Raw genomic sequence first — 57,671 nt, 5'->3', positions numbered from 1 at the left:
TCCCGGACCTCCCGAGCCTCAACCGGCCGCAGCTGCGGTCAACTTGGCGATCCGGTCCGCGTCGCAGGTGCGCGGGCAGGTGGCGCAGGTGTCCTCGGGGCGCAGGGTGTAGAAGAGGCAGCAGCTCGCCCGGTCGCGGGTGGGGAGGGGCTCGCCGTCCGGTCCGATCAGTTCACGGAACGCCGCGGAACCCACGTACGGCTTCGTCGTGCCCGGCAGCAGCCGCTCCAGCTCGCGCATCGCCCGCTGCTCCTCGCCGAGCAGATGGGCGACGTACCAGAGTCCCTCGACGATCTCGTCGGTCGCCATGCCCCACAGTGCGCGGCCGCGCCGCCGCATGCGCGGCCCGAAGGCGCCGAGCACCGGTTCCAGGTGCTCCGCGACCGCCGCCCGCACCTCCGCCTCCAGTGCCGCCTCGTCCGGGACGACGCGGGCGCCGGGGAGCCCGGCCGCGGGGTCGTCCGGCAGGCAGGCGAAGTCTCCGACCCGCACGGCCATCCGCCCGAGGGAGCGCTGGTAGGTGACGTCTCCCACAGGAAGCCGCGGCACCCGGCGCAGCAGGAACCACGGCACCGTGATCAGCAGGCACGCCGGCCAGGCGTAGCGGTGCAGTCCGAAGCTGGCGACGACGTCCGGGCGCGCCCGCTGTCCGTAGTCCCGGAGCACCTGCTCCTCGTCCCAGGCGAGGAAGGCGTCGAGGTCGGCTCCGCCCTCGGCGAGCCGGGCGGCGTGCACCCAGCCGTCGCCCCGGGGCGCCGCTTCCGCGGGGCCGAGCTCCGTGACGGCGAGCCCCGGGAACACCTCGGTCAGGCGGGCGTACGCCTCCGCGACGGCCGAGGGGGCCGGGGGTGCGGCGGCGTCGGGCGCGACGTCCGCGGCCGGGGCGGAAAGAGACATGCGGGGACCACCGCTTCAGGGGCGATTGCAGGTAAGCCTTACCTTACCCATAGCCGTGCAGGTTTGAACTGGGGGCCCGTGCGCCTATGGTGCTTGACGGACAGGTGACAACCCGCCGCAATGACCCCCAAGTACGACCAAGCCCGCAGGAGGACCCGTGGAGCAGGCCGGCCCGCGCGACGCGCCCCGCCCCGCGGGCCCGCACGCCCCGGAGGCCCCCGGCGCCACCGTGCGCGTCCCCCCGCAGCCGGGGGCGGCCGACCGGGACCGGCGGAGCGGTGCGGCCCGTCCCCCCGCCCCGGCGGACGCGGCCCGCGGGGAGCACACGCACAGCGAGCCGCCCGTGCCGCGGCCCCGCACCGACGGGCGTCACCTGGTCCGGCGCTCCTCGGTGCGCGGACAGATCCTCGACGCGCTGCGCACGGCGCTGGTCTCGGGACAGCTCCGGCCGGGTGAGGTGTACTCGGCGCCCGCGCTGGGCGAGCGGTTCGGGGTCTCCGCGACGCCCGTCCGCGAGGCCATGCAGCAGCTCGCGATCGAGGGCGCCGTCGAGGTCGTCCCGAACCGCGGCTTCCGGGTCGTCGAGCGGTGCCCCCGCGAGCTGGCCGAGCTCGCGGAGGTCCGGGCCCTGATCGAGGTCCCGGTGATGCTGCGCCTCGCCCACACGGTGCCCGTCGCCCGCTGGACGGAACTGCGCCCCCTCGCCGAGGCGACGGCACGGGCCGCCGCCACCGGCGACCGCGCGAGCTACGCCGAGTGCGACCGGGCCTTCCACCGCGCCGTCCTCGCCCTCGCGGGCAACGAGCAGCTGGTGCGGATCGCCGACGACCTCCACCGCCGCGCCCAGTGGCCCCTCGTCGGCGGTCCCGTCTCCCGCGGCCGCGCCGACCTCGTGGCCGATGCCGCCGAGCACACGGCGCTCCTCGACGCCCTGACCGCGCGGGACCTGACCGTCGTCCAGGCCCTGGTGCGCGAGCACTTCACGGGCGCCTAGCGTTCGCGTCGGCCGGCCGCGGGCGCGGCCCGGCGGTCCTGTCGAGCGGTCAGGCCGTCGCCGCCGGCGGGGCCAACTGCTGGGCGAGCCAGGTGGGTACGCCGCCCAGGAGCCGGAACAGCCGGGTCGCCTCCGCCCGCAGCCGGGACGCCTCCGGCTCGGTCTCGGCGTCCGCGAGGGAGGCCAGGGCAGGCGCCGTACCGACGAGGTAGCCCAACTCCTCGCGGATCCGCAGGGATTCGGCGAAGCCGTGTCGGGCCTCCGCCAACTCACCCTCGCGCAGGGCGAGTCCGGCAAGGTGGCGCCAGGTGCAGGAGAGCAGCAGGGGATCGCCCTGGGCGGTGGCGCCCGCGTGCGCGCGCCGGTAGGCGGCGCGCGCCGACTGCGGGGAGTGGGCGAGGTTCTCGGCGAGCAGTCCGCGCCGGAAGTCCAGCAGCGCCCGCCCGGGGGCGCCCGGCGCGATCAGCGCGGCCGCCCGGCCGAGCGCGGCCCGCGCCTCGTCGGCCCGGTCGCGGACCCCGAGCAGGGTGGCCGCGTAGGCGAGATGGCCCCGTTCGCAGGCCGCCGCCCCCCGCTCGTCGTCGCTCTGCGCCTGCGCCTCGGCGGTGCGCAGCGCGTCCTCCGCCTCGGCCCAGCCGTGCTCGGTGTAGAGGCACCGCTCGACGAGGAGCGAGGCTCTCTGCAGGGACGCCGCCGCGGTGTGCGGGTCCACGAGTGCGGCCGCGTCGGCCCAGCAGGCGCGCGAGCGCAGCCGCCATACCGCGGTCTGGAGTGGATCGTCCCCTGCAGTCGTTCCGGAACCAGACATGGCGGGATGCGCCACGTTGCCCTCCCCGAGCACACCATTGAGCTGTTGAGTGGTGGCATCTCAGCACGGATTCCGTGGCCCGGCCAAGAGGGTGGGTGAAGGATTTCACAAAGTCGTGGGACGGCGTCGGCACTTGGTGCCGCCCGCCGCACGGGCCCGCGACCTCAACTCATGCGCAGCGCCAGGAAGAAATCGAGCTTGTCCTCCAGCCGCGACAGGTCCCGGCCCGTCAACTGCTCGATGCGGCCCACCCGGTAGCGCAGCGTGTTGACGTGCAGGTGCAGCCGGTTGGCACAGCGGGTCCAGGAGCCGTCGCAGTCGAGGAAGGCCTCCAGGGTGGGGATGAGCTCGGCGCGGTGCCGCCGGTCGTAGTCGCGCAGCGGGTCCAGGAGCCGGGCGGTGAAGGCGCGGCGGACGTCGTCGGGCACGAACGGCAGCAGCAGGACGTGCGACGCCAGCTCCTGGTGCCCGGCCGCGCAGACCCGTCCCGGGCGCGCCGCGGCCACCCGCCGGGCGTGCCGGGCCTCCTCCAGGGCACCTCGCAGCCCTTCCGCGGAGTGCACGGCGGCACTCACGCCGAGGGTGAGCCGCCCGTCGTCGCTCAGTCCGGCCGACAGCGGGCTGCGTACGGTCTCCAGGAGGGAGTCGGCGAGCAGGCCCGGCTCGGAGCCGTCGTGCTCCAGGGACACCGCGGGCAGCGGGACGAGGGCGATGGCCTCGTCACCCGTATGGGCCACGGCGATGCGATCGGAATGTTCGGGCCCCTTCGCGTGCGGGTCGACGAGGATCTCCTCCAGGAGCGACTGGGCGACCGGGCCGCCGTCGACGTCCCCGCCGTCCCACTCGACCCGGGCCACCACGACCTGCCAGTGCGGGGCCGCTCCGAGACCCGGCAGCAGCACCGGCGCGGCGACCCGCAGCCGGGCCGCGATCTCGGCGGGCGCAGCCCCCGTCTGCACCAGCTCCAGCACCTCCTGGGCGAGCCGCCGCCTCACGGTGCGTGCCGCGTCGCGCCGGTCCCGCTCGACGGCGATCAGCTGGGTGACGCCCTGCAGCAGATCGAGCCGCTCCTCGGGCCAGTCCCCGGCGTCCGCCTCCACGGCGAGCAGCCAGTCGGACAGCACCGTCTCGCGCACGTCCCGGGACGCCGACGCAGACCGGCCGGACGAGCGGATCGGGAAGAGCGAGTACGTCGACGGTCCGACCGCCACGCGGTGCGGGCCGCGCCGGCCGGTGCGGACCGCCGCCAGGTGCTCGGCGGCGAGCCGGGCGCACACGTCGGCGGGCAGCCCGGCGCCGGTGCGGTCGGCGCTCGCGACGGTCCGTCCGGCGGGGGAGAGCACCCAGGCCCGCAGGTCCAGGTCGGAGCCGAGCAGGTCCAGGACCACGTCGGGGCCGCCGCCCGCGGGGCCGGACGTCATCATCCGCCGGTGCCGGTCCACGACCGCGGCCAGGTCGCCGGCCCGCTCGCCCGAGACCTGCCGTACGACGTGCTCGGTGATGGTCGCGAAGGCCACGGACTCGTTGACGGCGAACAGCGGCAGACGGTGGCGGGCGCAGGCCAGGACCAGGTCGTCGGGGATGTCGCCCAGCTCCGCCTCGCCCGCGGCCAGCGCGGCGACACCGGCACCCGCGAGGATCCGCACGAAGGGCTCGGAGTCCCCGGCCTCGTGCCGCCAGGCGAGGCCCGTGAGGACCAGCTCACCGCCGGAGAGGTAGCGGCTGGGGTCCTTGAGGTCCGTGGTCATCACACCGCGCACGGTGCGGTCCAGCTCGTCCTCGCCGCCGAGCAGCCGCAGGCCCAGCGCGTCGGTGTCCAGCAGTGCGCGCAGCCGCATTCTCGTCGCCGCCGTTCTTTGTCTCGAAAACTACGATGGATCCGGTAAGGGTTCCGCGAGCGGGCCGCCGGCCGCGAGGGACGGCCCGCGGGGTCCCCGGGGACGGTCGCCCCGGGCACTCGCAAGGCCCTGTCCTGGGCTTTCGCGAGCCGAGCTCCCTGTTCCCCCGGGCTGTGCCGGATGTTTCCCGGGGAAAGCGAAGAGGTTACTGATGGCCTCCGTTCATACGAATCTACAAGATGTGCGCGCTGGCCAGCCAACTCCTTCATGGTTTCGGTGACTGACCCCGGTGGAGGACGGAGCTGTGTACTGACGTCGATCCGCGTAAACAGCAGATGAACGAGCCGGGCCCGCCGCACACGATCTGGCTTGATCAGAACGACCCACGATACGAATGAAGAGAGCCACTCATGGACTTCCTTCGCCCCGCCAGCTGGGAGGAGGCGCTCGCCGCCAAGGCCGAGCACCCCACGGCTGTGCCGATTGCGGGTGGCACCGATGTGATGGTCGAGATCAACTTCGACCACCGGCGGCCCGAGTACCTCCTTGACCTGAACCGCATCGGTGAGCTGAGCGAGTGGGAGGTCGGTGCGCAGAGCGTGCGCCTGGGCGCCTCCGTTCCGTACACCAAGATCATGGACAGCCTGCGCGGCGAGCTGCCCGGACTGGCCCTCGCCTCCCACACCGTGGCCTCCCCGCAGATCCGCAACCGCGGCGGCGTCGGCGGCAACCTCGGCACCGCCTCCCCGGCCGGCGACGCCCACCCCGCCCTCCTCGCGGCGGGCGCCGAGGTCGAGGTCGAGTCGGTCCGCGGCTCGCGCCTGATCCCGATCGACGAGTTCTACACCGGCGTGAAGCGCAACGCCCTCGCCGCAGACGAGCTCATCAGGGCCGTCCACGTCAAGAAGGCCGACGGCCCTCAGCAGTACTCCAAGGTCGGCACCCGCAACGCGATGGTCATCGCGGTATGCGCCTTCGGCCTCGCGCTGCACCCCGAGACCCGCACCGTCCGCACCGGCATCGGCTCCGCCGCGCCCACCCCGGTCCGCGCCAAGGCCGCCGAGGAGTTCCTGAACGCCGCGCTCGACGAGGGCGGCTTCTGGGACAACGGAAAGATCATCACCCCGTCGGTCGCCAAGCAGTTCGCGGACCTGTGCTCCGCCGCCTGCAACCCGATCGACGACGTCCGGGGCACGGCGAGCTACCGCCGCCACGCGGTGGGCATCATGGCCCGCCGCACTCTCACCTGGACCTGGGAGTCCTACCGCGGCACCGCCGCTCGTACGGAGGGAGTCGCGTAATGCGCGTCAATTTCACGGTCAACGGCCGTCCGCAGGAAGCCGACGACGTCTGGGAGGGCGAGAGCCTGCTGTACGTCCTGCGCGAGCGCCTCGGGCTGCCCGGTTCCAAGAACGCCTGCGAGCAGGGCGAGTGCGGCTCCTGCACGGTCCGCCTCGACGGCGTGCCGGTGTGTTCGTGTCTGGTCGCGGCCGGCCAGGTGGAGGGCCGCGAGGTCGTCACGGTCGAGGGCCTCGCCGACTTCGCCAAGCAGCGCGCGGAGCACGGCGGTTGCGCGAGCGGCGCCTGCGGAACCGCGGAGCGGACGGGCACCTCGCTCGACGCCGCAAAGGGCTGGGCCGCCAAGGGCCAGGACTCGCAGACCGGCGAGGGCACCGAACTCTCCCCGATCCAGCAGGCGTTCATCGACGCCGGCGCCGTGCAGTGCGGCTTCTGCACCCCGGGTCTGCTGGTCGCCGCCGACGAGATGCTGGAGCACAACCCGACGCCGACCGACGCGGACATCCGGGAGGCGCTCTCGGGCAACCTGTGCCGCTGCACCGGCTACGAGAAGATCATGGACGCGGTCCGTCTGGCGGCCGCCCGGCAGTCTGAGGCGGTCTGACCATGGGAACCACAGGTACGCCCACCAAGATCACCCAGGGCACCAAGGGCAAGGGCGGCATCGGCGAGTCCACGCTGCGCCCGGACGGCACCCTCAAGGTCACCGGCGAGTTCGCCTACTCGTCCGACATGTGGCACGAGGACATGCTCTGGGGCCAGATCCTGCGCTCCACGGTCGCCCACGCCGAGATCGTCTCCATCGACACCGGCGAGGCCCTCGCCACGCCCGGCGTCTACGCCGTCATGACGTACGACGACCTGCCGACCGAGGTGAAGAACTACGGCCTGGAGATCCAGGACACCCCGGTCCTCGCCCACGGCAAGGTCCGCCACCACGGCGAGCCCGTCGCGATCGTCGCCGCCGACCACCCGGAGACCGCGCGCCGCGCCGCCGCCAAGATCAAGGTGGAGTACAAGGAGCTGCCGGTCATCACGGACGAGGCGTCCGCGACCGCGCCCGACGCGATCCTCGTCCACGAGGGCCGCGACGACCACCACATCGGCCACGTCCCGCACCCCAACATCGTGCACCGGCAGCCGATCGTCCGCGGCGACGTCGAGGAGGCCGCCAAGAGGGCCGACTTCGTCGTCAGGGGCGAGTACACCTTCGGCATGCAGGACCAGGCCTTCCTCGGCCCCGAGTCCGGACTCGCCGTGCCCTCCGAGGACGGCGGTGTCGACCTCTACATCGCCACCCAGTGGCTGCACTCGGACCTCAAGCAGATCGCGCCCGTCCTCGGCCTGCCCGAGGACAAGGTCCGCATGACGCTCTCCGGCGTCGGCGGCGCCTTCGGCGGCCGCGAGGACCTGTCGATGCAGATCCACGCCTGCCTCCTCGCGCTGCGCACCGGCAAGCCCGTCAAGATCGTCTACAACCGCTTCGAGTCCTTCTTCGGGCACGTCCACCGCCACCCGGCCAAGCTCTACTACGAGCACGGGGCCACCAAGGACGGCAAGCTCACCCACATGCGGGCCCGGATCGTGCTGGACGGCGGCGCCTACGCGTCGGCCTCCCCGGCCGTCGTCGGCAACGCGTCCTCGCTGAGCGTCGGGCCGTACGTCGTCGAGGACGTCGACATCGAGGCCATCGCCCTCTACACCAACAACCCGCCCTGCGGCGCCATGCGCGGCTTCGGCGCGGTCCAGGCGTGCTTCGCCTACGAGGCCCAGATGGACAAGCTCGCCGACAAGGTGGGCATGGACCGGGTCGCCTTCCGCCAGCTCAACGCGATGGAACAGGGAACGCTCCTGCCGACCGGCCAGAGCGTCGACTCGCCCGCCCCGGTCGCCGAACTCCTGCGCCGCGTCAAGGCGATGCCGCTGCCGCCGGAGCGCCAGTGGGAGAGCTCCGAGGGCGCCGACGTGCGCCAGCTGCCCGGCGGTCTGTCCAACACCACGCACGGCGAAGGCGTCGTCCGCGGTGTCGGCTACGCGGTCGGCATCAAGAACGTCGGCTTCTCCGAGGGCTTCGACGACTACTCCACCGCCAAGGTGCGCATGGAGGTGGTCGGCGGTGAGCCCGTCGCCACCGTGCACACCGCGATGGCCGAGGTCGGCCAGGGCGGCGTCACCGTCCACGCGCAGATCGCCCGCACCGAACTCGGCGTCACCCAGGTGACGATCGCCCCGGCCGACACGCAGGTCGGCAGCGCCGGCTCGACGTCCGCGTCGCGTCAGACGTACGTCACCGGCGGCGCAGTCAAGAACTCGTGCGAGCTGGTCCGCGAGAAGGTCCTGGAAATCGGCCGCCGCCGGTTCGGCTCCTACCACCCGGCCTGGGCGACGGCCGAACTCCTTCTGGAGGGCGGCAAGGTCGTCACCGACGGCGGCGAGGTCCTCGCCGACCTGGCGGACGTCCTCGAAGGCGAGTTCGTCGAGGTGGAGGCCGAGTGGCGGCACCGTCCGACCGAGGCCTTCGACCTGCGCACCGGCCAGGGCAACGGCCACGTCCAGTACTCGTTCGCCGCGCACCGCGCCGTGGTCGAGGTGGACACCGAGCTCGGTCTCGTCAAGGTCATCGAGCTGGCCTGCGCCCAGGACGTGGGCAAGGCGCTCAACCCGCTGTCCGTCATCGGCCAGATCCAGGGTGGCACCACCCAGGGCCTGGGCGTGGCGGTCATGGAGGAGATCATCGTCGACCCCAAGACCGCGAAGGTGCGCAACCCGTCCTTCACGGACTACCTGATCCCCACCATCCTCGACACGCCGACCATCCCCGTCGACGTGCTCGAACTCGCCGACGACCACGCCCCGTACGGGCTCCGTGGCATCGGCGAGGCACCCACCCTGTCGTCCACCCCGGCCGTCCTCGCGGCAATCCGGAACGCGACGGGTCTGGAACTGAACCGGACGCCGGTACGTCCCGAGCACCTCACCGGCACCGCGTAGAACCCTCCGGGCGGCGCACGGAACGTCACAACTCCGCGCCGCCCGGAGCACTCGGGCACCGCACCGCTCGCGGAACCCGGAGAAGCACCCCAGCAGGTCCCGCAGTTGCAGTCCCTCAGTTCGTCTCGGGCCGTCCCCCGGGTCGTGCAGCCGAAGCACCTTCCCAAATCCCGCAGCCAGTCAGGGCTTTCGCGGGTGCCCCTGTGAACCTTGGGAGTCAGGCATCATGACCCAGCAGTCACTGGAGCCGAAGACCGTGGCGGAGGACGCGGGCACGGGTACCCGTGTCCCGGCCGGCCGGTCTTGGCTCGATCGCTACTTTCACATAACCCAGCGGGGATCGTCCGTCGCACGTGAAGTGCGCGGCGGTGTCACCACCTTCATGGCGATGGCGTACATCCTGCTGCTCAACCCGCTCATCCTGTCCGGCAAGGACGTCGCGGGGGACACCCTCGGCCAGCAGCCGCTGATCACCGCGACGGCGTTCGCGGCGGCCTTCACCACCCTGCTCATGGGCTTCTTCGGCAAGGTGCCGCTGGCGCTCGCCGCCGGACTGTCGGTCTCCGGAGTGCTCTCCTCGCAGGTCGCCCCGCAGATGACCTGGCCGCAGGCCATGGGCATGTGCGTGATGTACGGCGTGGTCATCATGCTCCTGGTCGTCACCGGGCTGCGCGAGATGATCATGAACGCCATCCCGCTGGCGCTCAAGCACGCGATCACCATGGGCATCGGCCTGTTCGTCGCGCTGATCGGCTTCTACAAGGCCGGTTTCGTGCAGCAGGGCAAGGCGACACCGGTCAGCCTGGGAGCGACCGGTGAACTCGCCGGCTGGCCGGTGCTGCTCTTCGCGGCCACCCTGCTGCTGATCTTCATGCTGCAGGCCAGAGGCGTACCCGGCGCGATCCTGATCGGCATCGTCAGCGGCACCGTGCTCGCCGTCATCCTCAACGCCTTCGGCGTCATCGACCCGAAGCAGTGGGCGAGCGGGGCCCCCGAGCTGCACGGCAGCGCGGTCTCGATGCCGGACTTCTCGCTCTTCGGGGACGTCGAGTTCGGCGGCTGGGGCGGGGTCGGCGCGATGACGGTCGGCATGATCGTCTTCACTCTCGTGCTGGCCGGGTTCTTCGACGCGATGGCCACCATCATCGGCGTCGGCACCGAGGCCAAGCTGGCCGACGCGCAGGGCCGGATGCCCGGCCTGTCCAAGGCGCTGTTCATCGACGGCGCGGGCGGTGCGGTCGGCGGTGTCGCCGGCGCCTCCGGGCAGACGGTGTTCGTGGAGTCCGCGACCGGAGTCGGCGAGGGGGCCCGTACCGGCCTGTCCTCCGTCGTCACCGGACTGTTCTTCGCGGCCTGCCTCTTCTTCACCCCGCTCACTGCGATCGTCCCCGGTGAGGTCGCCGCCGCCGCGCTCGTCGTCATCGGCGCCATGATGATGATGAACGCCCGGCACGTCGACTGGTCCGACCGCGCCACGGCCATCCCGGTCTTCCTGACCGTCGTGATCATGCCGTTCACGTACTCCATCACCGCGGGCGTCGCGGCCGGGGTCATCAGCTACACCGCCATCAAGATCGCCCAGGGCAAGGCCCGGGAGATCGGGGCGTTCATGTGGGGGCTGACGGTGATCTTCCTCGTCTTCTTCGCCCTCAACCCGATCGAGAGCTGGATGGGCGTCCACTGACGTCCTCCCCGTTACCGCTGAGGAGACCGAGACATGCTGGACATCGCCGAAGAGCTGCACCGGTGGGTCGAGCAGGGACGCGACTTCGCCGTGGCCACCGTGGTGGCCGTCGGCGGCAGCGCACCCCGCCGGCCCGGCGCCGCACTCGCCGTGGACGCCGACGGCACGGCGATCGGCTCGGTCTCCGGCGGCTGCGTGGAGGGCGCGGTCTACGAACTGTGCCAACAGGCCCTCCGGGACGGCGAAACCGTTCTGGAGCGCTTCGGATACAGCGACGAGGACGCCTTCGCCGTCGGACTGACCTGCGGCGGCGTCATCGACATCCTCGTGACACCGGTCCGGGCGGCGGACCCCGCCCGGCCGGTCCTCGCCACCGCGCTGGGCGCCGCCGCGCGCGGGGAGGCGGCAGCCGTCGCCCGGGTGGCCGCCGGCCCCGCCGAGCTGCTGGGCCGCGCGCTCGTGGTGCGCCCCGACGGCTCGTACGAGGGCGGCTTCGGCGCCCACCCCGGGCTGGACCGCACCGTGGCCGGCGAGGCGGGCGCCCTGCTCGACGCGGGCCGGACCGGCACCGTCGAGATCGGTGAGCAGGGCTCCCGTTGCGGAGCACCGCTCACGGTGCTCGTGGAGTCCTCGGTCCCGCCGCCCCGGATGATCGTCTTCGGCGCGATCGACTTCGCCTCGGCGCTGGTCCGGATCGGCGCCTTCCTCAACTACCGCGTGACGGTGGTCGACGCGCGCCCGGTGTTCGCGACCCGCGCCCGCTTCCCGGAGGCCGACGAGGTCGTCGTCGAGTGGCCCCACCAATACCTGGAGCGCACCCAGGTCGATTCCCGCACGGTCCTGTGCGTGCTCACCCACGACGCCAAGTTCGACGTACCGCTGCTCCAGCTCGCCCTGCGGCTCCCGGTGGCGTACGTCGGCGCCATGGGCTCCCGCCGCACCCACCTGGACCGCAACCGGCGGCTGCGCGAAGTCGGCGTCACCGACATGGAGTTGGCCCGGCTGCGTTCCCCCATCGGCCTCGACCTGGGAGCGAGGACGCCCGAGGAGACGGCGCTGTCGATCGCCTCGGAGATCGTCGCGAACCGGCGGGGCGGCAGCGGAACCCCGCTGACCGGCGCGCACACCCCGATCCATCACGACGGGACGCGGTTCGCCGCGGAAGGCATCACGAGCGTCGCATAGCGGAGGGTCAGATCCCCTTGCGCGGACGGATGGAGGCGCCGTGCCTGCCGAGCACCGGAGTGAGCGCGGGTGCGGCACCCGACCGGAGCTCGTTCACCGCCGACTGCACGGCGCTCCAGGCCTCCTCGCCCTTGAGCGGCGTACTGCCGCAGGCCTTCACATAGCGGTCGTGGCGCCCCAGATGCGTGCTCTCGCGCTTGGTGCGGCGGCGGTCCGACACGAGCCCCACGACGCCTCGCAGCGCGTCGAGACAGACGGAATCCGCCGTCTGCTGGTGCAGCGTCGTGAGCGCCACTCCCATGTTCAGAAGGGCGTTGACGACCGAGCTCTCCCGGGTGGCCAGCCTCAGGGCCACACTGTCGAGGAGCACGTTCGCGGCGTGGTCGCCGGCCAGCCCGGCCGCCGTGCCCCACTCCTTCATCAACGTGGCGTCCACCGCGGGTTGGGTCGGGTCCGCCCAGGCCTGCTGGGCGGCGCGCAACGCCTCGTCCAGACGTCCGGCCCGGCGCAGGGCCGCCATGTGACTGGTCCGGTAGCTGAGCCGCGTGGGTGCGGCGGCGACGGCCGCCTCACCCGCTGCCACGGACTCCTCAGGAACCTTGAGCCGGGAGGACAGGTAGGCCACCGAGTACAGGTCGTCGTCCAGCGGGCCCGTCACACTGGACAGCGAGACCGCCGCGCGCACCAACGTGGCCACGAGGGCGGGGAGTTGCTCCGGATCGCGCTCCCGGGTGATGTCGAGCGCCGCCTCGGCGATGGAGAGATGGCGTACCCAGACGTCGCTGCCCTCGCCCGACACGGCCGCCTCCAGGCCGAGCGGCTGCTCCACGGCCCAGCGGTAGTCGCCGGGCTGCAGACCGGCCGCCCGGGTCAGGACCCGTACCGACAGCGGCCTGGCCCCTGCGGTCCTCGGTTTGAAGGCTGCGTGCAGCACCGCGATCATCAGGAAGGTCTCGCGCAGGGAGCTGTTCCCGAAGCGGGGGTATGCGTCGCTGTCCAGCTGTTCCAGCAGGTCCTTGACGTGGTCGCGCAGCAGCGGCCCGTACCGCGCCTGCAGCATCGCGCCGATGAGCGCCCCGTCCTCGTTCCGGCCAGTGGACGCGGCCGCCAGGGCGACCAGCCTGCCCGCCCGCTCGGCCTCGGGTGTTCTGGCCAGCTCACGCAGGGCGTTCATCGCCGCCCAGGCGGTCACCAGGGCGTGTCCGTCCTCGGGCGTCAGGCCGACGGTGGGCAGGATGTCGGTGTACGCGCCCAGCAGGTGCTGCGCGCCGCGGTAGCCCCACTCCCGTTCCTGGGCCGCCAGCAGGACCCGGATGTCGTCCCGGCCCTCCGAGCGGCAGCGCGCCATGAGCTGCCGCAGGTCGTCGATGACCAGAGCCCCCTCGTCGGTCGCCAGCACGATGTGATGGCCGTCCCGCGGCGGCAGGGCCAGGACGGCGTCGGGATCGAGGGCGGTCCCGGGCTCCTTCCAGTGCACGGACACGTCGGAGCGCGAGCGGGCGAGGTCGGCGGTGGCCTGCCGGAGCGCCATGGACTTCCCGTCGCCCATCGGGCCGACCGCCGCCACGATCCGCTTGCCCCCGGCGCCCGTGCCGCCGTTCAGGCACGCGTCCATCGCCTCGGTGAGCCGGGTGGCCAGCGACAGCCGGGGGATCCGGGGGTCGAGCGCGGTCGGCCAGAGCGGCTGGGCGCCGTCGAAGAAGGCCAGCACGTCGCTCTCCGGGACGGTCCGGCTCGTTGCCTCCGCCAGGAAGGAGGCGTCCAGGCCGACCCACCCGTCCAGTGCCGGCAGGGGAGCCGCGGCCAGGTAGCCGTCGCACAGCCGGGGCAGGACGTCGTTGGCGTCGATGCCGTGGTAGAAGGCGATCCGGGGCGCCGAGCGCAGCTCGTCGAAGAGGCCGTCCGCGAAGTCCGCCTCGCGCAAGGGAGCGTACGAGCACCAGATCAGGTCGATCCCGCTCATCTCCTTCTGGCGGGCCCGCGTGCGCAGCGACTTCGAGAACGCGTCCGCCCAGCCGCTGTAGCCGATGACGACCACGGTGTGGTCGCGGAGCGACTCCATCAGGCTGCCGTCCAGCTCGGGCCGTTCCTCCGTCAGCCTGCCGATGGTGTGCAGCGTGTCCCCGAGACGCCAGTAGCCGTGCACGTGGGTGATGTCGACGGAGTCCTCGTACTCGCCCCGGTGCAGGACGCCGTCACGGTCGAGGTACTGGGGGTTGGGGCGGGCGCCCGCCCGGCGCACGGCGACTTCGAGCAGCGGGTCGAAGTTGGTGGTGATCACCGGACCCCGGCGCTCGCGCGGCAGGAAGCGCAGCAGGGTGCCCAGCGCGGCGACGGCGGGCGTCAGGGTCCACTGGCCGGCATCGAACTCGAGTTCGCGCAGGGCGCTTTGGTCCCGCCGCTCCACGAGGGCCTTCCTGGCCGCGATGTCCATGGAGGAGCAGGCACGCATCACGGCCAGCCTGATGACCTTGTTGAGGTGGTCCTGGTCGCGGTTGCGCAGCAGGAAGCCGGCGGCCTGCTGGTACTTCTCGCTGTCGGTGGGTGCGACGACCTCCTGGTCGAAGCGGCGGATGGCCTCCTCGTCCTCCAGGCTCCCGCGCATCGCGCCGAGGATCGCGCTCACGCCGTCGACGGCCCCGAGACTGATGCCCGCTCCGGTGATGAACGCGACCGGCTTCTCCCCCTTGAGCAGCAGCCACTTCAGGCGGGACACCAGATCGTCCGCCGAGCCGATTTGCACCCCGCCGATTTCCACTGAGCCGCCCCCGGTGTGTGGTTCCCGAGCAAGCAGTGTAGAGCGCGTCACGGGGGGTGGGCTGCGGCGAACCGGGCTTGCTCCACCGCACCGCGGACGGCATGGTAGACAGCCGGTCTGCGACTCAGGACGTCAAGGACCAGTCGGGGGAGAGCAGTTGAGCGGATCGAACACGGACCCGGACGTCACCGAGGACGACGCGGAGGCCACGCGGTGTCTCTCGCCGGCCGCCACCACGGCGTTGGGCGTCTTCCTGCTGGCCGAGGTGGTTCTCGTCTGCGGGGCGCTGATCAGTCTCTGGCCGGTGGTCCTCGTCCTCGTGCAGCCCGAGACGCAGGAAGGCCCCACCGTCGACAAGTGGTCGCCCTTCGGGTTGGGGGACTGGTCGCTCACCGCCGACGCGGCGATGCTGTTCGCGGTGATCCTCTCCAGCGCCCTCGGCAGCTTCGTCCACGCAGCCACCTCCTTCGCCACCTACGTGGGCAACCGGCGCCTGTACGCGAGCTGGCTCTGGTGGTATCTGCTCCGGGCCGGGATCGGTGTGGCGCTCGCCCTGCTCGTCTACTTCCTGCTGCGCGGCGGCCTGTTCGCCGGCAGTTCGGGTGCCGGCGCGACGAACCCGTACGGCTTCTCCGGGATCGCGGGCCTGTGCGGCCTGTTCTCCAAACAGGCGGCGGACAAGCTGCGCGAGATCTGCGACACGATCCTGAGCACCGGACGGGACGGCGACCGCGACCGCGAGGACAAGCTGGCCGCCCCCCATGGCGAGCGGACCGACCCGGGGCTGCCCTGAGCCACCCGGCCCCCGGCCCTGGGCCGTCCGCCGGTACCGGCCTGTGCCGCCCCGGTCCCGGTACGGCCCGGCGCGCGTCCCTCCGGCCGGGGCGAGGGCCCTCTCACCGGTCCCGGCGCATCAGCAGGAAGGCCTGCGGGGTCTTCTCCGTCGCGTCGGCGCCCCGCACGAGCCGGGCGACCTCGGTGAACCCCGTTGCGCGGAGCAGCCCGGCGACGCGGGCGGGCGGAAAGCGGTGGACGTCGAGCGAGAGCCGATGGCCGTAGGCGTACTCGAGCCGGACGCGCTCGTCGCCGACCTTGAACGCGAGGAGCAGATGTCCGCCCGGCGCCAGCACCCGCCGGAACTCGGCGAAGAGCAGCGGGAGTTCCTCCTGCGGCGTGTGGACCGTGGAGTACCAGGCGAGCGCGCCGGCCAGGGTGCCGTCCTCGACGGCGAGCGCCGCCATCGACCCCACCTCGAAGCGCAGCCCGGGGTGACCGCGCCGGGCCACCGCGACCATCTCCGGCGACAGATCGACCCCGAAGACGTCCAGCCCCAGCGCATCCAGGTACGCCGTCACCCGCCCCGGCCCACAGCCGAGGCCGCCGACCGGTCCGCCCCCGCCGTCGCGTACGCACGCGGCGAACGCGGTCGGCACGGCCCGGTCGAAGGGCTTGTGCGCCAGTTCGGCGCTCAGGAGCCTGGCGTAGTCGGCCGCGACCGTGTCGTACGAGGCGCGGGTGCTGTCGAGGTGGGCCGCGGCGGTCTCCGTCATGGCGCACGAGCGTAGACGGAGCCTCCGACAGCGGCCCCCGCCTCGGCGACCGCCGGGCCGTGCGGTCCCGCGCGGCCCTCCGTGCCCACCGTCCTCCGCCCGGCGTGCCCGGGGCAGGCCGGGTGATCGGGCGGCACGGGCCTCAGGCGTGGGCCAGCAGGCCCGTCATCGCGCGGCCGAACATGCTGCGGCCCGCCCACGCCAGAGCCCCGTCGAACAGGCGGGGCAGCCGGCGCACCCGCAGGTCCTCCCGCCAGATCACCCGGGCGCCCCCGGGCCCGTGCGCGTGCACTTCGATCTCGGCCCACCCCGTCACGAGGGAGCCGCGCTTGACCAGCCTGCAACGGCCCGGCCGGTCCTCGCCCGGGACCTCCCAGATGACGACCTCCATCGGGTCGTCGAAGGTGAGCGGGCCGACCCCCGTGCGGGCCACGAAGGAGGTGCCCTCGCCCGTGGGCGGGGGAGTGAGCACGGTGACGCGGGTCAGCGGCACCACGTCGGCATGCCGCTCCCACCGCGTGAGGCGGCGCCAGGCTTCGGACGCGGGGACCGGGGCGACACGTTCCAGGACGAAAAGGACCACGAGGTGATCGTATGCCGAAAGGCGCGCGCACGGGCGTCCGGACGAGGGAGCCGCCGGGTGGAGCCGGGCCGGAAGCCGCCTACCGTGCGCCGCGGGGGCGCGGGACGATGGGCGCGACCCGCGCCCGTCGCCCGAGAGGCTGCTCCTGTGGACCGCGAAGCGCACGGCAGGCTCGACGGATTCCAGCGCGATCCCTACCCCCTCTACGACCGCGCGCGGCACGCGGAGGGCCTGCTGCACGTCGCCGAGCTGGACGCCTGGCTGGTGGCGAGGGACGAGGACGTACGCGAAGTGCTGCGCCGCCCCGACGACTTCTCGTCGGGCAACGCGCTGCGCCCGGACGTCGCGCCGTGCCCCGCCGCGCTGGCCGTCCTGGGCGGCGGCTTCGGTGGGCGGCCCGTCGTCGTCACCACGGACGGCGCCCGCCATCACGCCCTGCGCGCTCCCATCGTCCGGGGCCTGTCGGCCGCGCGGGTCGAGGCCGTGCTGCCGTACGCGGCCGAACGGGCCGCCGCGCTCGTCGACGGGTTCGTGAAGGAGGGCCGTGTCGAGCTGATGTCCGCGTACGCGCGGCGGCTGCCGGGCGAGGTCGTCGGGCGGATCCTCGGCCTCGCCCCCCGTGACGTGCCGGTGGTGGTGCGGGCCGGCCACCGTGCCGAGGAACTCCTCTTCCGCCCGCTGCCCGAGGACGAACAGGTTGCCGCCGCCCGGGACGTGGTGGCCGGGCAGCTTCTCCTCGACACGTGCGCACGGGACCGGCGGGCCCACCCGCGCGACGACCTGATCACCGAGCTGGTCGCCTCGTCGGCCCCGGGCACCGGCGACCTGACACCCGATCAGCGAAACGAGGTCGTCGGCCGGCTGCAGAACCTCTTCGTCGCCGGTCATCTGACGACGGCCGCGCTGATCGGCAACGCGGTCCTGCACCTGGTACGCCATCCCCGGCAGTGGGAGCTGCTGTGCGCGGAGCCGGACCGGATACCGGCGGCCGTCGAGGAGACCGCCCGCTACGACAGCGTGCTGCAGGGGTTCCGCCGGATCACCACCCGCCCGGTCACCCTCGCGGGCACCGAACTGTCCGCGGGGACGGCCGTGTTCGTCGCCTTCGGCGCGGCCAACCGGGACGGCGCCCGCCATCCGCGGCCCGACGAGTTCGACATCACCCGTGACCCGGGCCGCCACCTCGCCTTCGGCCTCGGCGTGCACAGCTGCCCGGGCTCGCACCTGGCCCGTGAACAAGTCCGCCTGACGCTTGAACAGCTGACCACGCGTCTGCCGGGCCTGCGAGCCGCGGACGGTCCCGTCGTCATGCGCCCGACCCTGATCCACCGCTCCCCGGAGGCCCTGCACCTCGTCTGGTGACGCCGTCGGACCGCACCGGCCGGGCGCGCGCTCAGAGCCAGTCGCGGCGCTTGAAGATGACGTACAGGCTGGTGCACACGACGGCCATGAGGACGATCGCGAAGGGGTAGCCGAGGAGCCAGTGCAGCTCCGGCATGTGGTCGAAGTTCATGCCGTAGATCGTGCCGACCAGCGTCGGGGCGAAGAGGATGGCGGCCCAGGAGGAGATCTTCTTGATCTCCTCGTTCTGTTCGAAGCCCGCCTCCGCCAGCGCGCGCATCTCCGCGTTCTGCTGCTGGGTGACCAGGGTCGCGTTGACCGTGAGGATGTCCGCGAGGGCCTGGCGGAAGCCGTCGACGCGCTCGCTGGTGTGGGTGACGTGGTCGGCGACGTCGCGCAGGTACCGCTGCAGCTCCTCGTCGGTGCCGTACTTGGCGAAGCCTGCCATCAGGCTGTGCAGCATGCTCACCAGCGGCCGGGTCGCCCGCTGGAACTCCACCATCTCCCGGGACAGTTCGTAGATACGGCGGGACACCGCCGGGTCGCCGCGGAAGACCTCGGTCTCGATCTCGTCGATGTCGTTCTGCACGCCGGTGACGACGGGGACGTAGCCGTCGACCACGGAGTCGAGGATCGCGTACAGCACGGCCTCGGGTCCGAGGCCCAGCAGCTCCGGGGTGTCCTCCATGCGGCGGCGGACCGCCGAGAGGTCGGGCGCGGCGCCGTGCCGGACGGTGATCACGAAGTCGGGGCCGACGAACACATGCAGCTCGCCGAAGTCGACCTCCTCCGGCGCGTCCAGATAGCGGGCCGCTCGCAGGACGACGAAGAGCGTCTCGCCGTAGCGCTCCAGCTTCGGGCGCTGGTGGGCCTCCATCGCGTCCTCGACGGCGAGTGGATGGAGGTCGAACTCGGCGGCCAGGGAGACGAGTTCGTCCTCCGTCGGGCGGGCCAGGCCGATCCACGCCATGCCGTCGGGTTCGTTGCGCAGCTCACGGAAGGTGTCGGCGAGCGAGGCAGGCGTCGAGACGCGTACACCGTCGCGGTAGAGCGCCGCCTGGACGACGCTGCCGAGCTCGGCGGGGTCCACCGCCGCCGGGGCGGGGTCCGGGGCACCCTCCTTCGCGGGAGGCGCGGACGGCGGCGCCAGTGCGCGGCGCCAGCCGGACTTCCTGGCGCTCCGCGCGTCCGGGCGGGCACGGCGGTCCGTCATCGTGCTGCCTCCCGTCCTCGACCTGCGCCGGTCTGATCACCGAGCAGGATATACGGGGTGAAGTGCGGCGGCGCGGGGGTCGGGGCCCGTACGGAGCCGGGCCGGACGCGTCGAAGGCAGGAGGCACCGGCGTCTTGCGGACAGGAGGTGTCCGCAAGAACCGCTAGCGTGCGGAGCATGACGAAGAGGCCGGGCACGACGGGGACACCGGACGGCACACGGACGCCGGACGCGGCCGGGAGACCGCGCGGGACGGGCACGCCGGGCGGGACGCAACCCCCGAAGGGAACAGGTACGTCGAGCCGGTCGGGCACGCCGGGCGCGACGGGCGCGGCGGGGACACCGGATACCGCCGGGGAGGCGAGCGGAGGAGGGGCGCCGGGCGGGACGCCGCGGACCGGCGGCGCGCGGACCGGGGTCGGCGGCACGGGCAGGGGCGCCCCGGTGCTCGGCGTCCGCGCGCTGAACCGCGCCACCCTCGAACGCCAGCTGCTGCTGCGCCGCTCCCCACTCGGTGCCGAGGACGCCGTCGGACACCTCCTCGGCCTCCAGGCCCAGAACGTGAAGCCGCCCTACTACGCGCTGGCCGCCCGCCTGGCCGGGTTCCAGCCCGAAGACCTGTCGCGGCTGATGGCGGACCGCGAGGTCGCCCGCATCGTCACCCTGCGCTCCACCATCCACACCCACACCGCGGAGGACTGCCTCACCCTGCGACCGCTGGTGCAGGCCGCCCGCGACCGGGAGCTGAACAGCTTCCGCAAGGGGCTCGCGGGCGTCGACCTGGACCGGCTCGCCGGCCTCGCCCGCGAACTCGTCGAGGCCGAGCCGCGCACGATGAAGCAACTGCGCGAGGCACTGCTCGTCGAGTGGCCGGACGCCGACCCGTTCGCGCTCTCGGTCGCCGCCCGCTGCCGACTGCCGCTCGTGCAGGTCACCCCGCGCGGGCTCTGGGGCCGCAGCGGCCAGGTGGCGCTCACCACCGCCGAGCACTGGTTCGGCCGGCCGGCCGAACCAGTGCCGGCACCCGACGCGACCGTGCTCCGCTATCTGGCCGCCTTCGGACCGGCCTCCGTCAAGGACATGCAGACCTGGGCCGGTCTGACGCGGCTGCGCGAGGTCTTCGACCGGCTGCGCCCCGAACTGCTCACCTTCCGCGACGAGAACGGCGTCGAGCTCTTCGACCTGCCCGACGCACCCCGTCCGGACCCGGACACCCCGGCGCCGCCGCGCTTCCTGCCCGAGTTCGACAATCTGCTCCTCTCGCACGCCGACCGGTCCCGGGTGGTGCCCGCCGACCTCAAGGGGCGCACCTGGCGGGGCAATCAGGCGTACTGCACGCTGCTCGTCGACGGATTCCTGGCGGGCGTGTGGCGCCAGCAGGGCGACGAACTCACCATCGAGCCCTTCGGCACGCTCACCGGCGCCCGGCGGGACGAGGTCGTGGCGGAGGCCGAGCGGATGCTCGGGGTGGTGGCCGGCGCGGGGCCCCACGCCGTCCGCTTCGGGGCTGTGGCGTCCTGATCGGCAGCGGCTGCCGCCGGCCGGAAGAGAAGGCGAGCGGGAGACGGCGTGCCCGGCAGGGCCTCTCCCGCGGCCGGGCAGGCGGAGGGGGAATTGGAAGGGAGGCGCCGCGGGCCGCTCGTGGAGGCCCGCGACGCCCCCCGGTTCATACCTGAGGGGTACTCAGGACATCGCTGGACACCGCGAGTCGGCCTGCCCGGTCACCGGGAGGGGGAGGGTCTTCTCGGTGGTCGCGCCGGGCATGGGTCTCCTCGGGTGCTGCCGGTGGGGGAACGCACGGGTGGGGGGTGCAGCACGGCGCCGGCGGGCCGGTTCCGTGTGCCCGTGCGAGCGGCACACCCTCACGCTAGAAGCCCCGGCCCCGCCCTCCCAAGGGTCTGCGCCCCTAGGCGGGCCGGGAAGGGAAAACCCTCGGTCGCCTCCGGCAAACCTCCGAACGGCCGGCCGTGCCGGGCCCGGGTCCCGCACCGGTGTCGCCGTCGCGCAGGGCCCGTCCGCCGGCGTCACCCGTTGCGGCCTCCGGCCGCCAGCCGGACGATGTCCACCCGTGAGCGGATCCCCAGCTTCCGGTAGACCCGGGTCAGCGTCGCCTCGACCGTCTTCACGCTGATGAACAGCCGGCCCGCGATCTCGCGGTTCGTGGCACCCTCCATCACGAGCGCGGCGACCTGGCGTTCCGTCGCGGCCAGCGCGTCGAGCGCCACGGACGCGACCACCGGAGCGACCGGTGTGGGACTCGCGGCGGCCTGCTCGACCTGGCGCAGCCACGGCAGGGCGCGGCAGCGCCGGAACAGCCGAGCAGCCTCGTCGTACGGGGCCGGACCCGGCCGGTGTGCGCGCAGCGCGGCCAGAGCGAACGCCGCCCGAGCCTCCTCCAGCCCGTAGCCCAGCTTGGCGAGCCGATCCTGCGCCGACGCCAACTGCCTCACCGCGGCGTCGAGTTCGCCGCGCGCCGCCCGCGCGAGGGCCTCGGCGCGGTCCAGCACCGCAAGGACGCTCTCCCGCCCGAGCCGCAGCGCGCGGACGCGGGTGGTGTCGATGACGTCCTGCGCCTCCGCCGGTTCGCCGATCCGCACCAGCGCCTCCGCGAGATCCCCGTGCCACCGGCCACGCGCCGGATCGGTGACCCCGAGGCTCTCCTCCAGTTCCCTGACGCGCCGCAGTGCCTGTACGCAGGACGGGGCGTCCCCCGCCACCAGGTGGGCGTGCCCGAGGGCGCCCAGCGCACGCGACAGATAGACCAGGTCGCCGTCCTCCTCGGCGCGCTCCACCGCCTCGCGGGCCAGCGCGAGCGCCCGGTCCAGGTCGCCGCCCGCGGCCTCCGCGAGGGAGGTGAACATGGCCGTGGCCGCCTCCCCGATCCCGGTGTCCCGGGCCAGCCGCAGGCTCTCCCGGGCCAGGTCGAGGGCTCGGCCGCAGTGCCCGGACCGCAGCTCGGTCTCGGCGAGCCCGCGCAGGAAGTGCACCTCGCTCTCGACCATCCCGCGCCGCCGCACCTCGCGCAGCAGCGCGGTGATCGTCGTCCGTGCCTCGGCGAGCCGGTCGCCCATGATCAGCCAGCGGAAGCGGACCGCCCCGGCGCCGTTGTGATCGCAGGCCACCCGGGGGTCCTGCGGCTCCCGCATCGCCCGCTGGATGGTCGCGGGCGCGTCGGAGTGCCCCATCAGCGTCTCCATCTGCGCCTGGAACGCCAGCGCGAGGAGTTCGGTGCGCCGGTCCCCGGCCCGCCCCGCCAGCTCCGCGGCTCGCGCCGCCTCCTCGCGGCCCTTCGCCGTCTCGCCCTCCAGGAGCAGCGCCCGCCAGGCCAGCTGGTAGCGCACGAGAGCGAGCAGACCCGGGTCGTCGCCGGCGTCCGCGAGGGCCTGCGGGAAGACCGCGTCGACCTCGGCCATGGCCTGCCCGGCCGCGTCGATGACGACCATCCAGGCCCGTACCCGGTCGGCCGCCCCCGTGGCCCGGCCGAGGACCTCCCGGGCGATGTCCCGCGCGAGGTCCGTCTCCCCGGCGGTCAGCGCGTCCTCCGCCGCCTGCAGCCGCCGCTCGTCCGGGCCGGGATCGGTGTCGGCGGGGGTGTGCCGGGCGGCCAGCAGCCCCAGTCCCGCGGCGACCGAGGGCGCTCCGCGGTCCCGGGCCACGGCCGCGGCCTCACCCAGCCGGGCGGCCACCTCCGCGTCGGCGCCGGTGGTGGCCAGGGCGAGGTGCCGGGCCCGCTCGATGGGGTCGGAGGCCGCCGTGGACAGCGCGGTGTGGGCGGCGCGCCGCTCCTGCGGGGTCGCCTCCGCGTACACGGCGGCCGAGATGAGGGGATGCGCGAACCGGATACCCGGCCCCTCCCGCTCCGGGGCCAGCAGCCCCAGCTCGGCGGCCGACGCGGTCTCCGTCTCGGCGTTCTCGCGTCCCGCGGCGGTGAGCAGCGCCTGGGTGGGGCGGGCGCCGGCGCTGGCGACGAGCAGGGTGCGGCGGGCCTCGGCCGAGAGCATCCCGAGGCGGTGCAGCACCAGGGCGCGCAGCGACGTCGGCACCGGCAGGGGCTCGCCGGGCCGCGGGGCCGTCGGGTTCTCCGCCAGGGCCCGGCCGAGCTCCAGCGCGAAGAGGGGGTTGCCGCCGCTGGTGCGGTGGATCTCCCGCACGGTCGACCGGGGCAGGCCGGTGTAACCGCGGTGACCGAGCAGTTCGGCGACCTGCCCGCGGGAGAGCGCGTTGACGCGGACGGCGAGCGAGTCCGGCGGCAGCGCCCGCAGATGCGGGTCGTGTCCGCTGGTGTCGGGCTCCGTCTCGGTGCGCACCGCGCAGAGCATCTGCACCGGCATCTCGCCCAGGCGGCGGGCGGCGAAGCCGAGCAGCTCGGTGCTGGCGGAGTCCAGCCACTGGAGGTCGTCGGCGACGATCAGCAGGGGACCGCGGGTGGCCAGCGCCCGGAGCACGGACAGCACCGCGAGCCGCAGGGCGAGTCCGTCGCGCTGCAGGGTCGATTCCCCGCGGCCGGTGAGCGCGGACTCCAGGGCGGTGCGCTGCGGGGCGGGCAGTGCGTCGGACACCTCGTCCACGACGAGACCGAGCAGATCGGCCAGCGCGAGGAACGGGAGATGGGATTCGGACTCGGTCGCGGAGCAGCGCAAGACGGTCCGGGCGGCATCGGCGTATTCCGCGGCCAAGGCCCGCAATACGGTCGACTTTCCTATTCCCGCCGGTCCGTGGACGAGCACGCTGCCCCCGCGGGAGAGCTGTTCGCGCGCGCCCGCGAAGAGCTCGTCCCGGCCGATGACCACGTCGGGGCGGGATCTCGTGGGCTCCCTGGAGTCCCCTGTCACGGTCACCGCTCCCCTCGTGCGTCGCGTTCGGGCCAATATTAGGCAACGAACCCTTGAAATTCGGACGGTCGCGGAGGTGAGGGAAATAACAAGAGCCCCGCATAAGGCATTTCAACGCCGTCCGTAATGAATGGGCAACATCCGGCCCCACCGGAATCACCGCCCACGGCGGCCGCGAGCGCCACGACGGCGGGCGCCCTGCGGCGGCGTCCCCGCCCGTTGCCCGCGAGGACGGCGGGCCCGACGGCGTCGGCTCCGCAGCCCGCGAGGACGGGGGCCCCTGCGGCGGCGTCCCCGCCCGGGGGGGGCGGGGGGACGGCGAGCCCCTGCGGCGGCAGCGGGTCCGTCGTGCCGTGAGCGCGGCGGTACGGGGTGCGGCTCCTGTCCGTGGAGCTGCGAGCGCGACGGACGTTCGCGGCGGCACCGCTGCCCGCGGGGACGGCGGCCCCGGCGGCGTCGGCTCCGCTGCCCGTGAGGCGACAGGCCTCGGGCGGCAGCCGCCCGTGGAGCCGCGAGAGTGCCGGGCCTCTGTGGCGGCAGCACCGCCGGTCGTCCCGCGAGGGCGGCTGCCCCGCCGTGCGGCGGCGGGCCCCTGCGGCAGCAACACCGCCCACGGGCCGGGCGCACCGGACCCACGGCAGCAACGCTGTCGGATCCCGGAACGTGCGCTTCCCGCCCGTGGAGCCGCGAGGACGACGGGGGCCCCTGCGGGGGGGGGGCAGCCCCCGTCAGGCATGCCGCAGGGTGACAAGGCCCCCGGTGGCAATCGCGCCGTCGTCACGGCGAGGGCCGCTCCCGCCCGCGTGCCGCGAGGACGATGCGACCTTGCGGAGGCGGCCCCGTCCACATCCGTGCAGACCGCCGCGGCCGCGCGGCAACCTCGGGGACGACGCCGTCGTACGGCAGCGGCCCCGGCCTACGGAAGCAGACCCGCCCGGCGGGCCGCGGCGACGGCCTCCGTACGGGTGTGGGCGCCCAGCTTGCGCATGGCCGACCGCAGATAGCCCTTCACGGTCTCCGGCCGCAGCCCCAGCCGGTCCCCGGCCGCCGCGTTGGTCGCACCCGCCGCGACGCATGTGAGGACGTCCACCTCACGGGGCGCCAGCGCGGGTCCGGGGGCATCGGCGGGACCGTCGGACTCGGGCGAGGCCGCCCCGGCCAGCCGCCCACAGGCCCGCAGGAGCTCGGCCCGCAGCGCCGGGTCCTCGATCCGCGGGGCCAGGGCCCGCAGCGCGCCGTGCGCCTCCCGGACCTCGTCCCACGCCGGTCCGGACGTCCCCTCGGGCGCCCGCGCGGCGGCCAGCAGACTCCGCGCCTCCTCCCGTGCGACCAGCGCCTGCTCCACGTCCCGCGCCGCCTCCACCGCCGCGGTGAGGGTCCGGTCGCCCAGCGGCTGGGCCGTCCGCAGGGCGCCGTACAGGACTCCGCGCACCCGGCGCCGTACGACCACGGGCACGGCGAGGACGGAGCACAGGCCCTCGGTGGCGACGGCGGCGTCGTACTCGTGGCTGATCTGCCGCGACGCCGAGTAGTCCGTGACCGCGCACGGCCGGGCGAGGGCGACCGCCTTGCCGCCCAGGCCGTTGCCCGATGACACCGCGAGCGCGGCCAGCGCGGCGGTCGCCGTGCCGCTGAGTACGCTGATGCGCACCTGCCGGCGTCCCGGCTCGACCAGGCCGCCGAAGGCGACCGGCAGCCCCGTCGTACGCCGCAGCCGGATCAGCGCACCGCGCATCTCGACCGCCTCGGCTGCGTCAGCTGCCACCTGCTCGCCCCTTCATCGCGGCGCACCCCCGTTCGGGGGTGGTGAGACCTGCATCACGGATTACACGATGTTAGGTGGCTGTCCGGCAACGAGGAGGACACATGACGGCGAAGACGAGCGCGACGGACGACTTCCGGACCGCACGGGACTTCCTGCTGGCGCACCGCGAGGACTACGCCGGCGCCTGCGCGGGATTCGAGTGGCCCCGCCCGGAGTACTTCAACTGGGCGCTCGACTGGTTCGACGTCATCGCGGCGGGCAACGACCGGACGGCCCTGCACATCGTCGAGGAGGACGGCGCGCACACCCGTGTCTCCTTCGCCGAGATGTCCGAGCGGTCCGACCGGGTCGCGAACTGGCTGCGGGCGCAGGGCGTCGGCGCCGAGGACCGCATCCTGGTCATGCTGGGCAACCAGGTCGAGCTGTGGGAGACGGCGCTGGCCGCGATGAAGCTGCGCGCCGTCGTCATCCCGGCGACCCCGCTGCTCGGCCCGGCGGACCTGCGCGACCGCGTCGAACGGGGCCGGGTCCGGCAGGTCGTCGCGCGGGCCGAGGACATCGGCAAGTTCGCCGAGGTGCCCGGCGACTACACCCGGATCGCGGTCGGCGGTTCGCCCGCCCGGCCGCCGTCCGCCGAGGGCGAGGACTGGCGGCGCTACGAGGAGGCGTACGACGCCCCCGCCGCCTTCGAGGCCGACGGTCCCACCCGGTCCGACGACCCGCTGATGCTGTACTTCACCTCGGGCACCACCGCCCGGCCCAAACTGGTCGAGCACACGCACACCTCGTACCCCATCGGGCATCTCGCGACCATGTACTGGATCGGGCTCCGGCCCGGCGACGTGCACCTGAACATCTCCTCGCCGGGCTGGGCCAAGCACGCCTGGTCGAACCTCTTCGCGCCCTGGAACGCGGAGGCGACCGTCTTCATCCACAACTACACGCGCTTCGACGCGGCCCGGCTGATGGCGGAGATGGACGGCGCGGGCGTCACGACCTTCTGCGCACCGCCCACCGTCTGGCGCATGCTCATCCAGGCCGATCTGAGCGGACTGCGCACCCCGCCGCGCGAGGCCGTCGCCGCCGGCGAGCCGCTGAACCCCGAGGTGGTGGAACAGGTGCGGCGCGCCTGGGGCGTGACCGTCCGGGACGGCTTCGGGCAGACGGAGACGGCCGTCCAGGTCTCCAACAGCCCCGGCCAGCGGCTCAAGACCGGCTCGATGGGCCGGCCGAGCCCCGGCTTCCGCGTCGAACTGCTGGACCCGGTGTCGGGGGCCCCGGGCGTGCCCGAGGGCGAGATCGCGCTGGACCTCTCCCACCGTCCGGTGGGCCTGATGACCGGCTACCACGGGGACGCGGACCGCACCGCCGAGGTGATGGCCGGCGGCTACTACCGCACCGGCGACATCGGCTCCCGTGACGACGACGGCTACATCACGTACGTGGGCCGGGCGGACGACGTGTTCAAGGCCAGCGACTACAAGATCTCGCCGTTCGAGCTGGAGAGCGCCCTGCTGGAGCACGAGGCGGTGGCGGAGGCGGCGGTCGTCCCGGCCCCCGACGAGCTGCGGCTCGCCGTCCCCAAGGCGTACATCGTGACGGCGTCCGGCTGGGAACCGGGCCCGGACACGGCGAAGGTGCTCTTCGAGCACGCGCGCACCGTCCTCGCCCCCTACAAGCGCATCCGCCGCCTGGAGTTCGGGGCGCTTCCCAAGACCGTCTCCGGCAAGATCCGCCGGATCGAGCTGCGCGAGGCCACGGCCGCGGGTTCTCCCGAGGAGTACCGCGAGGAGGACTTCCGATGACGAACTCCGCACCCGCGCAGGCGAGTTACACCCACGGTACGAGTGCGACACCGCTGCTCGGCGACACCATCGGCGCCAACCTCGACCGGGCGGTCGCCGCCCACCCCGCACGGGACGCGCTGGTGGACGTGGAGTCCGGGCGCCGCTGGACGTACGCCGAGTTCGGCCGGGCGGTCGACGTCGTGGCGCGCGGACTGCTCGGCAAGGGCGTGCTCAAGGGCGACCGGGTCGGCATCTGGGCGGTGAACTGCCCCGAGTGGGTGCTCGTCCAGTACGCCACGGCCCGGATCGGCGCCATCATGGTGAACATCAACCCGGCCTACCGTGCCCACGAGGTGGAGTACGTGCTGAAGCAGGCCGGGATCTCGGTCCTGATCGCCTCGCAGCGGCACAAGGGCAGCGACTATCGCGCCCTGGTCGACCAAGTGCGCGAGAAGTGCCCGGAGTTGCGCGAGACCGTCTACATCGGCGATCCGTCGTGGGATGCGCTCACCGCGGCGGCGGCCTCGGTGTCCGTGGAACAACTGCTCGCCGCGGCGGCCGGGTTGAGCTGTGACGACCCGGTCAACATCCAGTACACCTCGGGCACGACGGGCTTCCCCAAGGGCGCCACGCTCTCCCACCACAACATCCTCAACAACGGCTACTGGGTGGGCCGTACCGTCGGCTACACCGAGCAGGACCGGGTCTGCCTGCCGGTGCCCTTCTACCACTGCTTCGGCATGGTCATGGGCAACCTCGGCGCCACCTCGCACGGCGCCTGCATCGTGATCCCGGCGCCCTCCTTCGACCCGGCGGCGACGCTGCGCGCGGTGCAGCAGGAGCGCTGCACCTCGCTGTACGGCGTGCCGACCATGTTCATCGCCGAGCTGAACCTCCCCGACTTCGCGGCGTACGACCTGTCGTCGCTGCGCACCGGCATCATGGCGGGCTCGCCCTGCCCGGTCGAGGTCATGAAGCGGGTGGCCGCCGAGATGCACATGGCGGAGGTGTCCATCTGCTACGGGATGACGGAGACCTCGCCGGTGTCGCTCCAGACCCGCCGGGACGACGACCTGGAGCACCGCACCGGCACGGTCGGCCGGGTCCTGCCGCACATCGAGGTGAAGGTCGTCGACCCGGTGGACGGGGTGACACTGCCGCGCGGCTCCGCGGGCGAGCTGTGCACCCGCGGCTACAGCGTCATGCTCGGCTACTGGGACGAGCCGGAGAAGACCGCGGAGGCCGTCGACCCGGGCCGCTGGATGCACACGGGGGACCTGGCCGTGATGCGCGACGACGGCTACGTCGAGATCGTCGGCCGCATCAAGGACATGATCATCCGGGGTGGCGAGAACATCTACCCGCGCGAGATCGAGGAGTTCCTCTACGCCCATCCGAAGATCGCCGATGTCCAGGTCGTCGGCGTACCGCACGAGCGCTACGGCGAGGAGGTGCTGGCGTGCGTCATCCCGCGCGATCCCGGCGACCCCCTCACGCTTGAGGAACTGCGGGCCTTCTGCGAGGGGCAGCTGGCCCACTACAAGGTCCCCAGCAGGCTCCGGATCCTGGAGTCCTTCCCGATGACGGTGTCGGGGAAGGTGCGGAAGGTCGAGCTGCGGCAGGGGTACGGGGACCAGGGGCGCCGATGCCCCCGGAGGCCGTGACCGGGGGTCCGGCCGGCCGTGCGGTCAGGCCCGGGCGGTGACGAGCCGTTCGGCGCTGCCGTTGGCCGGCTGCGGTGTGCCGGTGAGGTCGAGGACGAAGAGCGGGACGCACAGGTCGTCGGCGCGGCTGCGGGCGTCGTCCGCGTAGCCGGCGAGCGAGAAGTACACGCACTCCGCGGACTCCGTCATGGCCGTCAGCCACAGGCACTCCACGTCCCGCAGCGAGGCCGGGCGCACGGTCGGATCGACCTGGGCCACGACGCCCTTGGCGGCGAGCCCGATCCCCGACGGGGGCCGCTGGTCGGCCCGCCGGATGTCCCGGTAGCCGAGCCACCTCAGATAGAGGGCGGCGGCGGTGACGGCGTCGCGTGCCGTCCGGATGGTGACGGGCTGGAAGGCGGCACGGCCGGCCCGGGGTGAGACGCGGGGGAGCGCGCCCCGGCGGGGGCGGGCGGACGACGCGGAGGAGCCGCCCGGTGACACGGGGGAACCATCGGCCTGTGCGGTCACGTCCGCACCGGCCCCGTCCGCTGCGGTCACCTCCGCTTCGCTCGCGTCTGCGCCGGTGGCGTCCGTGTCGGTCGCGTCCGCTTCGCCCGTGTCCGAGACGCCCGTGTCCGTGCGGGCCGTGTCCGTGCGGGCCGTGTCTGAGCCGGGAGTGTCTGAGCCGGCCGCCTCTGAGCCGCCCGTGTCCGAGTCGCCCGTGTCCGTGCGGGCCGTGTCCGTGCCGGTCGCGTCCGACCCGGCCGCGTCCGTGCCGGCCGCGTTCGTTCCGTGTCCGGCCTCCGTGCCGGCGTGGTCCGCGCCCCCGTCGGCGGCCGGGCCGGTGCGCTCCGGGCGGCGAGCCCCCGTCACCGGGATCCGCAGCGCCGTACCGCAGGGGCACCCCAGCTCCGGGTGGGGCCACTCGTGCGTGCGCCCGCAGTCACCGCAGCGGACGGTGACCCAGTCCTCGTCCCAGGTGCGGTGCGTGACGGCGACCGGCCCCGCATGGCGGTCGAGCGGGGGCGTCACGGGCGCCCCGCACTCGCACGGGTAGGACGGCGCGGCGTAGAGGTGCTCGCGCCGGCAGGCCGGGCACCGCACCGGCACGCTCTCGGGCATGGCCCACTCCAGGACTGACGTGGCATCGGGACAGCGCCCTCATCGTCCTCCTGCCGCGGCCCTCCCGGCAGCGAAACGGCCCGACGGCAGGGGCCGGTTTCCGTCAGATCCGTCCGGTACCCCGGACGGCAGCCCGCTCTTGACGGCCTGTCCGCGAGCCACTTACATTGCTTCCAGATAGTAGAAGTTACTTTCCGCAATACGGAATTCGTGATGCGGGATCCACACGGATCACCTGGCTCTCCGAGGGCGCGACGGGAGCGCGAATCCGCCGGCCGAAGCAGGAGTACTCAATGGCTCGTATGACCGCTGCCCGTGCGGCAGTCGAGATCCTCAAGCGCGAGGGCGTCAGCGACGCGTTCGGTGTCCCGGGCGCGGCGATCAACCCCTTCTACGCGGCCCTCAAGGCCGCGGGCGGGATCGGCCACACCCTCGCCCGGCACGTCGAGGGCGCCTCGCACATGGCGGAGGGCTACACCCGGACGCATCCGGGCAACATCGGCGTGTGCATCGGCACGTCGGGACCGGCCGGCACGGACATGATCACCGGCCTCTACTCGGCGATCGGCGACTCCATCCCGATCCTGTGCATCACGGGCCAGGCGCCGACCGCCGTGATCCACAAGGAGGACTTCCAGGCCGTCGACATCGCCTCCATCGCCAAGCCGGTCACCAAGATGGCGGTCACGGTGCTGGAGGCCGCACAGGTCCCCGGCGTCTTCCAGCAGGCGTTCCACCTGATGCGCTCCGGCCGTCCGGGCCCGGTCCTCATCGACCTGCCCATCGACGTCCAGCTCACCGAGATCGAGTTCGACCCGGAGACGTACGAGCCGCTGGGGGTCTACAAGCCCGCCGCGACCCGTGCCCAGGTCGAGAAGGCGATCACCCTGCTGAACGAGTCCGAGCGCCCCCTGATCGTCGCCGGCGGCGGCGTCATCAATGCGGACGCTTCGCAACTCCTGGTCGAGTTCGCCGAGTTGACGGGCACGCCGGTCGTGCCGACCCTCATGGGCTGGGGCATCCTGCCGGACGACCACGAGCTGAACGCCGGCATGGTCGGCCTCCAGACCTCGCACCGCTACGGCAACGCGACCTTCCTGGAGTCCGACTTCGTCCTCGGCATCGGCAACCGGTGGGCCAACCGCCACACCGGCAAGCTGGACGTCTACACGGCCGGCCGCACGTTCGTGCACGTCGACATCGAGCCCACCCAGATCGGCAAGATCTTCGCCCCGGACTACGGCATCGCCTCCGACGCGAAGGCCGCCCTGGAACTCTTCGTCGAGGTGGCGAGGGAGTTGAAGGCGGCCGGCAGGCTGCCCGACCGTTCCGCGTGGGCCGCGTCCGCGCAGGAGCGCAAGGCGACCCTCCAGCGCCGTACGCACTTCGACGACATCCCCATCAAGCCGCAGCGCGTCTACGAGGAGATGAACAAGGCCTTCGGCCCGGAGACCCGGTACATCTCCACCATCGGCCTCTCGCAGATCGCCGGCGCGCAGATGCTGCACGTCTACCGACCGCGGCACTGGATCAACTGCGGCCAGGCGGGCCCGCTCGGCTGGACGATCCCGGCCGCGCTCGGGGTCGCCAAGGCCGACCCGGAGGCCCAGGTCGTGGCGCTCTCCGGTGACTACGACTTCCAGTTCATGATCGAGGAACTGGCCGTCGGAGCCCAGCACCGGATCCCGTACGTCCACGTCCTGGTGAACAACGCCTACCTGGGCCTGATCCGGCAGGCGCAGCTCGGCCTGGACATCAACTTCCAGGTCAACCTGGAGTTCGAGAACATCAACTCCCCGGAGCTGGGCGTCTACGGCGTCGACCACATCAAGGTCGTCGAGGGCCTCGGCTGCAAGGCGATCCGGGTCACCGACCCGAGTGAACTCGGCGCCGCCTTCGAGCAGGCCAAGAAGCTCGCCGCCGAGTACCGGGTGCCGGTGGTCGTCGAGGCCATCCTGGAGCGCGTCACCAACATCGCGATGAGCAAGACGAACGACATCGGCAACGTCGTCGAGTTCGAGGAGATCGCGACGGAGCCGGGCCACGCGCCCACGGCGATCAGGACGTTGAAGGTCTGACCCGGCGGATCGCCACGCGTGCCCGGCGGGCCGTGCTGGAGAACAGCGGGCTCCGCGCACGGCTGCGTCAGGTGCTGGGAACCGCCGAGGACTGCCGGGTGCCGTTCCGGTGCCCGCGTTGAACGGCCGAAGGGCGGCTCACCGACCGGTGAGCCGCCCTTCCGCCTTGCCCGGGACCCGCGTGCTGCGCGGGTCCCGCCCCCGTGGTGCTTCCCCCGTGGTCGTGCGATTCCCCCGTGGTCGTGCGATTCCCCCGTGGTGCGAAGTGCGTGGTGCATGGTGCTTCCCCCGATATGAGGCCCGCCGCCCCCGTGCCGGCGGGCCTCTCTGCCGAGGATGTGCCTCGGACGGGGGGAGTTGAAGCCCCCGCACCGGTGTTCAGAGGTTGATTTGAGGGTTCCGTAGGCGATGTACGCCCGCTGGCGTACGTACGGGACCCGCGGGGGCGGACGGTATCGACGCCGCGGACGGGCACGGCAGGCACCCCTTCCGGCCGGCGGCGGCGTGCGAGGCGCTGCCCGACCGGGCCACCGAAGACGTACAGCTGCCCGCCCGGGGGGAATCGGCCGAATCATGGGACCTGGCTGTCACGCCGAGAGGTCCACGCCGAGTCGTTCGCGCCGAGAGGTTCACGCCGAGCGGGGCGTCGATGTTCCCCGGCCGTGCGACCGTGAGAAAGTATGACTTCAAGCGCCGAAAGTCATCGCATTGCATCCGTGCATGGTGACTTATGGTTAGGGTGATGGCGACTTGGGGGGAACGGCGATGGCGCAGACACCTGACGGCGAGCACGTCCGGGCCGTCAGGAGCGTGACCGAGGCCCGCGAGGAACTGCACGCTCTGGTGAAGCTGACCGAGGGCTCGGCCGGCCGGTCGACGGTGATCGACAACCGCGGCGTGCGGGCCCTCCTGGCACCGCTGGACCGCTTCCCCGCCGCTCGGCACCCGGACGGCAACGGGCTGGCGACGCACCCCCTCGGCTCGGCGCAGAAGGACCTCGGCGACCTCGTCGCGCTGGCCGCGCAAGGCGAGCCCCAGGTGCTGAAACGGTACAAGACACCGGTCGCCGTCCTGCTCCCCGTCGACGGACCGGTCGGCAGCCCGTCGGACCCGGCCGCGAAGACCGCGGCACCCGCAGGAGGTGCGGTGACCAGCCAGCCCACTCCCAGCCGTGAGCGCGGACGCCGGCTCGCCACCCTCGGGGACGCCATCGGCGACGTCCTCACCTCCGGGTCCACTCCCGGCCTCTCCTTCGGCCTGGCGGGCCTGGACGAGGCCACCGGCGGCCTGCACCCGGGCCGCCTGGTCCTGGTCGCGGCCGAACCCCAGGTGGGCGGCAGCCTGATCGGTCTCGCCGCGGCCCGGCACACCGCGCTCGCCCGCAACGGCCGTGTCCTGTACGCGGCATCGGGCCCGAACAGCGCCGACATCACCCGCCGCATCATCGCCGCGGAGGCCGAGGGCGACTACGCCCGCCTCAAGACCGGCGTCCTGACCCCGCACGAGCAGGAAGTCGTCGAACGGCTCCGCCACGCGCCGCTGCTCATCGACGACGGCAGCGACCTGACCGCACAGGCCGTCGCGGACACCGCACCGCTCGCCGACGACCTGGCGCTGGTGGTCGTCGACCGATTGCAGCGGGCCCGCAACCCGCGCCTGCCGCTGTCCGGCGAGCACCTCCCGGCGGCCAGCCAGGTCCTGCGCGAGCTGGCCCGCACCCTGCACGTGCCGGTCCTCGTCGTCCTGGACACCGACGACCCGGCCATCGTGAACCTCCTGGACGCCGACGTCATCCTCACCCTCACCACCGCTCCCGACGCACCCGTGACCACCGTGACGGTCGCGGAACGGGACCTCGGCGTCATCGGCCACACCCGCCTGCGCCCCGACCTCGCACGCGCCCGCTTCCTCGACGCCGACGACATCCCCAGGACAGCTGCCACCGCGGCCGCCGACATCGGCCCGGCCCCGGTGGGCAGCGCCGCCGACCGCGAACTGGCGGACGCCGCCCTGCCCTTCACCTCCGGCGCCGTCAAGGGCCTGCCCGCCGAAGCGACCCGCCTGCTCGCGGCCCTGCGCACCGCACTCGCCGATGGGCGCCCGAAAGACCTCGACGAACTGCGGGCCCCGCTCAAGGCCTTCGCCGCAGCCGCTCCGCACCTGCCGGCGACCGCCGAGGGACGCCGCCTCGCTGCCGCACTGCACACCTACGACACCGCCGCCACTCCCGCCGCCGCCACCGGTCAGCCTGGTACTCCCGCCGCCGCCACCGGTCAGCCTGGTACTCCCGCCGACGCCACCGGTCAGCCTGGTCGGCCCGAGCGGCCGGGACAGCCCGCGGCGACCGACGGGCCGACCTCGGCAGGCGGCCCCGACGGCACGGACGACGAGGCCCCGCACGACGACGACGGCCTCGTGCCGGGCGATGAGGAGGACGAGCCGGAGGGAGCCGTCTTCCCCGCCCTGAAGATCCTCAAGGACGCGGTCGCCCGCTCGAAGATGCACCCGGTCCCGGTGATCCGGTCCGAGGACCGTGGCAGCGGGCCGTGGCCGCTGATCAGCGAGGACATGGACGGCGAACCCCGCTGGATCCACCCCGACGTCACCAGCACCCGCATCGCGCACATCCGCGACAACGGCCGGCGCGTGCGCCGCGACCACCTCGACGTCCCCGACTCCTTCGGCGACGGCGTGATGTGCCTCATCGACCGCAACGGCAGCTACCCCTCCGCCTGCTCGGCCGTCCCCCTCGCCCCGAACAGGCTCGCGCACACCGGCCCGCTCGACGCCTTCGACAGGGGCCAGGCCGGCATCTACCTCATCGACATCCCCGCATGGGAGCACCCGGGCATGCCCCACCCGCTCGGCCGGATCGTCGACCGGCCCGACGCCCAGGGCCGCGTGTGGGTCACCACCCCGCACATCAAACAGCTCGAACGCCTCCACCGCGACGGCCATCTCACCGACCCGGTGACCATCCACGACTCGTGGACAGGCAAGGCCAACGAGTCCCTGTTCAAGCCCTTCTACACGGCCGCCCGCGAGGCCCGTACCGAGCTCGTCCAGGCCGGCGGCGAACCGTACCGGAACTACAAGACCCGCCTGTCGATCGCCCTGCGCCTGCTCTGGCCCAAGCGCGAGGCGCAACGCTCCCCGTTCTGGCGCCCCGACTGGCGCATGAGCATGGTCGCCGAAGCATCCGTCCGCCACTGGACCGTCGCCTTCAAGGCCGTACAGGAAGGCCACACGCTCATCGCCCTGCGCAACGTCGACGCCGCCGTCTTCTGGACCCCCGACGCCACGCCGCCCGCCACCTACCGGATCGGGACCGGCTTCGGCGAAGTGAAGGCCAAGTTCGTTCCCCGCGGCGAGTTCCTCCCCGAAGGCGACGACTGATGGCCGGACCCACCGGCCACGGCGCTTCGCTGGGCGCCGCCCTGGGCGACCTCCTGCGCACCCAGGTCACCCCCCGCCACCGGCTGTCCTCCTACGGCGCCAAGCACTGGCATGCCCAGCTCAGCCAGCTCACCGCGACCAGCCGCGGCCACCGGGCCCTGGACGCCGCCGGACTCGACGTCACCACCCGCACCCTCGTCAACTGGCTGTCCGACCCCGACTACGCCGTCCGCCGCAGCCACCGCGACCTCATCCACACCGCGTACGAGAACGTCGCGGTCGTCCCCGCCGAACCCATTCCCGGCCACGTCAAGGACGGCCGGTTCGAGATCAGCGGCATGGTCAGGACCGGCAACGACGAACGCGAACGCGGCACCCGCCAGGCCGCGCCCCTGCGCATCGACGGAAGCCGCGGCGACTGGAGCGCCATCGACATCCTCTGGATGGCCGGCGACCTCCGCGACGACGCCTTCGAAGACCACTTCGTCGACGACGTCATCGTCGCCGACATCGGCGCAGGCACCGACGGCTGGGACTTCACCGGAACCGCGTACGCCGTCGAACTGAGGTGACGTCCCCGTCCGGCCGGCACCGCCCGGACGGGAGGGGTCGGGCCGGACGGCGTGGCGGCGGCCGGTGCGGCTGCCGGGCGGTACCCGGGTATGCCGAGGAACGGGTGGAAGGTGACCCATGCGGTGCAGGCCGGGGCGGAGCGGGCAGGGAAGAATGGGACAGCACCCAACGGTCGATCTTGCGGAGGAGCGGACACATGCAGGACGCGCGAGCAGGGCAGGTCGCCGGCCCCGGAGACCTCGTCGACGTGGCCCGCCTGGTCACGGCGTACTACGCACTGCACCCCGACCCGGCCGATCCCGGGCAACGCGTGGCGTTCGGCACCTCGGGACACCGCGGCTCCTCGCTCACCACGGCGTTCAACGAGGACCACATCGCCGCCACCAGCCAGGCCATCTGCGAGTACCGCGCCGCCCAGGGCACCACCGGCCCCCTCTTCCTCGGCGCCGACACCCACGCCCTGTCCGAGCCCGCCCGGATCACCGCGCTGGAGGTGTTCGCCGCCAACGACGTGACCGTCCTCATCGACGAGGCCGACGGCTACACACCCACCCCGGCGGTCTCGCACGCCATCCTGACCCACAACCGCGGCCGCACCTCCGGCCTCGCGGACGGCGTCGTGGTGACCCCCTCGCACAACCCGCCCGCCGACGGCGGCTTCAAGTACAACCCGCCCAGCGGCGGCCCGGCCGGTTCCGAGGCGACCTCCTGGATCCAGGACCGCGCCAACGAGATCATCACCGCGGGCCTGAAGGACGTACGACGCATCCCTTACGCCCGCGCCCTGGCCGCACCCGGCACCGGCCGTTACGACTTCCTCGGCACGTACGTCGCCGACCTGCCCCAGGTGCTGGACCTGAACGCGATCCGGACCGCCGGCGTGCGGATCGGCGCCGACCCCCTGGGAGGCGCCTCGGTCGCCTACTGGGGCCGCATCGCCGAACAGCACCGGCTCGACCTGACGGTGGTCAACCCGCTGACCGACCCCACCTGGCGCTTCATGACGCTGGACTGGGACGGCAAGATCCGCATGGACTGCTCCTCGCCGCACGCCATGGCCTCCCTCATCGAACAGCGCGACCGGTTCGACATCGCCACCGGCAACGACGCCGACGCCGACCGGCACGGCATCGTCACACCGGACGGGGGCCTGATGAACCCCAACCACTACCTGGCGGTGGCGATCTCCTACCTGTTCTCCCACCGGGAGCAGTGGCCCGCGGGTGCCGGGATCGGCAAGACCCTGGTGTCGTCCAGCATGATCGACCGGGTCGCGGCGGACGTCGGCAGGCAACTGGTCGAAGTCCCGGTCGGATTCAAGTGGTTCGTGGACGGCCTGCTCGACGGAACACTCGGCTTCGGCGGCGAGGAGTCGGCCGGCGCCTCCTTCCTGCGCCGCGACGGCTCGGTGTGGACCACCGACAAGGACGGCATCATCCTGGCCCTGCTCGCCTCCGAGATCACGGCGGTCACCGGCAAGACGCCCTCGGAGCACTACGCGCAGCTCACCGACCGCTTCGGTGCTCCCGCCTACGCACGCATCGACGCCCCGGCCTCCCGTGAGGAAAAGGCCCTGCTCGCCAAGCTGTCCCCGCGCCAGGTCACCGCCGACACCCTCGCCGGCGAGCCGGTCACCACCGTCCTCACCGAAGCCCCCGGCAACGGCGCCGCTCTCGGCGGGGTCAAGGTCGTCACCGACAACGCGTGGTTCGCGGCCCGCCCTTCGGGCACCGAGGACACGTACAAGATCTATGCGGAGTCCTTCCTCGGCCCGGACCACCTGAGCCGGATCCAGGAGGAGGCCAGGGCCATGGTGCTCGCGGCGCTGGGTGGCTGACGCGCCTTCAGGACCGTGGCCGTGCGCCGAGCGGGGGGCACGGAATCCGTCCGGCGGGGTACGCGGAACCTCCGACGGGGCGCCCGCGTCTTCCGGCCGCCCCGATGGAGACGGCCGGGCGGGCCGGGGAGGGCGGACGGATGAGGCAGGAACACTGGCTGACCGAGCGACTCAGGTTCGCGCTGTGCGTCACCGGGGCGGTGGCCGCGTTCGGCGTGGTGGGAATGGTGCTGTCCGCCGTCCGGGCGCCGTCCACGCTCACGTGGGCGGCGGCCGCCGGAGCCGCTGTGGCCGGTGGATGGGGCGGCGGCCGGCTGATGCGGCGCTCCGGCGAGCGCCGCTGAAGCAGGCCGCCCACGGCGCCCGCGGCCGGCCCCGTCGGTCCCGGCCACGGCGGGGATGGGCAGGACGAAGGCCCGCCGAGGTCGCGGCCGGGACTCCGGCGGGCAGCGGGCCCGAGCCGGAGCCGGCCACGAGCGCCCCGGCGCCGTCCGCGCAGGCGACGCCGGCACGCCCGCCCCGCCCGGTCCGCGCCGGTGGACCCGCGTCAGGGCTTGCGTCCGATGAAGGCGAGCAGGCGCGTCTGTACGTCGGCGCTCTCGGGCACGTCGACCCGTGGCCCGTACTGTCCGCTGCCGCGGAGCACGTCGTCGAGCGGAAGCATCCCGTCGAGCAACCGGCTGCACCTGCCGGGGTCGAGGCGTTCGTCCTGGCCGGTGGCCCGTGCCAGGTCCCAGGTGTGCATGAAGACGTCGGCGGTGTAGAACCGGTCGACGGCCTGGTCCAGCGGGACCTCTCCGATGTGCGGGTTCGACAGCGTCTTCCCGGCCGTGGCCGGATCGTCGAGGAGGGCCTGCACGCCGTCGCTGTGCACCGTCCAGGCGGCCACCGGGTCGTCGTCCACGGACGGCCCCTTCGGCAGCTCGACTCCGGCGCCGGCCTTCAGGAAGTCGGGGAACCACTCGACCAGGTGGCGCACCACATCCCGGGCGACCCATCCCTCGCACGGCGCCGGGTCCTCCCATGCGCCGGGACGCACTCCCCGCACCCGGTCGGTGAACATCCCGGCGACGCTGCGGTGTTCCTCGGCTGCTCTCGTCATGATCCCAAGCCTTCCGTTTCGGTACGCCGGCCGGCGTTGCCGCTGCCGCCGTGGTCGAGCAGTTCGTCGAGGCGCTCGTGGCCTTCCCGGACGCCGCGCTGCATGCCGCTTCTGATCATCGAGTCGCGGGCCTCGATGGAGTGCATGAGGGATGTGGTGGTGACGCGGGTGCGGCCGTCGAGGGCCTCGAAGAGGGTCGTCTCCAGGCTGACGCCGTCCGGGTGGCCGTCGAAGGCGAAGGTCTGCACGATGCGTTCGTCGCGGCGTACCTCGTGGAACACGCCGCGGAAGCCGTACTCCGTCCCGTCGTCCTCGCGGTGCACGTAGCGGTACGACCCGCCGCTGCGCGCGTCGTACTCGTCGATCCGCATCGTGAGCCGACGCGGGCCGAGCCACTGGACGACCAGGTCGGGATCCGTGTAGGCCCGGAACACACGATCCGGTGGGGCGTCGAACTCCCGGACGATGACGATGGTGGGCAGAGCCGGATCGGCCACGATCTGCGTCTCGTGCCGGTGGGTGGCCTTCGGGGTGCTCATGATGCCGCCTCCTTTCTCGGAGTGTCCGTCACGGGATGTTCCGCCGTCTGCTCGAGGACGGCGTCGAGCCGACGGAAACGGTCCTCCGCCTCGCGCCGGTAGCGCTCGATCCATTTCGTCATCAGATCGAAGACGTCCGCCTCCAGGCGGCAGGGCCGCCGCTGGGCGTCCCGGCCGCGACTGACCAGACCGGCGTCCTCCAGCACCCGGATGTGCTTGGAAACGGCCTGCACGGTCACGTCGTACGGCTCGGCCAGTTCGTTGACCGTGGCGTCCCCGGTGGCCAGCCTGGCCACGATGTCGCGCCGGGTCGGGTCGGCCAGCGCGGAGAACACCCGGGACAGCCGGTCGTCGGCCATCGCACACCTCGCATCCTCAACCAATCGGTTGAATAACCGTAGGGCCGAGTCGGGAGCGTTGTCAACCAATTGGTTGAATAAAGCGGGGTGAGCCGGACGGCCGCGGCCGCCGCATCCCGGGTCCGGCGGGGCGGCAGAGGCGGCGGCGGGTGGCTCCCGTCCCGGCGGGGCATCCCAGGCACCGCTGTCTTCGCAGCTCGGCAGGGGTGGGATGGTTCCAGCCTTGCAGGTGTGGCGGCAGTGGTTGTGGCGCGTTCGGGGCGTCCTCGAAGCTCTGGGTGTCGCACCGGCCGGAGCGGGATGACCGCCCCGGCAGCGACGACCACCCTTGCGTCTGCGTGCCGGGACACCTTCGTGTCCGGTGCCGGAGGTACGGCACTCGGCACCTCGCCGCGCCGCCGTGCGAGGGTCCCGGCGCGAAGAGACGCCGCCGGCTCCTGTCCGACCGGGCAGCGGGCCGTGCGGTCCTCACGTCGGGGCGCGGACCAGGTGGTGACACTCCGGCAGGAGCCTCCGGTACTCGGACCGAAGGCGCCTCCGGGCAACCGCATACGCGCCGGAAACAGAAGAGGGAACACCACATGAGCAGGAACACTCGCGCACACCGTCGTTCGGGCCGTCTCGCGGCCGTCGCCGCCGGCCTCGTCCTGGCGGTCGGACTCGGAGTCTCGGCGCAGGGGTCGGCGCAGGCGTCCGTCCACGCCCCCGTGAAGGCGTCCGTCGCCGCACCGAAGCCGGTCAACGGCGTGCCCGGCGAGGCGGTGACCCGGGTCGCCGACTTCTACGGCGCGTACATCGACGCCAAGGGCGACTACGCCGACCCGGACGCCACGCTGGCCGCGGCCCTCCGCAAGCACTACCTCACGCCCGAGTTCGCCGAGCGGCTTGCGGCCTGGGAGGAGGCGAACGGAGCGGACGGGATCCTGCGCGCCCAGAACGTCCCGGCGCGGTGGTCGGTGACCGACAACGGTGCCGTGGGCAACGGCCACGAGGTCGTCGTCACCTTGACCTTCGGCAGCGGCGGGACCACGCAGAAGACCAAGCTCTTCGTGCTGCTGGAGCGGTACGACCGCGTCGTCGACATCGAGACCACGAGCAGCCGCTGACGGCCGCACGGCTCGGCTCGGCCGGCGTTCCGCCGCCGAGCCCGGCCGACGGCCGCCGGGCGTTCCCGAACCCGCCCTTCCCCAGGCGGTGGTGATTGTGCGTCCGGGTTCTGGTCGCCCCGTCCCGGTGCCACGCGCCCACCGGGCAAGGTGCGGTGAGCGCACGCGACGTGTCCATGTTTGCCCCGATGCATGGCAGTACTGTCTGTGCCACCATGAACGGATGCCAGAATTAGTCGAGTTGAAGCTTGCCGACGGCACGGGTGTGCTCGTCGAGGTGTTCGCCCCGACGCCCGCACCGGCCGCCGATCTGGACCTCCCCGACGGCACGGGATCCGTGGTGCCGGTGGGTCGCGGTCAGCGGGTGGCGGCGGCCACCGGCCAGGCACTCAGCGATGTTCTGCGCCCGCTCGGCTCCGTACTGGACTCCGTGCACCGGGCGGTGACCTCCGCACTGCGCGCGCCGGACGAGGTGTCGGTCGAACTCGGCGTCAAGTTGTCGCAGGACCTCAAGCTCGGCATCACGTCCGCCCAGGGCGAGGCGGTCGTCACCGTTCGCGCCACCTGGAAGCTGGGACCGTCGGCCTAGCGGGGCGGGGGATGGAGGACCTGGACCGCGCGGTGAAGGCCGCGCACGCGGCGCTCTACAGGAACGACACCCCCCGGGCCTTCGGCGGAGGTGTCCTGCTCACTCCCGATCACGTCCTGACCTGCGCGCATGTGATCAATCAGATTCTCGGCCGTCCCTCCTTCAGCCAGGACCGGCCCGTCGGTCCCGGTGGTGTCGTCGAGGGGCTGTCCCTCGTGCTGCCCGGGGTCCGGACCGGCCAGCGTTTCGAGGCCACGCTGGAGGGCTGGCTTCCTGCCCGCCGCCCGGACGGCGAAGCGGCGCGGGACGGGGATGCCGAGTGGTCCGGCGACCTCGCCCTGCTGCGTCTGGCGAACAGGCCGAAGCTCCCGGACGCGCCGCCGGAGCTCGGCCGCTGCAGGGTCGGCAGCGTCAACTACGTGTGGTTCGGCAGCGGCGCACCGAGCACCATCGCCGCCACCCTCGCCCAAGGCGTCACCGATCGATGGATCGTGCTGGACTGCCCCGCATCCGCGCAGTCGATAGTCGAGGGGTACAGCGGCTCCCCGCTGTGGGACCGGGAACAGCAACAGGTCGTCGGGTTGGTGGTGAGCCGACGCGGTCAACGGGCCTTCGCCGTCCCCGTCTGGAACGTCCCCGCACTGTTCGCGGCGGAGCATCCCGACCGGAGCGGGTTCGCGTCCACGCTCACCGCGCGGGACCACCGCCGAGCCGCACAGACCCAGCAGCTCCTCGGCCCACTGCGAGCCTGCCTGGCCTCGGCGCACAGCCGCACCGAGTGCGCGGACCGGCTCCTGCGGGAGTTGGGCTTGCCCGGCGGGCCGGCACAAGCCGGAGCGCCCCACGAGTGGTTCGCCCGGACAGCACTCTCCTCGCCCCGGGGCGTCCCCACACTCCTGGCCCTGCTACACGCCTTCGCCGAGACGGAGGACGACCGGCTCTGGGTCCGGGTGACGGCGCTGCACACCACGCCGGACCAGTTCCTGACGGCCTCCGAGCACCGGGAACTGCTCGAGCTGCTGTCCGACTCCGTACCCGGCCCCCAGCGGACAGCGGCGCGGGCCCTGGCGCTCGGGCCATCGCTGGCAGGTCTGGACTGGCCTGAGGCTGTCGCCCTCCTCGAGCGCTACCAGTCGCACCACGGGAAGGTGCCTCATCTGCTCCGGGTCGTCGAGTTCGCCGCCTCGCACACCGCCGCCACGGACACCAGGCAGGCCCTGTACGCCTGGAACGACGCCTTGGCCCGTCGCCTCGGAATCGCCGAGAGGCTCAGAGAACACCGCGCCCAGGCGATGGAGTCCACGGACACCGCTGTCGCGGCACCGCTGGTGCAGCTCCAGCTCTGGCGCGCCGCCGACACCGAGGCCTTCGCCTTCGTCCTGCACGCCGGCAGCTCCGACGGCTCGGTGACGCATCACCGGACACAGGACCGGCCGGTGCCCTTGAGAACGCTGCTGGCGGAGCTGGCCGCGGTACTCGAGACCATCACGGCACAGAGCGCGCCCGGCGCGCTGCCGGTCATCGAGTGCTTCGTACCCCCGAGTGAACTCGACCTCCCCTTCGACCAGTGGGTGTACCAGGCCGACGAGATCTTCCCGGCCGTACTGGGCCAGGACTTCCTGTGCGTGCTGAGATGCCCCGAACTGCGCCGTCCGGCGTTCCTGCCCGAACTGCGCTACCGATGGCAAGCCATGCTCTCTGGTCGAACAGCGGTGCTGGCACGGCACGATCCGGCGATCCAGGAGCGGGGAGCGGCCAGTCCCATCTGCGCGGTGGCCCTCGCCTGTCCCCCTTCCGAGCTGGTCCGGCTACGCGTCATCGCGTTGGCTGTCGGGGTTCCCGGAGTGCTGTGGCTCCGGCCCACCGCACACTCCTCGAACGGAAGCGAGTTGGTCGAACTGACGGGCGGGGCAACTCCGTACGAGCTCCCGAGGCGCGTCTACGAGGCCCGGCTCGGGGCCGAGCCGGGCGAGGCGGGAACGAGGTTGGCCTTAGTGTGGGACCGGCCGGACGGCGTCCCCCAAGCGCTGCGGCTCAGCGACCCACCGCTGTAACGTGAGGAGAGTTGCGACTCATGTCGGACGACATGGACAGCTGGCGGCTGTATCGCGGCACCAGCGAGGTCAGCGGACCGCCTCCTCGCCTGCCGGCCGCTCCACCCTGGCGCACATTCTCCGCACGCGCGGAGAGCGTGCCGCCCAGGTACCGGATCGGAACGCCGGAGGCAGATGTGGTGAACGCCGCCCTGCATCTGAGGCGCCCTCTGCTCGTCACCGGCCGGCCCGGCGCCGGAAAGTCCTCACTTGCGGCCTCCATCGCGCTCGAACTCGGACTGGGCGACGTACTCGTTTGGCCGGTGAACAGCAAGACCTCACTGACCGACGGGCTCTACCACTACGACGCCGTCGGACGCCTCCGGGACACCGGCCGGGCCCGCGAACTGGGCGCCACGGCACCGGAGGTCGGCAGTTACATCAGGCTCGGCCCGCTCGGCACCGCCTTGGCCACAGGACAGCCCGGCAGGCCCCGGGTCCTGCTGGTGGACGAGATCGACAAGGGCGACATCGACCTGCCCAACGACCTTCTGGTGGTCTTCGAAGAGGGCTCCTTCGAAATCCCCGAACTCGTCCGCCTGCCCGACGACAGCCCCGACGTCCCGGTCATGGTCGCGGGCAGCAGGCAGCGGTACAGCGTCCACCAGGGCATCGTCTCCTGCACGGAGTTCCCCGTGGTAGTGATGACCAGCAACGGCGAACGTGACTTCCCTGCGCCGTTCCTGCGTCGCTGCGTCCGGCTCGACCTGCACGAGCCCACCGGGAACCAGCTCCGTGACATCGTCCGTGCCCACCTGGGAGAAGAAGGCCTGCGCGCCGCGGAGGACCTGATCGGGACCTTCCTCGAACGCCGGGACCAGGACCAGATGGCCCTGGCCACCGACCAGTTGCTGAACGCCGTCCACTTGCGGGTGACCGGCGTCGACCTGGGGCGAGAGGGCCTGCTGTCCGCGGTGCTGCGCCCGCTCGAGGAGGCGGGACCGGGCCTCGAATGATCGAACGGCTGCACCATGCGCTGGCCCGCACGGGCATTTCCCTGACATCCGAGGAACTGGCCGACGTCCTCTGGCTCGCCCTGCGCCTGCCCGCCGAACTCGGCGCCATGGACACGGGGGACGCGGCGTCCCGACCACCGCACACCGACGGCCCCGCGACCTCGGTGACTTCGCCTCCCCACGAGCAGCACGGCTTGCCCCAGGGCTCCGACGTACTCAGCCACGGCGGCGACGGCGTGCCGGGTACGACCGGCCACCTCGTGGGACTTCCGGCCGAACGCGCGCTGCCCGCGGGGCTCGCGATCGGCCGTACCCTCAAACGCCTCAGACACCGCACCCCCACCCGGGGCGCCGAGGAAATCGACGACACCGGCACGGTCGATCTGATCGCGGAGACCGGAGTCCTGGACGTGGTCCTGCGGCCCAGGACGGAACAGTGGCTGGACGTCTCGCTGGTCGTCGACGACGGGTTGTCGATGAGGCTCTGGCAGGACGCGGCGTCCGACCTGCGCGCGATCATCGAAAGAGCGGGCGTCTTCCGGCGCGTCCGCACATTCGGCCTCGACACGCGCAGACCGGGTGCCCCCGTGCTGCGCAGCGCCCCGTTCCGTCCCCGGAGCGCAGCAGTCGCCCCGCAGTCGCTGTGCCCCGCCGACCGCCGCGGGGTCGTGCTCGTCCTGTCGGACGCCGTCGGGGCGGGATGGCACACGGGCGCGGTCGAGTCCCTCATCGGGTTCTGCGCCGACCGCTGTCCCACAGCCGTCGTGCAGCCCCTTCCCCGACGCCTGTGGTCCGGAACCGGGCTCGACTCCGAACTGAAGGTGGTCAGCGGCCCACGGCCAGGCAGCGCCAACGTGGCGTGGCGCGTGGAGGATCCCTGGCTGCCGCCCGAAGTGGCGCGGTTCACCGGAGTCCCCGTCCCGGTGGTGGAGGTCCACCCGAACGCGCTGGCCCAGTGGGCCAAGTTCGTGGCCGACGGCTCACCGACGTCCCTGCAGGTGATGGCGGTCGGCGGCGCGAGGGGCGACGCGCGGCGTTCCGACGCGGCGTCACCCCGCGGTGGGTCGGCCGATCTGCGCGACCACCTCGAATTCTTCCGCCGAGCGGCCTCTCCCGAGGCGTTCCGGCTGGCCGGCCATCTGGCCGCGATCCGCCCCCTGACCCTGGGGCTCATGCGCCTGGTGCAACGCTCCGTCTTCGGCGGGTCCGATCCCGCGCCCCTGGCAGAGGTATTGCTCGGCGGACTCATGCGACAGAGCCCCGACCCGGCGCGTCCCACCGTCACCCAGTACGACTTCCGCCCGGGCCTGCGCGAACTGCTGCTGGACACCGTGCCCTCGGGTGATCTCCTCACGACGGCTCAGCTCGTCACCGACACGCTCCGGCTTCCGCACTCGGCGACACGAACGTTTCCGGCGATCCGCTCCGACCTGTCCGGCAGCCTTCGACTGCCGCCGGGAGCATCCGCCTTCGCAATCACGGCGGTGCCGCTGCTGCAGCACTTCGGACTGACGGCGCGGGGACCGGGCAGCGCAGGAGAGCCCGTCGAGCAGGACTGGCAGCAGCCGAGCGCCGACGCCCCGCTGGAATCCCTGACGGCCCACGATCAGGAACTGGCCGCCTTGGTGGCCGCGCGCGGCTGGCGCGCGGCCGTGTCCCGCGCGGAGACCGTGCTGGAACGGCTCGCCGCCCGTCACGGCGCACGCAGTCTCCCCGTCTTCGCCGGCCGCCGCGACCTGGCGGAGTGGATCGGTCTCGCGGGAGCACCGCAGTCGGCATGGCGGCTCCTGCGAGAACTGCGGTCCGAGATGGAGCACCTGCTCGGCCCGGAAGACCTGCGGGTACTCGCCGTCGCCGTGTCGGCCGCGAACTGGGCCGGCGTGTCCGGCCGGCCCCGGGACGCGGCCGAGCAGCTCACCGCGATCCTCGAAGCACAGGAACGGGCACTGGGCTCCGACGACCTCGAATGCCTGAACACCCGCCGCCGGATGAGCTATTGGACGGGCGTGATCGGCAAACCCGCGGCGGCGCTGGACCTCCACCTCGATCTGCTCGGCCGTGAGGAACGGCTCCTTCCCCACAACGACCTCACCACTCTGAACACCCGGGCCAACGTGGCCTCCTGGACCGGACAGATGGGGCACCCCGAGGAGGCGCGGGAACTCTGCGCACAACTCGTGCGTGACGTCGAGGACTCGGCGCCGGAAGACCACCCTCTCCGTGCCATCGCGGCGTCGGAACTCGCCCACTGGACGGCGGAGGCGGGGGACCCGGCCGCCGCTGTCGTCCGGCTCAAGGACATCCTGCCCAGGCTCTATGAGGTGCTGGGAGCCACGCACTCCTATCCGTACGCCACCCGGCAGCGGATCGCGCACTGGACCGGCGTGCTGGGCGATCCCGAGGCCGCGCTGGAGCAGATGCGGGAACTGCTCGTCGACGTGTCCGCCGTGCTGACCCCGGAGCATCCCGTGTTCCTCTCCAGCCGGGTCGAGTTCGCGCGGTGGACGGCCCGGACCGGCAGCACGGCCGAGGCGCGTCGGCTCCTGAAGAACCTGCTGCCCGAACTCTCGGAGATCCTCGGTTCGGAGGCCCCGGAAGCCGTGCGTGCCAGGAATCTCCTGGACAGTCTCGGTGAGCGCACCGAGTAGATGATCATGTCGGTAGCCGGCTCGATCCGCGCCTCCACGACCCGGGCGGTCGGTGGGCTGCCCACTGCTTTCTGGTGGCTGTGGGCGAGCACCCTGATCAACCGGCTGGGCACCTTCGTCACCCCCTTCCTGACGCTCTACCTGACCACGTCCCAGGGCAGAACGGTGGCGTTCGCCGGACTGACCGCCGCGGTGGTCGGCGTGGGAGGCATGGCGGGCTCGCTGGCCGGCGGTGTCATGACGGACCGCCTCGGGCCCCGGCTCGTGCTCCTGGCGTCCCATGTCACCACGGCGGCCGGCACGGTCCTTCTCGGACTCAGCACCCGCGACGGCCTACTGGTGGGCTCGGGATTCCTGGTCGGCCTCTTCTCCGGAGCCGCCCGTCCCGCCACCAGCGCCATGATGAACGACCTCCTCGACCACCGGGACCGTGTGCGTGCCTTCTCCCTCAACTACTGGGCGATGAACCTGGGATTCGCGGCTTCGGTCCTCTTCGCCGGCTTCGCGGCCGAGTCCGGATACCGGCTCCTCTTCATCGCCGACGCCTGCGCCACGCTCGCCTGCGCACTGGTCCTGCTGCTCAAGGTTCCCGCACCACCGCACAGGGCACACGCCACGACCGGCCCACCCGATCACGGGCGCGGCGGTCTGCTCGCGAACACCCCCTTCCTTCTGTGCGCCGTCCTGATCACCGTGCTCGGCACCGTGCTGCAGCAAATGACCGTCACCCTGCCGATCGCCATGTCCGCCACCGGACTGGAGCCGGCTTCCTGTGGTGCCCTCATCGCCCTCAACGGAGTGCTGATCTGCCTCCTTCAGGTCCCGGCGGGCGGTTTCCTGTCGCAGCGCTCACCGTTCACCATGCTCGCGCTCGCCGCCGTCCTGATCGGTACCGGGTTCGGGCTCACGGCCCTGGCCTCCTCCGCCCTCTGGTTCGCGCTGACGGTGTCGATCTGGACCCTCGGCGAGATCATCAGCGGCCCCCTCAGCATGGAGGTCACCGCTCGCTTCGCCGGCGAACGGTCACAGGGGCGCTATCAGGGCGTGGCGGCCTTCGCCTGGACCATCGGCGGCACGCTCGCCTCGGTGGCGGGTGGCTTCACGTACAGCCACTACGGCAGCACCACGCTCTGGGTCGGCTGCGCCGGGGCATGCCTCGCGTCGGCTGCCGGCTTCATGCTGCTGCACCGGACCGTCCCACGTCCCACCGCTCCCGGCTGACGCCCGGCGACCCGGGGCCGTAGACACGACCGCCGGGTCCACCAGCACGTGGGCGACCCTGGCCGCATCCCATCGACCATCCCCTGCCGGACGAGTTCGCGGAATCCGGCCCCCTCCCGGTTCGCGGTGCGCGCATTGCCCCGACCGGACCCGTTCGGGCGCGCCCGGGGCGGGAATCCCGTGGGCCGGGACGGCTGCGTCCTAAGGTCGGATCTCGCGCCCGTGCGCGAGACAGGTCGGCACCTTCCAGAATCCGGCTCCTCGTCGGGTGCCCGGTGTGAGGAGTACGGATGAACGGCTGGGCCGTCGTGCGTTCCGGGCCCGCGGTGAGGCCCGGCCGGCGCCCGGACCCTCGTGGCCGGGCGGGCTCGGGACGTCGCCTCCACGGCGGCGAGGAGTGCGGGAGCGCAGCGGTCCCGTGCCGGGCAGGTGGAGTGTGAGCGCTTCCGGCGTCGACTTCGAGGCGGTCTTCCACGCCCTTCCGGGCGCCGTCGCCCTGCTGAGCACGGACCTGGTGTTCACGGAGGCCAACGAGGCGTACCTGTCGCTGTCCGGCCGTAGTCGTGAGGCGGTCGTGGGCCGCTACCTGTTCGACGTCTTCCCCGACAATCCCGGTGACCCGGGCGCGAGCGGTGTGAGCAACCTGCACGCGTCCCTGCGCAGGGTCGTCTCCACCGGCGAGAGCGACAGCATGGCCCTGCAGCGCTACGACGTGGAGGACCCCGAGCGGCCGGGGTCCTGGGAGGAGCGGTACTGGAGCCCGATCAACGTCCCGGTGCCCGGCCCGGACGGCGAAGTGGCTCTGGTGCTGCACCGGGTGGAGGAGGTCACCGAGCTGATCCGCGCCCGCGGCACCCGCAGCGGCGGTGACGGCGCCAGGGTTCTGGAGGCCGAACTCTTCGGCCGCGCCCGCGAACTCCAGGAGCTCAACCAGCGCCTGCGCGACGCCCACGCCCGCGAACGCGAAGTCGCACTCCACCTCCAGCAGGCGATGCTGCCCGTGCCCGGACCGCTGGGCCACCGCGCGGCGGTGCGCTATCGGCCCGCCACCGGCTCCCTCAACGTGTGCGGTGACTGGTACGACCTGATCGACCTGCCCGACCGCGACCACACCGCCGTCGCCGTCGGCGACGTCGTCGGCCACGGACTGCAGGCCGCGGGTGTCATGGGCCAGCTGCGCAGCGCCTTGTCCGCCGCATCGAGAGTGGCGGCCGGGCCTGCCCGGGCCCTGGAGGTGCTCGGTCTGTACGCCCGTGATGTCGACGGCGCGGAATCCACGACCGCCGTCTCGGTCTTCATCGACTGGACCGGCCACACGCTCACATACAGCAGCGCCGGCCACCCTCCGCCCGTACTCTGCGAACCGGACGGCACGGTGACGTTCCTCGACCGGGCCACCGACCCGCCGCTCGGTGCCCGTCCCGAACACGTCTCCCGCCCCGAGAGCCGGACCGGCTTCACCGACGGCTCCACTCTCGTCCTCTACACCGACGGACTCGTCGAGCGCCGTCACGAAGACATCGACACCGGGCTGCGCCGGCTCGCCGACTCCCTCTCCCGGCACCGCACCGCCGCCCCCGGCCCGCTCGCCGACGCCCTCCTGGCCGACCTGATCCCGCCCGCCGGCATCACCGACGACACGGCCCTGGTCATCCTCCGCCTCTGACCCTCGTCGGCCGAAGGCGGCGCGCTCCTGCCGATGCCGCTGATCAAGGTCTCCCGGTCCCCCGATCCCTGACCCGTTGTCAGTGGCCTCGGGCATGATGCGGGGTTACGTGACGGCCTGCCGGAGCGGGGCTTTCGAGGCCGTCCTCCACAAGGGGGTGCTGTGCGCAGACCGGTCGCAGGCGAGGTGCACGTCCATTACGGCCAGCTCTACGTCGAGAGCGATCCGGACGGTGAATTCCCGGACCTCGCGGCAGCGTTCGCCGGCCAGAGCGCGGGTCTGTGCGGGGCGGCGGTCCCGGGTGCGCTCTGGCTGAACACCGGACTGCACACGGGCAACGTCGGCTTCGTCGTCGAGATCCACGACCGGGCCCCTGTGCTGGACCCGGTCTGGGAGGACGCTGTGGAGGTGTCCTATCGCCCGGTGTCGCCACGCACCCGCCTGGTGCAGTGGGCGGGCGAAGCCTCATGGGAGCTGGATCTCGCGGTGACCGACCACCGGGTGCGGTATTGCGCCCGAGGAATGGACAAGGGGCGCAAGCTCGACACCAGGGTGGCCGAAGAGCCGCAGGCGGACCGATACCTTCTGCAGTTCTGGCCGGCGCCGCCCCGCCCCTGCCGGGTGCTGCGCGAGACCTCCGAGTCCGCCGCGTACTGGCGCCGCTACGCGCGCGACCTTCCGCCGCCGCCCACACCCGAGCAGCGCGCCGAGGCGGAACGGCGGGCCCGCTGGGCGGAGGAACGAGCCGCGGAGGAACGGCGGCTGCACCGCGAGAGGTGGGAGTGGGGCGGACGGCTGCCGAGCGAAGGGCTGCGCGGGGCACGCGAGAGCAATGTCCTCGGCCTGCTGCGCTTCGACAGCGACCTGGTGCACGCGCTCGACGCCGGGGGTCCCGAGCTCCAGCGTGCGATGGCGTTGCTGGCTGCCCGGCGGGCCTGCGAGGCAGCGGGCCTGACCGGTGTTCCGTGGGTGGCCCGGGCGCTGGGCGAGTTGGCGCTCGGCCGTCCGCTGCCGCCGCCGTTCGACGACCCGTCCCGGTTGTGGGAGGCCCTGAGCACCGACCCCTGCGTACCGGACCGGTCGGTGCTCGGGGCCGTGCCTCCCGAGCGGGCGCCGTACCGCCCGCCTGCGACACCGGCGGAGGCCGGCTGGACGGTGGGTCCGGCCGCCGAGTGGCAGCGCCTCGCCGACGAAGGGGCACGGACGGGCCCTGGCGGGATAGCCGACGACGGGGCACGGACGGGCCCTGGCGGGGCAGAGGACACGCACGTTCCGGTCGGACTCGCCGGCGGGTGGGCGGCACACGCGGCAGGCGTCGGGCGCGGCGCTGTCGTGGGGGTGCGGTCGTCCGGCGATCCCCGTGGTCCCGTGGCGTTCTCGCAGCCGCACCTCGCTCTTCCCGCCGTACTCGCCGCCGCCGGACCCGCACCGCTCACCGCGGCACTGGACGCGGTGTGGCACGCGGTGCACACCTGCGGTGATCGGTATCCGGAGTTGCTGAGGGAGATCAGGTCGGCGTGCACCGAACGGGCGGGGGAGTAGGCGGACATCCCGCCCTGCGGGAGGTGGCAGGCCAACGTGGCTGCTGCGCACGCGGGTTGCGACCGTGAAGGCCTCCCTCAGCAGCTGGGGAGCCCCGTACGTCGCGCGGGGCCCCGCCCGATACCGAGCCGCTTCGCCGATCCGCCGCGGTCGCGGGCATGCCGATCACGGCGCGCGTGGTGAAGACTGGACGGATGCCTCACGATCCCGGCGGGTTGCTGTGCGTAGCGCTCGGTCTCGTCCTCGTCGCCGTCGGCTTCGTCTGGCGGGGACGAGTGCTGCGCCCTCTGTCGGTGAACCGGGCCCAGGCGGCCGTGATCCGGGACCGTTCCAGGAATCTGCTGCGTGCTGCGGACATGGCGATCGCCGAGGCGCGCCGCCGTGCCGGACGCGGCGAACCGGCCATCGTCACCGTCGGGGACGTGGCCAGGGTGGCGTGCGAGCACTACGGGTATCCCGTCGTGGGGCGCGAGGAGGCGGCCGCCGCCCTCCGCCGCCGCTACGAGGCCGCCGACTGCCGGGTCGACTGCATGACCGACGCTTTCCACTGACGGCCTCCTGGGTGAGGAGCCGTCACCGGACGCTGCCAGGGCGCGGGAGCACGGGCACCTCGTCCGCCACCCGCAGGCGTGAATTGCTGCGCGTCCCGGCCGTTCAGCGTCCTGCCGTTCAGCGTCCCAGCCGTTCAGCGTCCCGGCCGCTCAGCGGCCCGACCTGGCCGCGAGCCCGTCGAGGAGGCAGTCCAGACCGAACGCGAACTCGGCGTCAGGGCCGAGGTCTTCGGCTTCCCGCATGCGGCGGGCGAGCATCGGGTGTTCGCCCGCCGCCAGGACCTCCCTGATGTAGGGGCCGACGCTGCGCTGCCATTCCTCCTCGCTGAGGCCGGTGCGCTGTTCCGTGCGTCGCTGGGCCTGCTGGGCGGCGACCGAGCCGAGCACATACGCGTGCAGGGCGCCGAGGGCCTGCGAGGCCAGGGTGATGTCGGGGGTGAGCGCGACGGCGGCGCGCAGTGCGGACTCGGACCGCCGCAAGGAGTTGGGGCCGAGCGCGGGCCTTCCCGTCAGCTCACCCGCCAGCCACGGATGCCGCAGCAGCGTCGCACGCGTCGCGTGCGCGACCGCGGCGAGACCGGCACGCCAGTCCTCGGTGGACTCGGGCAGCGGATCCTCGCCGTGCACCGCGTCGATCATCAGGTCCACCAGTTCGTCGCGGCCGGCGATGTACCGGTAGAGCGAGGCGGTTCCGGAACCGAGGTCGCCCGCGACCCGCCGCATCGACACCGCGGCCAACCCCTCGGCATCCGCGACGGCCAGTGCGGCGGCCACGTACTCCTCCACCCCCGGCGCGCGTCGGCGCCGTTCGGGGCGCGGCCGGGTCCACACCGACCAGGGAGCGGGTTCGGTCATCGGGGCTGGTCCTTTCCTCGTTGACCCGCATCCTACTTCTGGATACGGTGTAGCCATGACGGAAACGGTGTTCTCGAAAGAGTCGGTGCGGGTGCCCGTGCTCGTGGTCGGAGGCGGCAGCGTCGGCCTGCTCACCGCGGCGCTGCTCACCCACCACGGCGTCCCGGCGGTGCTCGTCGAACGCCGGTCCGGGCCGTCGGTGCACCCACGTGCCACCGGTATCGGGCCGCGCACCGTCGAGATCCTCCGCGAACTCGGGCTCGACACCGCCGTCGACGCTGCCGCCGTCGATCTCCGGGGCGGCGCCGGCAAGGCGGTGGCGCGGACGGTCGTCGAGATGGGCGCGGGGGACGTCGTGACGGTGCCGATGCCGGCCCCGTCCGCCGACGAATGGGACATGACGCCCTTCCGGCTGCGCGGCGTCTGCGCCCAGGACCGGCTCGACGCCGTCGTGGCAGCCGACCTGGCACGCCGCGGAGCGGACCTGCGCTGGTCGACCCGCCTGGTCGGCGTCGCGCAGGACGACGCCGGGGTCGACGTCGAACTGGAGGGCCCCGACGGCCGCTACTCGCTGCGGTGCACGCATGTGGTCGCCGCCGACGGCACCCACAGCACCGTGCGGACCGCGCTCGGCGTGGGCATCTCCGGACCGGGCGACCTGGGCAAGTCGATGATCAACATCCTGTTCCGCGCCGATCTCCGCCCGCACCTGCGAGGACTGTCCTTCGCCACCTGCACGATCACCACGCCGGAGGCGCCCGGCCTGCTGGCCACCGTGGACGGTGAGACCGACTGGGTCTTCCACGTCCGCTGCGACGTCGACGGCGGCGAACGCCCCGAGGACTTCACGCAGGAGCGCTGCGCCGCGATCGTCCGGCTGGCGGTCGGCGACCCCGACCTCGACGTCGAGGTGCGCAGCGTCCTCCCGTGGCGGCCCCGCAGCGCGGCGGCCGAAAGCTTCGCCGTCGGCCGCGTGTTCCTCGTGGGCGACGCCGCGCACACCGTGTCGCCCCTGGGCGCGTTCGGTCTGAACACCGGGGTCGCCGACGCGCACAACCTGGCGTGGAAGCTGGCCGCCGTCCACCGCGGCGAGGCCGGTGCCGGGCTGCTCGACACGTACGCGCACGAACGGGAGCCGGTCGCCGCGGCCACGCTCGACCAGGCGATGCGCAGGCTCGCGGACCCGCAGCTGCACTGGGGACGCGGCCCCGAGGCCGACGCCGCCAGGGAGGCGGCCGGGGTGTGGGCGGCACCGGTCGTGCACCTCGGCCAGCGGTACGACTCGGCCGCCGTCGTCGACCCGCGGCCCGAACTGCCGTCCACCGTCGAGGTGGTGCTGGACGGATCGCCGGGTTCACGGGTGCCCCATGCGTGGGTCGACGGAGTCTCCACCCTCGACCTGGTGGCATCCCGGTGGACCCTGCTGGCGGGCGTCGCCGGCGACGGCTGGCTCGGCGCCGCGGCGGACCTCGGACTCCCCGCGCACCGTGTCGCGACCCCCTGGCTGCCCGCCGAAGGGGCCCTGCTCGTACGCCCGGACGCGATCGTCGCGATGCGCGCCACGGCGCCGGTGACGGACCCGGAACGGTTCCTCACCGGGGTGCTGGATCAAGTGCTGGCCAGGCCGGTCCCGGTGTCGAGCACCTGAACCCCGGGACGTACTCGGCGCCGGGAGCCGGGGGCTCGGAAGTCCCCGTCCTGGAGACTCGGGGTGCGCAGCCTGTGCGGCGTGGCCGGCGGGCAGCGCGTCAGGCGGCGGTCTTCCTGGCGCGGCGTCCGGCGCGGGCCAGGGCGTCGACGAGTTCCTCCCGGCTCATCTTCGAACGGCCGCTGATGTCCTGGTCGGTGGCCCGCTGGTACAGCTCCGCCTTGCTCAGCCGGCGCAGCTCACTCTTGCCGGTGCCGGTGCCGGTGCCGGTGTTGGCCCCGGCACCGGTGCTCGTGCTGCGGCGGCCGCGGGTGGTGGACGAGGCGCGGGCCGTCTTCGGCGGCGCTTTCCGGCCGGCGGACTTCTTCGCCGTGTTCCCGGCCGTTTTGCGCGCGGTCTTGCGGGCCGGCGCCGCCTTCTTCCGCGACGACTCGGTCTCCGTACCGCGTCCGCCGCGGGCCTGGTCGAGGCTGCCCTGCAGGATCGACATGAGGTCGACGACGTTGGTGGCCGTCGGCGCCTCCTGCGCCGGCTCGATCTCCTGCCCTTCGGCCTTAGCCGCCACCAGCTCCCGCACCTTCTCCTGATAGGTGTCGCGATAGCGAGCCGGCTCCCACCGTGAGCTGAGCATGTCGACCAGTTGCATCGCCATGTCCAGCTCCTTGCCCTTCCCTGCCCGGCCCGAGGGCAGGTCCGGCAACTCCTCGGAGGGGTCGCGGACCTCGTCCGCCCAGTGCAGGGTCTGCAGGACCAGGACGTCGTCCTCCGCGCGCAGGGCGGTCAGGTACTGCTTGTTGCGCATCACGAACGTGGCGATCCCGACCTTGTCGGCCTGCGCGAGAGCGGTGCGCAGCAGCTGGTAGACCTTGGTGTACTCCTTGCCGCGCGGGGCGACGTAATAGGTGCGGTCGAAGAAGACCGGTTCGATCCGGTCCAGATCGACGAAGTCGGTGATGTCGATGCTCTTCGAGCGGCCCGGCGCGATCTCGTCGAGTTCGCCGGGCTCCACGACGACGTACTCGCCCTCGCTCACCTCGAAACCCTTGACGATGTCGTCGCTGTCGACCTCGTCACCGGTGCGTTCGTTGACCCGCCGGTTGCGGATGCGGTCGGAGGTGCCGCGCTGCAGCTGGTGGAAGTGGACGGTGTGGTCCTTGGTCGCGGTGAACAGGCCGACGGGCACGGTGACCAGCCCGAAGGTGATCACACCAGTCCAGATCGCGCGCGCCATGACGACCACTCCCATCTGCCCCATCGGCCGGATGCTCCTGTCGACACGCTGACATCCCCGGACGTCCGGCGCGCGCCGGAATCACCGGCCATCGTCCGGACGCCGCGTCCCGTCACTCCGATCAGGGCAGCTCGGAGCGGTGCGATGCCTCCCGGTTCCGGGACCCCCGTTGCGCGTTCGTGCCGCCGCGGGGGTGCTCCGTCCTGCCGGCGGCGACAGGGCGTCGGGCCACCGGGCGCCGAGGTCAGAGGGGTCTGATCGGCTACGGAGGGCCGTCAGGAACGCGGCGAGTGTGGAACGAGGTCGTGCCGACGAACATCCCGGGACGCCCGCCGCCGCAGGCGAAGTATTCGCGCTCGCTCATCTCCGAGAGGGGCCTCATCGGCTCTCCCTCGTCCCCGCGGGGCACGAGGTGTCGCCGGTGGGGTGCAGGACGGCCTCGGCGATCTCGCGCACGCGATCCGGCGTGATGCCGGTCCGCTGCTCGACGGCGAGGGGGTGGTCGGTCGGTTCCAGCTCGACGAGAGGGCGGTCACCGACCGGACGGGTGTGCACGCGAGTCCTCAGGTTGACCGTGCCCGGCGAGTAGAGCGGCAGATCGGTGGTCAGCCAGCCGAAGTACGGAGCCTCGGATTCGCGGCCGGGCGTGTTCCAGAGGTCCGTCATGCGGGCGAAGTTCTCCCGGCTGAGCGAGACCCACACGCCCCAGGTGAACACGTCGTCGCTGCCGAGCACCGGTATCTCGACCAGCCCCCTGACGAAGTGGTGCCGTCCCTCGATGACGCACTGATCCGACGACAGCAGGCAGTCGGGGGCATCGGCGTAGCCGGGGTCCCAGGCGCAGGGAGCCGCGGCGGAGTAGTGCAGGGCCGGGTCGGCGTGGCGCTCGCCGCAGTTCGAGCAGGTGAATCCGGGATCGGCTGTCATGAAGGGGAGCGTAGCCACCGGCACGCAGGCCCTGTTCGGCATGGCCTCGCTCTACGGACTGCCCTCGTCATGGTGTTCCGAGAGACCGGGCCAGTCGTCCGGGCCGCCGCCCTGCCACTCGATGATGTCGCTCTCCTCGACCTCGACCTCGTCGAGGCCGGCCAGCCGCAGGATCTCGACGACGTCGTCGAGGTGGTAGGCCACGCCGAGCTTCTCGTCACCGGCGGTGACCCGTCGCGATCCGTCCAGGCCCGGCGCGTGCACAACGATGCTGGGATAGTCCATGCCCTCAGATTCGTGCGTACCGGACCGGCCCGCACCTCGGCGCGGCGACCGCGGCGGGCATGCGGAGCGGGGGGGGGGGGGGGGGGGGGGGGTAGGAGGGGGGGGGGGGGGGGGGGGGGGGTGGTGGGGGGGGGGGGGGGGGAGGGGGGGGGGGTGGGGGAGGCGGAGGTCGTCGA

At 72.9% G+C, this 57,671-nt stretch carries 42 protein-coding genes and 1 pseudogene; 26 read left to right on the top strand and 17 right to left on the bottom strand.

The features are described from left to right. Window positions 1-18: 18 nt before the first annotated feature. On the bottom strand, window positions 19-897 hold the full coding sequence (locus ACZ4NT_RS17110) for a (2Fe-2S)-binding protein (protein WP_467726069.1): 879 nt from the start codon (window positions 895-897) through the stop codon (window positions 19-21). A 157-nt stretch (window positions 898-1,054) separates the two neighbouring features. Here ACZ4NT_RS17110 and ACZ4NT_RS17105 point away from each other — a divergent pair, with 157 nt between their 5' ends. Then, window positions 1,055-1,891 (top strand): GntR family transcriptional regulator, encoded by an 837-nt coding sequence (locus tag ACZ4NT_RS17105; protein ID WP_467726067.1) that lies wholly within the window; start codon window positions 1,055-1,057, stop codon window positions 1,889-1,891. Window positions 1,892-1,940: 49 nt separating this feature from the next. Here ACZ4NT_RS17105 and ACZ4NT_RS17100 read toward each other — a convergent pair whose 3' ends face one another. After that, window positions 1,941-2,714, bottom strand: coding sequence for a hypothetical protein (locus ACZ4NT_RS17100; protein ID WP_467726065.1), 774 nt, complete (start codon window positions 2,712-2,714; stop codon window positions 1,941-1,943). Between the two features lie 149 nt (window positions 2,715-2,863). Next, window positions 2,864-4,537 carry a PucR family transcriptional regulator gene (locus tag ACZ4NT_RS17095; RefSeq protein ID WP_121406775.1) on the bottom strand — a complete coding sequence of 558 codons (1,674 nt, stop codon included), beginning with the start codon at window positions 4,535-4,537 and terminating at the stop codon, window positions 2,864-2,866. Between the two features lie 410 nt (window positions 4,538-4,947). Here ACZ4NT_RS17095 and ACZ4NT_RS17090 point away from each other — a divergent pair, with 410 nt between their 5' ends. The 5 genes from ACZ4NT_RS17090 to ACZ4NT_RS17070 all read left to right on the top strand — a co-directional run bounded on the left by ACZ4NT_RS17090 (window position 4,948) and on the right by ACZ4NT_RS17070 (window position 11,696). Further along, entirely contained in the window at window positions 4,948-5,838 is an 891-nt protein-coding gene (locus tag ACZ4NT_RS17090) for an FAD binding domain-containing protein (RefSeq protein ID WP_121406777.1), read from the top strand. Next, window positions 5,838-6,440, top strand: a complete 603-nt coding sequence (locus tag ACZ4NT_RS17085) for a (2Fe-2S)-binding protein (protein ID WP_121406779.1) — start codon at window positions 5,838-5,840, stop codon at window positions 6,438-6,440. Before ACZ4NT_RS17090 ends, ACZ4NT_RS17085 begins: the two co-directional genes overlap by 1 nt. Before the next feature lie 2 nt (window positions 6,441-6,442). After that, a complete protein-coding gene (locus ACZ4NT_RS17080) occupies window positions 6,443-8,827 on the top strand; it encodes a xanthine dehydrogenase family protein molybdopterin-binding subunit (protein WP_467726063.1) in 2,385 nt (794 codons plus the stop codon). Window positions 8,828-9,053: 226 nt separating this feature from the next. Continuing rightward, window positions 9,054-10,511 carry an NCS2 family permease gene (locus ACZ4NT_RS17075; protein ID WP_121406783.1) on the top strand — a complete coding sequence of 486 codons (1,458 nt, stop codon included), beginning with the start codon at window positions 9,054-9,056 and terminating at the stop codon, window positions 10,509-10,511. A 33-nt stretch (window positions 10,512-10,544) separates the two neighbouring features. After that, entirely contained in the window at window positions 10,545-11,696 is a 1,152-nt protein-coding gene (locus ACZ4NT_RS17070) for an XdhC family protein (protein WP_467726061.1), read from the top strand. A gap of 7 nt (window positions 11,697-11,703) precedes the next feature. Here the strand turns inward: ACZ4NT_RS17070 and ACZ4NT_RS17065 are convergent, their stop codons facing one another. Next, window positions 11,704-14,439 carry a P-loop NTPase gene (locus tag ACZ4NT_RS17065; RefSeq protein WP_121406787.1) on the bottom strand — a complete coding sequence of 912 codons (2,736 nt, stop codon included), beginning with the start codon at window positions 14,437-14,439 and terminating at the stop codon, window positions 11,704-11,706. A gap of 172 nt (window positions 14,440-14,611) precedes the next feature. Here ACZ4NT_RS17065 and ACZ4NT_RS17060 point away from each other — a divergent pair, with 172 nt between their 5' ends. Beyond that, a complete protein-coding gene (locus ACZ4NT_RS17060; RefSeq protein ID WP_467726058.1) occupies window positions 14,612-15,247 on the top strand; it encodes a hypothetical protein in 636 nt (211 codons plus the stop codon). 103 nt (window positions 15,248-15,350) lie between these two features. Here the strand turns inward: ACZ4NT_RS17060 and ACZ4NT_RS17055 are convergent, their stop codons facing one another. Together ACZ4NT_RS17055 and ACZ4NT_RS17050 are read right to left on the bottom strand one after the other, a co-directional pair. Further along, window positions 15,351-16,004, bottom strand: a complete 654-nt coding sequence (locus ACZ4NT_RS17055) for a class I SAM-dependent methyltransferase (protein WP_467726056.1) — start codon at window positions 16,002-16,004, stop codon at window positions 15,351-15,353. 142 nt (window positions 16,005-16,146) lie between these two features. After that, complete coding sequence (locus tag ACZ4NT_RS17050) at window positions 16,147-16,587, bottom strand: SRPBCC family protein (RefSeq protein ID WP_121406791.1); 441 nt, start codon at window positions 16,585-16,587, stop codon at window positions 16,147-16,149. A 147-nt stretch (window positions 16,588-16,734) separates the two neighbouring features. Between ACZ4NT_RS17050 and ACZ4NT_RS17045 the strand changes: the two genes are divergently transcribed. Further along, window positions 16,735-17,949, top strand: a complete 1,215-nt coding sequence (locus tag ACZ4NT_RS17045) for a cytochrome P450 (protein WP_121406793.1) — start codon at window positions 16,735-16,737, stop codon at window positions 17,947-17,949. Window positions 17,950-17,980: 31 nt separating this feature from the next. Here the strand turns inward: ACZ4NT_RS17045 and ACZ4NT_RS17040 are convergent, their stop codons facing one another. Continuing rightward, the gene (locus tag ACZ4NT_RS17040; RefSeq protein ID WP_121406795.1) at window positions 17,981-19,141 is read right to left on the bottom strand and encodes a magnesium and cobalt transport protein CorA; all 1,161 of its coding nucleotides are present in this window, start codon (window positions 19,139-19,141) and stop codon (window positions 17,981-17,983) included. Between the two features lie 444 nt (window positions 19,142-19,585). On the opposite strand from ACZ4NT_RS17040, the gene ACZ4NT_RS17035 reads away from it, so the two are divergent. Continuing rightward, window positions 19,586-20,662, top strand: coding sequence for a winged helix DNA-binding domain-containing protein (locus ACZ4NT_RS17035; RefSeq protein WP_467726053.1), 1,077 nt, complete (start codon window positions 19,586-19,588; stop codon window positions 20,660-20,662). 503 nt (window positions 20,663-21,165) lie between these two features. On the opposite strand, the gene ACZ4NT_RS17030 is transcribed toward ACZ4NT_RS17035, so the two are convergent. Further along, window positions 21,166-23,979 carry a helix-turn-helix transcriptional regulator gene (locus ACZ4NT_RS17030; RefSeq protein WP_467726051.1) on the bottom strand — a complete coding sequence of 938 codons (2,814 nt, stop codon included), beginning with the start codon at window positions 23,977-23,979 and terminating at the stop codon, window positions 21,166-21,168. A gap of 910 nt (window positions 23,980-24,889) precedes the next feature. Further along, window positions 24,890-25,738 carry a helix-turn-helix transcriptional regulator gene (locus tag ACZ4NT_RS17025; RefSeq protein ID WP_467726049.1) on the bottom strand — a complete coding sequence of 283 codons (849 nt, stop codon included), beginning with the start codon at window positions 25,736-25,738 and terminating at the stop codon, window positions 24,890-24,892. Window positions 25,739-25,839: 101 nt separating this feature from the next. On the opposite strand from ACZ4NT_RS17025, the gene ACZ4NT_RS17020 reads away from it, so the two are divergent. Further along, window positions 25,840-27,543 (top strand): AMP-binding protein, encoded by a 1,704-nt coding sequence (locus ACZ4NT_RS17020; protein WP_467726047.1) that lies wholly within the window; start codon window positions 25,840-25,842, stop codon window positions 27,541-27,543. Further along, complete coding sequence (locus ACZ4NT_RS17015) at window positions 27,540-29,189, top strand: AMP-binding protein (RefSeq protein ID WP_467726045.1); 1,650 nt, start codon at window positions 27,540-27,542, stop codon at window positions 29,187-29,189. The genes ACZ4NT_RS17020 and ACZ4NT_RS17015 overlap by 4 nt, the downstream gene beginning before the upstream one ends. 24 nt (window positions 29,190-29,213) lie before the next feature. Here ACZ4NT_RS17015 and ACZ4NT_RS17010 read toward each other — a convergent pair. After that, window positions 29,214-29,597 (bottom strand): annotated as a pseudogene (locus tag ACZ4NT_RS17010) (hypothetical protein); the annotation flags it as partial. Between the two features lie 989 nt (window positions 29,598-30,586). On the opposite strand from ACZ4NT_RS17010, the gene gcl reads away from it, so the two are divergent. The 5 genes from gcl (at window position 30,587) to ACZ4NT_RS16985 (ending at window position 38,521) form a co-directional block, all read left to right on the top strand. Beyond that, window positions 30,587-32,371, top strand: coding sequence for a glyoxylate carboligase (gene gcl / locus ACZ4NT_RS17005; protein WP_467726043.1), 1,785 nt, complete (start codon window positions 30,587-30,589; stop codon window positions 32,369-32,371). 765 nt (window positions 32,372-33,136) lie between these two features. Continuing rightward, window positions 33,137-35,767 carry a DnaB-like helicase C-terminal domain-containing protein gene (locus tag ACZ4NT_RS17000; protein ID WP_467726041.1) on the top strand — a complete coding sequence of 877 codons (2,631 nt, stop codon included), beginning with the start codon at window positions 33,137-33,139 and terminating at the stop codon, window positions 35,765-35,767. Continuing rightward, window positions 35,767-36,339 (top strand): hypothetical protein, encoded by a 573-nt coding sequence (locus tag ACZ4NT_RS16995; RefSeq protein WP_467726039.1) that lies wholly within the window; start codon window positions 35,767-35,769, stop codon window positions 36,337-36,339. Before ACZ4NT_RS17000 ends, ACZ4NT_RS16995 begins: the two co-directional genes overlap by 1 nt. A 197-nt stretch (window positions 36,340-36,536) precedes the next feature. Beyond that, window positions 36,537-38,177, top strand: a complete 1,641-nt coding sequence (pgm, locus tag ACZ4NT_RS16990) for a phosphoglucomutase (alpha-D-glucose-1,6-bisphosphate-dependent) (protein WP_121406807.1) — start codon at window positions 36,537-36,539, stop codon at window positions 38,175-38,177. A 140-nt stretch (window positions 38,178-38,317) separates the two neighbouring features. After that, window positions 38,318-38,521 (top strand): hypothetical protein, encoded by a 204-nt coding sequence (locus ACZ4NT_RS16985; protein ID WP_121406809.1) that lies wholly within the window; start codon window positions 38,318-38,320, stop codon window positions 38,519-38,521. Between the two features lie 203 nt (window positions 38,522-38,724). On the opposite strand, the gene ACZ4NT_RS16980 is transcribed toward ACZ4NT_RS16985, so the two are convergent. The 3 genes from ACZ4NT_RS16980 to ACZ4NT_RS16970 are packed head-to-tail and all read right to left on the bottom strand — an operon-like array spanning window position 38,725 to window position 40,177. Beyond that, on the bottom strand, window positions 38,725-39,279 hold the full coding sequence (locus tag ACZ4NT_RS16980) for a TIGR03086 family metal-binding protein (RefSeq protein ID WP_467726037.1): 555 nt from the start codon (window positions 39,277-39,279) through the stop codon (window positions 38,725-38,727). After that, the gene (locus ACZ4NT_RS16975; protein ID WP_467726035.1) at window positions 39,276-39,818 is read right to left on the bottom strand and encodes an SRPBCC family protein; all 543 of its coding nucleotides are present in this window, start codon (window positions 39,816-39,818) and stop codon (window positions 39,276-39,278) included. The genes ACZ4NT_RS16980 and ACZ4NT_RS16975 overlap by 4 nt, the downstream gene beginning before the upstream one ends. Then, complete coding sequence (locus tag ACZ4NT_RS16970; protein ID WP_121406811.1) at window positions 39,815-40,177, bottom strand: metalloregulator ArsR/SmtB family transcription factor; 363 nt, start codon at window positions 40,175-40,177, stop codon at window positions 39,815-39,817. Before ACZ4NT_RS16970 ends, ACZ4NT_RS16975 begins: the two co-directional genes overlap by 4 nt. Before the next feature lie 581 nt (window positions 40,178-40,758). Here ACZ4NT_RS16970 and ACZ4NT_RS16965 point away from each other — a divergent pair. The 9 genes from ACZ4NT_RS16965 (at window position 40,759) to ACZ4NT_RS16925 (ending at window position 52,549) form a co-directional block, all read left to right on the top strand. Beyond that, window positions 40,759-41,283 carry a hypothetical protein gene (locus ACZ4NT_RS16965; protein ID WP_121406812.1) on the top strand — a complete coding sequence of 175 codons (525 nt, stop codon included), beginning with the start codon at window positions 40,759-40,761 and terminating at the stop codon, window positions 41,281-41,283. Window positions 41,284-41,506: 223 nt separating this feature from the next. Further along, the gene (locus ACZ4NT_RS16960) at window positions 41,507-41,872 is read left to right on the top strand and encodes a CU044_2847 family protein (RefSeq protein ID WP_467726033.1); all 366 of its coding nucleotides are present in this window, start codon (window positions 41,507-41,509) and stop codon (window positions 41,870-41,872) included. An 11-nt stretch (window positions 41,873-41,883) separates the two neighbouring features. After that, window positions 41,884-43,926, top strand: coding sequence for a VMAP-C domain-containing protein (locus ACZ4NT_RS16955; protein ID WP_467726031.1), 2,043 nt, complete (start codon window positions 41,884-41,886; stop codon window positions 43,924-43,926). A 20-nt stretch (window positions 43,927-43,946) separates the two neighbouring features. Continuing rightward, a complete protein-coding gene (locus tag ACZ4NT_RS16950) occupies window positions 43,947-44,921 on the top strand; it encodes an AAA family ATPase (RefSeq protein WP_467726029.1) in 975 nt (324 codons plus the stop codon). Then, window positions 44,918-47,569: an SAV_2336 N-terminal domain-related protein gene (locus tag ACZ4NT_RS16945; protein WP_467726027.1), complete on the top strand. Its 2,652-nt coding sequence runs from the start codon at window positions 44,918-44,920 to the stop codon at window positions 47,567-47,569. The genes ACZ4NT_RS16950 and ACZ4NT_RS16945 overlap by 4 nt, the downstream gene beginning before the upstream one ends. Before the next feature lie 6 nt (window positions 47,570-47,575). After that, window positions 47,576-48,790 (top strand): MFS transporter, encoded by a 1,215-nt coding sequence (locus tag ACZ4NT_RS16940; protein WP_467726025.1) that lies wholly within the window; start codon window positions 47,576-47,578, stop codon window positions 48,788-48,790. 436 nt (window positions 48,791-49,226) lie between these two features. Then, the gene (locus ACZ4NT_RS16935) at window positions 49,227-50,456 is read left to right on the top strand and encodes a PP2C family protein-serine/threonine phosphatase (RefSeq protein WP_467726023.1); all 1,230 of its coding nucleotides are present in this window, start codon (window positions 49,227-49,229) and stop codon (window positions 50,454-50,456) included. 162 nt (window positions 50,457-50,618) lie between these two features. Further along, window positions 50,619-51,998 (top strand): hypothetical protein, encoded by a 1,380-nt coding sequence (locus ACZ4NT_RS16930; protein ID WP_467726021.1) that lies wholly within the window; start codon window positions 50,619-50,621, stop codon window positions 51,996-51,998. Between the two features lie 194 nt (window positions 51,999-52,192). Further along, window positions 52,193-52,549 carry a hypothetical protein gene (locus ACZ4NT_RS16925; RefSeq protein WP_467726019.1) on the top strand — a complete coding sequence of 119 codons (357 nt, stop codon included), beginning with the start codon at window positions 52,193-52,195 and terminating at the stop codon, window positions 52,547-52,549. A 150-nt stretch (window positions 52,550-52,699) separates the two neighbouring features. Here ACZ4NT_RS16925 and ACZ4NT_RS16920 read toward each other — a convergent pair whose 3' ends face one another. Beyond that, complete coding sequence (locus ACZ4NT_RS16920) at window positions 52,700-53,404, bottom strand: TetR/AcrR family transcriptional regulator C-terminal domain-containing protein (RefSeq protein ID WP_220784188.1); 705 nt, start codon at window positions 53,402-53,404, stop codon at window positions 52,700-52,702. Between the two features lie 55 nt (window positions 53,405-53,459). Here ACZ4NT_RS16920 and ACZ4NT_RS16915 point away from each other — a divergent pair, with 55 nt between their 5' ends. Further along, on the top strand, window positions 53,460-55,052 hold the full coding sequence (locus tag ACZ4NT_RS16915; protein ID WP_467726017.1) for an FAD-dependent monooxygenase: 1,593 nt from the start codon (window positions 53,460-53,462) through the stop codon (window positions 55,050-55,052). A 100-nt stretch (window positions 55,053-55,152) separates the two neighbouring features. Here the strand turns inward: ACZ4NT_RS16915 and ku are convergent, their stop codons facing one another. From ku to ACZ4NT_RS16900, 3 genes are all read right to left on the bottom strand, one after another. After that, a complete protein-coding gene (gene ku / locus ACZ4NT_RS16910; protein WP_467726126.1) occupies window positions 55,153-56,283 on the bottom strand; it encodes a non-homologous end joining protein Ku in 1,131 nt (376 codons plus the stop codon). Between the two features lie 378 nt (window positions 56,284-56,661). After that, the gene (locus ACZ4NT_RS16905) at window positions 56,662-57,210 is read right to left on the bottom strand and encodes a DUF2199 domain-containing protein (protein WP_467726015.1); all 549 of its coding nucleotides are present in this window, start codon (window positions 57,208-57,210) and stop codon (window positions 56,662-56,664) included. Between the two features lie 51 nt (window positions 57,211-57,261). After that, window positions 57,262-57,495: a hypothetical protein gene (locus ACZ4NT_RS16900; RefSeq protein WP_121406821.1), complete on the bottom strand. Its 234-nt coding sequence runs from the start codon at window positions 57,493-57,495 to the stop codon at window positions 57,262-57,264. Window positions 57,496-57,671: the final 176 nt, after the last annotated feature.

This window comes from Streptomyces sp. NPDC026417, from assembly GCF_055567695.1.
This window is presented reverse-complemented; position numbering and strand designations above follow the sequence as displayed.

Excerpts from the sequence above, each read along its gene's own strand:
- ACZ4NT_RS17055 (WP_467726056.1), bottom strand. The coding sequence starts at position 16,004 with ATGACGGAGACCGCCGCGGCCCACCTCGACAGCACCCGCGCCTCGTAC.
- ACZ4NT_RS16960 (WP_467726033.1), top strand. The coding sequence starts at position 41,507 with ATGCCAGAATTAGTCGAGTTGAAGCTTGCCGACGGCACGGGTGTGCTC.
- ACZ4NT_RS16980 (WP_467726037.1), bottom strand. The coding sequence starts at position 39,279 with ATGACGAGAGCAGCCGAGGAACACCGCAGCGTCGCCGGGATGTTCACC.
- ACZ4NT_RS16915 (WP_467726017.1), top strand. The coding sequence starts at position 53,460 with ATGACGGAAACGGTGTTCTCGAAAGAGTCGGTGCGGGTGCCCGTGCTC.
- ACZ4NT_RS17015 (WP_467726045.1), top strand. The coding sequence starts at position 27,540 with ATGACGAACTCCGCACCCGCGCAGGCGAGTTACACCCACGGTACGAGT.
- ku (WP_467726126.1), bottom strand. The coding sequence starts at position 56,283 with ATGGCGCGCGCGATCTGGACTGGTGTGATCACCTTCGGGCTGGTCACC.
- ACZ4NT_RS16945 (WP_467726027.1), top strand. The coding sequence starts at position 44,918 with ATGATCGAACGGCTGCACCATGCGCTGGCCCGCACGGGCATTTCCCTG.
- ACZ4NT_RS16950 (WP_467726029.1), top strand. The coding sequence starts at position 43,947 with ATGTCGGACGACATGGACAGCTGGCGGCTGTATCGCGGCACCAGCGAG.
- ACZ4NT_RS17070 (WP_467726061.1), top strand. The coding sequence starts at position 10,545 with ATGCTGGACATCGCCGAAGAGCTGCACCGGTGGGTCGAGCAGGGACGC.
- ACZ4NT_RS17000 (WP_467726041.1), top strand. The coding sequence starts at position 33,137 with ATGGCGCAGACACCTGACGGCGAGCACGTCCGGGCCGTCAGGAGCGTG.
- ACZ4NT_RS16965 (WP_121406812.1), top strand. The coding sequence starts at position 40,759 with ATGAGCAGGAACACTCGCGCACACCGTCGTTCGGGCCGTCTCGCGGCC.
- pgm (WP_121406807.1), top strand. The coding sequence starts at position 36,537 with ATGCAGGACGCGCGAGCAGGGCAGGTCGCCGGCCCCGGAGACCTCGTC.
- ACZ4NT_RS16970 (WP_121406811.1), bottom strand. The coding sequence starts at position 40,177 with ATGGCCGACGACCGGCTGTCCCGGGTGTTCTCCGCGCTGGCCGACCCG.
- ACZ4NT_RS17075 (WP_121406783.1), top strand. The coding sequence starts at position 9,054 with ATGACCCAGCAGTCACTGGAGCCGAAGACCGTGGCGGAGGACGCGGGC.
- ACZ4NT_RS17110 (WP_467726069.1), bottom strand. The coding sequence starts at position 897 with ATGTCTCTTTCCGCCCCGGCCGCGGACGTCGCGCCCGACGCCGCCGCA.
- ACZ4NT_RS16925 (WP_467726019.1), top strand. The coding sequence starts at position 52,193 with ATGCCTCACGATCCCGGCGGGTTGCTGTGCGTAGCGCTCGGTCTCGTC.
- ACZ4NT_RS17040 (WP_121406795.1), bottom strand. The coding sequence starts at position 19,141 with ATGACGGACCGCCGTGCCCGCCCGGACGCGCGGAGCGCCAGGAAGTCC.
- ACZ4NT_RS17090 (WP_121406777.1), top strand. The coding sequence starts at position 4,948 with ATGGACTTCCTTCGCCCCGCCAGCTGGGAGGAGGCGCTCGCCGCCAAG.
- ACZ4NT_RS17080 (WP_467726063.1), top strand. The coding sequence starts at position 6,443 with ATGGGAACCACAGGTACGCCCACCAAGATCACCCAGGGCACCAAGGGC.
- ACZ4NT_RS16920 (WP_220784188.1), bottom strand. The coding sequence starts at position 53,404 with ATGACCGAACCCGCTCCCTGGTCGGTGTGGACCCGGCCGCGCCCCGAA.
- ACZ4NT_RS17095 (WP_121406775.1), bottom strand. The coding sequence starts at position 4,537 with ATGCGGCTGCGCGCACTGCTGGACACCGACGCGCTGGGCCTGCGGCTG.
- ACZ4NT_RS16905 (WP_467726015.1), bottom strand. The coding sequence starts at position 57,210 with ATGACAGCCGATCCCGGATTCACCTGCTCGAACTGCGGCGAGCGCCAC.
- ACZ4NT_RS16995 (WP_467726039.1), top strand. The coding sequence starts at position 35,767 with ATGGCCGGACCCACCGGCCACGGCGCTTCGCTGGGCGCCGCCCTGGGC.
- ACZ4NT_RS16985 (WP_121406809.1), top strand. The coding sequence starts at position 38,318 with ATGAGGCAGGAACACTGGCTGACCGAGCGACTCAGGTTCGCGCTGTGC.
- gcl (WP_467726043.1), top strand. The coding sequence starts at position 30,587 with ATGGCTCGTATGACCGCTGCCCGTGCGGCAGTCGAGATCCTCAAGCGC.
- ACZ4NT_RS17085 (WP_121406779.1), top strand. The coding sequence starts at position 5,838 with ATGCGCGTCAATTTCACGGTCAACGGCCGTCCGCAGGAAGCCGACGAC.
- ACZ4NT_RS16955 (WP_467726031.1), top strand. The coding sequence starts at position 41,884 with ATGGAGGACCTGGACCGCGCGGTGAAGGCCGCGCACGCGGCGCTCTAC.
- ACZ4NT_RS16975 (WP_467726035.1), bottom strand. The coding sequence starts at position 39,818 with ATGAGCACCCCGAAGGCCACCCACCGGCACGAGACGCAGATCGTGGCC.
- ACZ4NT_RS17020 (WP_467726047.1), top strand. The coding sequence starts at position 25,840 with ATGACGGCGAAGACGAGCGCGACGGACGACTTCCGGACCGCACGGGAC.
- ACZ4NT_RS16940 (WP_467726025.1), top strand. The coding sequence starts at position 47,576 with ATGTCGGTAGCCGGCTCGATCCGCGCCTCCACGACCCGGGCGGTCGGT.
- ACZ4NT_RS16900 (WP_121406821.1), bottom strand. The coding sequence starts at position 57,495 with ATGGACTATCCCAGCATCGTTGTGCACGCGCCGGGCCTGGACGGATCG.